Here is a 41,243-nt window from a genome sequence, read left to right as displayed (position 1 = left end):
GGTTCAAAGCGACCTGGATGACGTCGTCGCGGAATTCTTTCGGGTAGGGCTGTGGCATGGTGTCTATCCTTCCAGGCTTGCCTATGAACAAGCCAGATTAGATGTCACCTAACCCTGCATCAGTCCCGACCGGCTCGCAGAGCTGCCTGCCGAGCCACGTTCGTACCTTGACTGCCCTGCTGCAGAGCCGCGCCGAGGACGACGTCCTCGACCTCTCCTCCTTCCAGGCCGGCACGGTCCACGGCATGCTTGATCGCGTGCCCCGCGAGTTCCTGGGCCTGGGTGTCGTTGAAGGCACCCCTGTATGCCTTGCCGATCGGCGTACGCGCCGTCGAGACGATGACTGCTTCTCTCATGGGTCTGTCCCTTCCAAGTTGTCGAACAGTGCATTGCGACTTCGTCGGTTGTCGAACTTCGAACCGAAGATCTGTTGGTGGTGCCGAGGGTCAGTCCTTCGGGCCACCGGCAACGTAGATGACCTGGCCGGAGACGAATCCGGAGCCTTCGGACGCGAGGAACGACGCTGTGTGGGCGATATCCTCCGGTTTGCCAGAACGGGCCGCAGGAATCTGCTGGACCGACGCTTCGACGAATTCTTCGAAGCCCATCCCCACTCGCTCTGCAGTCGCCTTGGTCATATCGGTTTCGATGAAGCCGGGAGCGATGGCATTCGCGGTGATGCCGAACTTGCCGAGCTCGATCGCCCAGGTCTTCGTGATGCCTTGGATACCGGCCTTGGCGGCGGAGTAGTTCGTCTGTCCGCGGTTGCCCTGCGCCGAGGTGGAGGACATCGAGATGATGCGCCCGAACTTCTCTTCGACCATGTACGACTGCACGGCTTTGGCCATGAGGAAGGCCCCGCCGAGGTGGACGGAGAGGACCTTGTTGAACTCCTCGTAGGTCATCTTGAACAGGAGATTGTCGCGAAGGATGCCGGCGTTGTTGACGAGAACCGTCGGCGCGCCCAGGGTCTCGGCCACCTGCTTGACCGCAGCATTGACAGAGTCCTCGTCGGAGACGTCGGCTTCGAGGCCGAGAGCTTCGCCACCGGCTCCCTTGATGGCGGCGACGGTCTCATCGGTGGGGCCCATGTCGAGAACGGCGACCTTGAGTCCGTCGGCTCCGAGCCGCTTGGCGATGGCGGCGCCGATGCCGCGGCCTCCACCGGTGACGATTGCTGTACGAGTCATGAACAAGCTCCTCAAGATGATGTTGATATTGCAGTAGGGAACCCAGTGCTCAACTGCGTTTCGCGTCTGCACTTGACCTGATGTGACTCAGGTCTCCCACTATGTCATGCCCACTTTAGACCAACTCCGTCACTGAACGATTGTTTGCTCACCTTTCAGACTCGTAGTGCGTCGGATGCTTCAGCATCTCGAACTCAAGCTGCAGATCTCGGCTCGTGTGGCTCCCGACCTCGACTTATACTCTCCAGTCCTGCTTCAGCTTTGAAGATTATCGAACGTTCAAAAATCTAGCCCAAAACCATTGACTTCACCAGGACGATTTGGAAGTGTTCACATCAGTCGAAGTCCATTTCGGATGGACGACGACTCCGAGAACTGTCACTGATGACAACTCGAACAACGTGTGGAATGACCTCGTTCCAGGAGCTTTTCAAAGGAGAAAAGATGGACTCTATCTCGCGAAGTCGCCGCCGCAGGCTTTCGGCAGCCGCAGTTTTGGGTGCAATCGCATTGACTGCCACAGCATGCGGTGGTGGTAGCTCAAGTGAGGGCGACACAGTCGTCATCGGCTACACTGGACCGCTCAGCGGAGGAGGTGCCGCCTACGGCGAGAATGTGAAGATCGGCCTCGAGATGGTCATCGACGACCTCAATGCAGATGGTGTCGAAGTGGATGGCAATCCTGTCACGCTGGAGTTGAAATCCCTCGACGACAAATACGCACCATCCACCGCTGCAAGCAATGCTCAGCGATTGGCCGATCAGGACGAGGCCCCTGTAGTAGTCTCCCCAAATGCAGGAGCGATCAAGGCGATTCAGCAGATCAACAGCGGCAGGTCGAATTTCCTGATCTCCGCGTACACCTCCGATCCGGCGATCGTACAAGCGGACAACCCTCTGACGATGATGATTCCTCCGAATTTCGAGTCCTATGCTGAGGAGTTCTCCGAAACCGCTATGAAACATGGGGGCGAGAAGCTCGCTTTGCTCGGAACTCAGAGCGAGTACGGGCAGCAGTGGACCAAGTCGATCACGGACGCCTGGAGCGAGGCCAGCGGGAAGATCGGCGGAGACAACAGCATCGACTACGCCACCGTGTCCGACTTCGCAGGCCCCGTCTCGAAAGCCCTGGCTGAGAAGCCTGACGCGATTTTCGTCGGCGGCCCATCCCAACCGACTGCTCTGATCATGGAAGAAGCTCGCAAGCAGGGCTTCGAGGGCAGCTTCCTCGTGATGGATCAGGCGAAGCTGGATGAGATGGCGACGGTGACGAAGCTCGACAATCTCAAGAATTCGGTCGGAGTCCTGCCCGTCTCCGAGTATGAAGATCCGGGTACCGAGGACTTCCTGAAGAAGTTCGGGGAGAAAGCCGGCGAAAAGAAGGTCCCGACCAGCGAGACGGCGCTGAATTACCAAGGAATCGCGATTATCGCGAAGGCGATGGAAGTTGCGGGGACGACGGACGACCCCGAGAAGATTCGCGAGGCAATCAATGAGGCGTTGCCGGAAGTTGATGACAAGTACAAGGTCAATGGCTTCCCCGATGAAATCACGGAACAGGGCCACCTACTCAGTCCCAACCTGGAGGCAACTTTCCTCGATGAGGACGGTGAGTACACAAAGGTGCCGATCGAACAGGTATCCGACGACAAGTAACTTCCGTCAGCGGCTGTTCTGAAGGTGAGGCACATCAGTGTGCCTCACCCTGGCCGCACTCATGCCTGCAGAGGACCCGATTGATCATGACCCTCTTCATCCAACAACTCTTCAATGGCCTCGCGCTGGGCGGCGTCTACTGCCTTGCTGCGATCGGTCTGACATTGGTGTTCGGAGTGCTGCGCATTCCCAATCTTGCCCACGGTGCGCTGTATATGCTCGGTGCCTACATCACCTACTTCTTCCTCACAACCGTCGGCGTTCCCTATATCGCCGCGATCGGCATCGCGGCGATTATGCTCTTCGTCGTCGGGGTCGGGCTCGAGCGCCTCGTCTTCCACCCCTTGCGCAACTCCCCGCACACTCACCACATGATCGCGGCCGTCGGCGCGATGTTCTTCTTCCAAGCACTGGCCCAGGCCATCTGGGGCGCTGACTTCCGTCGCATGGACACACCGATCACCGGCGAGCTGCGAATTCTCGGCGCCGAGATCTCTGCGCAGCGGATCGTCATCATCGTCACCGCTGTGATCGTCCTGGCGTTGTTGGCGTGGTTCATCAAGCGTTCCATCCATGGTCAGACGATCGAAGCGATCGAACAGGATCGCGTCGGAGCCTCTCTTGTCGGCATCAACCCTTCGATGGTGGCGATGCTGACGCTGGGGTTGTCGGCCCTTCTGGCCACCATCGCGGCCGGCCTCGTCGCGCCGATCAATCTCCTGTCGCCGACGATGGGCGACGCACTCAATCTCAAGGTGTTCGCCATCATCATCCTCGGCGGGCTCGGATCACTTCCGGGTGCCATTGTCGGCGGCTTCGCACTCGCCATCGCAGAGACGATGACGGCGACCTACATCTCCTCAGCAGTCGGAGAGACCGTGGCCTTCGTCGTTCTCGTCGCCGTACTGGCCATCAAACCCAATGGACTGTTCACGAAGGCGGTGCAGCGATGAACTCAATGAAGAATCCTCGAATCATCGGCACCATCGCCGTCATCATCCTCCTCGGCCTGACACCATTGGCGTTTGCGCAGGAGAACTACACGATGCGGGTGATCACCGTCGGCATGTGTGCGGCGATCGCAGTCTACGGTCTCAACATCATCCTCGGCTTCACGGGACAGCTGAACCTGGCCCAAGGCGGATTCTTCGGCATCGGAGCCTATGGGGTGGGGCTGCTCACCACCGATTACGAGTGGACGTTCTGGGCAGCCTTCGTCGTGTCCGTCATCGGAACCGCGGTGATCGGCTACCTCTGCGGACTCCTTGCGCTGCGGACCAAGGATGAGTACTTCGCCATCTTCACAATGGCGATCGGCTTCATCATCTTCCTCGTGATCAGCCGCTGGGAGTCCGTCACCCACGCACATTCCGGAGTCAACAATGTGAAATTCCCCGAAGGCGGAGGACTCGTCGACTTCGAGTCTCCGGTTGCGATGTTCTACCTCGTCTTCGCCATCCTGCTCGTCTGTGTCTACACGACCTATGCGATTCGCCGCTCTAGCGTGGGCCGCACACTGCTGACCATCAGAACGAGCGAAGACCTGGCGGATGCGATCGGTGTGCGCGTCGGCTTCAGCAAACAGCTCGCGTTCGCCGCATCGGCCGTCTTCGGAGGAATCGGCGGAGGACTCTATGCGACTGTGGTCGGCTTCATCGGACCCGATTCGGCATCGATCGACAAGACCTTCGAGTTCCTCATGTTCATTCTCGTCGGAGGAATGGGCACGGTCGCCGGCCCCCTGCTTGGAAGCATGATCGTGACGTTCCTGTTCGAACTGTTCCAGGACTTCCAGGCCTATCGATTCATCGTGCTGGGACCCATCATCGTCGCCCTCGTGATCTTCGCACCGCGAGGAATCATCGGCTACCTCGGCGGGTTCGTCGACAAACGCAGTCGACGACGCAGGGTGGAAGAAGCTCGCGGAGCCGAAGACGATCGTGGTTCGGCAGACTCTTCGAACTCCGACGAGCCGGACTACCGACCCGAACGGAACGTCGCGGGCGGGGCCGAGTCGAATGCCAGCCGGTCCGGAGACACCACCTCTTCCGAGGAGACGAAATGACATTGCTTGAAATACGCGGCCTCGGTAAGCGCTTCGGCGGACTCGATGCGGTCAAGGACGTGAGCCTGGACGTCGAGGAGGGTCTGATCACCGCGGTCATCGGTCCCAATGGTGCCGGCAAGTCAACCCTGTTCAACCTTGTCCATGGTTTCTATCGGCCCACTGCCGGGACCATCAGTTTCAAGGGTGAGGACATCACTCATTCGTCCCCGCACCGTACTGTGGCCGGCGGCATTGCCCGCACATTCCAGACAACGAACCTGTTCGATGACAGCACCCTGCTGGAGAACGTCCTGGCCGGTCGGATCGTCCGTTCGAAGTCCAACGTCTTCGACGCTGTCTTCCACACACCTCGCCACCGACGTGAGACATGCATCAACGAAGACAAGGCTGTGGAAGCTCTTGAGTTCTGCGGGGTCGCGGAATACCAACACGATCTGGCGTCCAATGTTCCGCAGGAGGTGCAGAAGCGCACCGCAGTGGCAATGGCGTTGGCCACGGAGCCTGAGCTGCTACTGCTCGATGAACCCGCCGGCGGCATCCCCGAAGAGGAAACTGTCGATTTCGGCAATCTCATTCGGTCATTGCCGCAGCGAGGGGTCTCCGTCCTCCTCGTCGAACACAAGATGACAATGATCATGGACCTCGCGGACACGATCCTCGTCCTCGACCACGGGCAGAAGCTGGCGCTCGGTGTACCAGCGGAGATCCAATCCGATCCGGACGTCATCCGCGCCTATCTCGGTTCGACTGCACAGGAGGAGAACTGATGCTCACGCTCGACAATGTCAGCGCCGGATACGATGCGACCGATGTGCTCCATGGCGTGAGCATCACTGCTCGCCCCGGAGAGCTCACCGTCATCCTCGGAGCGAATGGATCCGGCAAGACCACTCTGTTCAAAACCATCAGCGGACTGATGCGTGTACGTGCCGGGTCGATCGCCTACGAGGGACGACAGCTTCATCGAGCCCGTCCCAACGCGATCGTCAAGGCCGGTATCGCGCACTGTCCCGAAGGTCGCCATCTTTTCGGCAAGATGTCGGTGGAGAAGAACCTGCGTCTGGGGTCCTACCCTCACCGGAACAGTTCTCGAACCGAAGAGATCTACGCTGAAGTCCTCGATCTGTTTCCGATCCTCAAGGAGAAGTCGAAGCAGCCGGCAGGCTCCTTGTCCGGCGGACAACAGCAGATGGTAGCGATCGGCCGAGCGCTGATGTCGGATCCGAGCCTGCTGATCCTGGATGAGCCGTCGATGGGTTTGGCGCCCATCGTCGTCGAGCAAGTCCTCGAATCGGTCGCCCAGATTAATCGCAATGGAATCGGAGTTCTGCTCAGTGAGCAGAATGCGAAGGCATCGCTGGCGATCGCCCACCGAGGATATGTCCTCGCTGAGGGGCGGATCGTCCTCGCCGATGATGCCTCACGGCTGCTCAACAACCCTGAGGTGCAGGCTGCCTATCTCGGCCTCTGAGAAACACGCGCGGATTTCCCGACCGGGGAGGCAAGAACGTCGATAGGAAATCTCGCCGAGGCGGCCCAGCCACCTCGGCGAGATTCCGTTGACTCGTTCTGTCTGTCAGTCCGGCGTGCTGTCTGTCAGTCCGGCGTGTTCAGCCGGGCACGATCGGTTCGCTACGCAAGTCGCCCCGCCACATTCACTCGTCGACGAACCGGGAGACGTCCCCGGCTCCGACTCGGGCCACTTCGGGGAACTTGCCGGTGAAATCGATGACCGAAGTCGGCACGACACCTGGCACACCGGACTCGATGACGATGTCGAGGTCATTGCCGAGCTGATCCATGACATCCTCGGCGTGGGTCAGCGGATCCTCGTCACCTGGCAGCAGGAGCGTCGAGGACAGGATCGGCTCCCCCATCGCCTCGACGAGGGCGAGTGCCGTGACGTTCTGCGGAATCCGCGCACCGACCGAATGCTTCTTCGGGTGCATCATCCGACGCGGAACTTCCTTCGTCCCCTTCATGATGAACGTGTACGGCCCCGGAGTCATCGACTTGATGGCACGGAAGTCGGAATTGCCGACGATGACGAACTGACCCAGTTGGGCGAAGTCGTGGCACATCAGCGTGAAATGGTGCTTCGAGCCGAGGTGTCGGATGCGGGTGATCCGTTCGATGCCTTCCTTGTTGCCCAAGGCACAGCCGAGGGCATAACAGGAATCCGTGGGATAGGCGATCAGGCCACCGTTTCTGAGGGATTCGGCGGCCTTCTCGATCAGTCGGTCCTGCGGGTTCTCCGGATGGATACTCAGTAGTGTCGCCATACTTCATGCTAACCACTCTGTCGTCACAGTGCGAGGGGTTGACGGACAACCGAGACTCCGAGTGTGAGCGCGGGCAGCTTCGAGCAGACGCTGCGGGCCCCTTCGTGCGAACCCCGCGGGCCCTATCGAACCGAGTCCACGGACCCATTCAGGCCGCCGCCACAGGCTCCTTCATCCCCTTGACCAGTTCGGCCCGGCCGGTATCGGGATCCGATGCGAGAAGGATATTGACCCATCTGGCCTTCGGATCCGCGTCGACCAGCAGCGCTTTGATCAGCAGGGTCGCCGGCAGCGCCAGCAGGGCCCCGAGCCAACCGAGGATCCAGACCCAGAACAGCAGCGACAGGAACGAGACCAACGGGGTGACGCCGACGGATTCGCCCGTGAACTTCGGCTGGATGATCGCCTGGATGACGAAGTTGAGCACACTGTAGGCGATGACCACCCACAGCGCCGACTGCCAGCCGCTGTCGACCAGCGCCAGCAGCGCCGGCGGGATGAGGCCGATGACGAATCCGATGTTCGGGATGTAGTTCGTCAGGAAAGCGAGCACGCCCCACACCCAGATGAGCGGAACGTCGATGATCGCCAATGCGATGACATCGAGGAAAGCGACGATGAGGCCGAAGATCGTGGCCACCACCCAGTAGCGGCGGACACCGCTGGCGAAGTCACCGATCGACGCCGCCAGCGAGGGCTTCGCGTCGAGCAGCATCCCCATCCGCCTGTCGATGCCCATCGAATCCATCGCCACGAAGAACACCGCCATGATCACCGTGGTCAGCAGTCCGGCGACCGAGGACACGTTCGTCAGCAGCGGGTAGATCGCGTCGAGGACGGAGCGGACGTCGAAAGCCGAGAGCTGCTGTTGGATCACCGAGGACGTCACCCCGATGTCCGAGAGCAGCCCCAATGTGTTCTGGTATGTGTTGACGAGTTCGTTGCTGTAGCTGGGGATGAGGATGACGAGCTCGGCGACCGACCATGCGGTGAGTCCGAAGAACGCGACGATCATGCACAGCACGAGGACGACCGAGATGCACGCCCCGATCGCCCGCGGCACCTTGATCCTGGTGAGCATGCGCTGCACCGGGTAGACGACGATATAGAAGTTCAGTGCGAGAAACACCGGAGCAACGATGTCCTGGAGTCCGCGGAAGAACATCAGCGCATAGGCCAGCCCCGCCAGAGTCACCGCAATCATCAAGGCCCGTGCCGGTGGCCGCGCATGCCAGGGTCGAGCCCCGTCGGCGTCGACCGATTCCTCACCGGAGGCGGAGGAAGAGCCCGCCGTCACCGAGGCTGCAGAACCCGAAGATTCCCCCACCGAGGCGGCTCGACCGTCCCGCTCGCCGGCTGAGGTTGAAGAACCCGAAGATTCCCCCACTGAGGCGGCAGAACCGGAAGGCTCCCCCACGGAGGAGACTCGCCCGTCCGTGCCGACCGCAGCGTGCACCGGCGTGCTCGATTCCGAACCAGTTTCCGTGACCGATTCTGAGGACGACGCAGACTCGGCCGAGTGCGCGGCATCGCCGGTGGTGTCGTCGGCACCGTCAGCGGCACCCGATGACTTCGTCTGCTCGTCCTCGTTCATTCAGCGTCCCCGACGCTTCTCGCGGATGCGCATCGACACCTCGATGGGTGTGCCCTTGAATCCGAAGGTCTCACGCAGACGACGGATGATGAACCGGCGATAGCCGGGGTCGAGGAAGCCGGTGGTGAAGAGCACGAACTTCGGCGGACGCGACTGCGCCTGAGTGCCGAAGAGGATGCGCGGCTGCTTGCCTCCCCGCACCGGGTGCGGGTTGGCCGCGACCAGCTCGCCGAGGAACGCATTGAGTCGACCCGTCGGAATGCGGGTGTCCCACCCCTCGAGCGCTGCTTCCATCGCCGGTACGAGCTTCTCGGCGTGACGTCCGGTCTTCGCCGAGATATTCACACGCGGTGCCCACGCCACATGGCCCAGGTCCCGTTCGATCTCCCGCTCCAGGTAGAAGCGACGCTCCTCATCCAGCAGATCCCACTTGTTGAATGCCAGCACCACGGCACGTCCCGCCTCGACGGCGGTCGTGACGATGCGGACGTCCTGCTCGCTCAGCGGGTCCTGGACCTCCATAAGGACGAGGGCCACCTCAGCGCGTTCGAGTGCGGTCTGCGTGCGCAGCGCCGCGTAGAAATCAGCGCCGCTGGCCTGATGGGCACGACGGCGGATACCGGCGGTGTCGACAAAGCGCCACTGCTTCTCACCCAGCTCGATGAGCTCATCGACGGGGTCGCGAGTGGTTCCGGCGACATTGTCCACGAGCACCCGGTCGCTGCCGATGAGCTGGTTGAGCAGGGACGACTTGCCGACGTTCGGGCGACCGACGAGAGCCACCCGACGGGGTCCGCCCTCTTCGACACGGGTGTCGACGGCCGAGACCTCGGGCAGGATCGTGAGCACTTCGTCGAGCAGATCGGCGACTCCCCGACCATGCAGAGCAGAGACGGTCCAGGGCTGACCGAGACCCAGGCCCCAGAGTTCGGCAGCCATGAGCTCACCGCGCTCGTCATCGACCTTGTTCGCCGCGAGGAGGACCGGCTTCTTCTTCCGCCGCAGCATCTTCACGACCATCTCATCGGTCGAGGTCGGGCCGGTCGTGGCATCGACGACGAGGACGACGGCGTCGGCCATGTCCACGGCGACCTCGGACTGGATCGCAATGCGCGAGGCCATGCCCTTCGAGTCCTGATCCCAACCGCCGGTGTCGACGAGGGTGAACTCCTTCGTGTTCCACTCCGCCCGGTAGCTCACCCGGTCACGGGTGACTCCGGGGACATCCTCGACGACGGCCTCGCGACGGCCGAGAATGCGGTTGACCAATGTCGACTTGCCGACGTTGGGACGGCCGACGACGGCCAGCACCGGTGCGGCGCCGAGCGACTCGTCTTCATCCTCGTCGAAGCCATAGGCGCGCAGCAGCGCACGGTCCTCGTCCTCGAGCGCATAGCTTTCGAGTCCGGCCTCGAGCGCGGTCGCCCGCTGCTCGGCCTCCTCGTCGCTGATGCCCTCGACACGATCGACGAGGTCGTCATCAGGTGTCTCGTGAAATTCGGATTCGCTCATTGTGAGTCCTTCACCAGCTGCAGCACCGTCTCGACCACCTGGTCGAAGTCGATGTCGCTGGTATCGAGTGTGTACACTCCGTCGGCGGCCTCGAGGAAGCTCGTCGTGGCGGAGTCCTTGGCGTCACGGCCGGTGACGAGGTCTTGGGTGGCGGCGACCGCCTCGGCGTCGGCATTGCCGTGCACTTCCTTGGCCCGGCGGGCCACACGGACCTCATCGCGGGCGGTCATGAGGATGCGCACATCGGCGTCCGGGGCCACGACGGTCGTGATGTCACGGCCCTCGACGACGATGCCCTCGGGTGCGGCCTTGATGTAGTCCCGCTGCATCTCGATGAGCTCCTCGCGGGCGTCGATGACGCCGGAGACCGTCTGCACGTTCGCCGACACGTCCTCCCCGCGGATGTCCTCGGTGACGTCGATGTCGTCGACGGAGACGAAGAATTCGTCGGGGCTCAGCGAGATCTCGAGATCCGCACCGCGGACCTGCTCGAGCACGTCGACGGGATCTGTGACCCCGCGGTTGAGGCACAGCCACGCCATCGCCCGGTACATCGCACCTGTGTCGAGGTACTGACAGCCCAGCCGTCGCGCCACCTCCTTGGCGGTGCTCGACTTGCCCACTCCGGACGGTCCGTCAATGGCTACGACGCTCATGCAGTTCCTTCTCTCTCAATGGCGGATTCGGGGATCTGCCATCCCTTGGACAGCAGACCGATCTCCAGCTCCTGCTGGATGGCCGGGACCACGGACACGTCGACCATGCCCAGTTTCCGACCGGAGGCGTGATCCATCCGGAAGTCCTCGACATTGACACCGAGGTCGCCGATGTCCATGAACAGCCGGGCCAGCATCCCCGGCCTGTCCGGAACCAGGATCGTGACAACAGCATAGGTGGTCGGCGCCTGCCCGTGCTTGCCGGGAATCCGGTCATGACCCTCATTGCCCAAGGCGATCGCCTTGGCCAGCAGCCCGGTCGACCCGGGACCGAGTTCCAGCGCCCCGATGACCTCATCGAGTTCGGTCCGCAGATCCACGAGCACGGACCGGACCTCCTCGGCGTTTCCGGTCAGGATCTGCGTCCACAGACCCGGATCGGAAGCGGCGATGCGGGTGACATCGCGCAGGCCCTGCCCGGCCAGGGAGATCTCCTCCAGGGGCGCATGCCGCAGCTGGGAGGCCACCAGGGAAGACACGATCTGCGGCACATGCGAGACCTTCGCCACCGCGGCATCGTGGATGCGCGGGTCCAGGTGGAGCACCGAGGCGCCCGTGTCCTCAGCCATGGCGATGACCTCGCCGAGGCGGTCGGCCGGTGTGTCCTCATCCGAGCAGATCACCCATGGTCGGGCGGTGAAGAGGTCCGACTGTGCGGCGATCGCCCCGGACTTCTCGCGTCCGGCCATCGGATGGCAGCCGATATATCGATCGAGTTGGTCAGCGGTGACCAGTTCCCGCACCGCTTCGAGCAGGCGGGTCTTGACGCTGGCGACGTCGGTGACCGTGGCGTTCGGGTAGTCCTCGAGCGCTGCGGCGATGACCTGGGCGGCCACATCGGGCGGGGTCGCGACGACGACGATGTCCGGGTGTGCGGGCGCACCGACATCTCCGGCGCCGAGGTCCGCGGCGAGCTGCTGCGCGGTCGGCGACGTGTCTTCGAGGGTCACCTGGTGGCCTTTTGCGCTCAACGCCAACCCCAGGCTGGCACCGAGCAGGCCGGTGCCGATGATGTGGACTCTCACAGACCGACGGCCTCGAACAGTGCACCGACCTCATCGGAGCGCAGCGGGCGGATCTTGCCCTGCTTCTGCTCGTCGAGGACGATGGGTCCGAACTTCAGTCGCACGAGGCGTTCGACCGGGTGGCCGATCTCGGCCAGCAGGCGGCGCACGATGCGGTTGCGGCCGGAATGGAGGGTGAGTTCGACGACGGACTTGCCCGGGGCCGAATCGACGAGTCTGAAGTCATCGACCTTCACGAAACCGTCTTCGAGGTCGATTCCGGCCTTGAGGATGGCCCCGGCGTCCTTCGCCAGCTGGCCTTTGACCTTCGCGAGGTAGGTCTTCGGGATCTCATAACGCGGATGGGCCAGGCGGTTGCTCAGCTCCCCGTCGTTGGTGAGCAGGATGATGCCTTCGGTTTCGGTGTCGAGGCGACCGATGTGGAAGAGGCGCTCGGTGTTGTTGCGCACATAGTCGGCCAGGCAGGGCCGACCTTCGGGATCGCTCATGGTCGACACGACTCCCGCGGGCTTGTTGAGCACGAGGTAGACCTTCTTGGTCTGTGTCGAAATTCTCACTGTGTCCACATACACGGACTGCGTTTCGGGGTCGATCCGGGTGCCCAGTTCGGTCACGATGCTGCCGTCGACCTCGACCCGTCCCTCGACGATGAGCTGTTCGCAGGCACGACGTGAGCCCAGGCCCGCCTCGGCGAGCACTTTCTGCAGCCGCACACCCCCGCTGACGTGGGCATCCGATGCCTGACCGGCACCCGAACCGCCCTTCTTGGAGGCCTGATCGGCGGTCGCTGCGCGCTGTTTTCGGCTGGGTCGGTTCTGGCGCCCGCCGGGGGCGCGGTGATCACGGTAGGGACTCATACTTCCATTCTCTCAAATCAATCAGCGACTCGTGACATCTCGGCGCTGTCATCGGCGATATCGTCGCCGGTGACCTCCGCTGCGCCGGCGTCATGTGTGTGCGGGACGGCCGGAAGATCGTCGTCCTCGTCAAGGCCGTCGTCGATCTCGGCGAGCACCTCGGTGTCCTCGTTGCCGAGTTCGGCGACATCGGCGTCTTCGGGCAGGTAGGGGGCGATGTCGGGCAGATCGTCGATCGCGTTCATGCCCATCGTGTCGAGGAACTGGGGGGTAGTGGCGTAGAGCAGCGCCGAGGTGGATGCCTCCTTGCCGGCTTCGACGATGAGTCCGCGCAGCAGCAGGGTGCGGATGACGCCGTCGACGCTGACTCCGCGGATGGCGGCGATGCGGGGGCGGGAGATCGGCTGCCGGTAGGCGATGACGGCGAGAGTCTCGAGTGCTGCTTGGGACAGCTTCGCACTCTGCCCGGCAGTGAGGAAGTCCTTGACGACTTCGTGGTAGTCGCCGCGGGAGAAGATGCGGAAGCCTCCCGCGACGTGGCGGATCTCGAACCCGCGCTGTCGCCGGTTCTCGTCGCCGTCGTAGTCGGCTTTGAGGGTGCGGACGGCTTCGAGGACGGTGTCCTCGTCGAGTCCGAGAGAACTCGCGAGGTCGGCGGCGCTGACGGCCGAATCAGTGATCATGAGTACGGCTTCGACGCCGGCGAGGATCTCATCGTCGATCATGCTTCTTCTCCCCCAACGTCGTCTTCGTCTTCGTCGGCGCTCCAGGCGCCTTCGGTGCGCAGGTCCACTCCGTCCTCGTTCATCTCCGTGCGGTGGATGAGCAGTCGTCCCAAAGGTTCTGGCTGGTCGAAGTCGCAGAGTCCGACCTTGAACAGCTCGAGCAGGGCGAGGAACCTCGCCACGACGACCAGAGTGTTGTCGGCGGTTTCGAGCAGATCCTGGAAGTCGACGTCTCCGGCGCGCAGCAGTGCGAGGATGTGCCCGCGCTGTTCGGACACGCTGACCAGCGGCAGGTGGATATGGTCGACGGCCACGCTCGGCGGGGTGTGATCACGTTGGAGCACAGTGGCGAAGATCCCGGCCAGCTCACCAGGGCCGATGTTCAGCTCCAGCGGAGGCAGCACGTCCTGGAACTCGGCCTCGAGTCCGACATCGCGCGGGGCGCGGATTGATCCGGCGGCCATCGCCTCGGCGAGGTAGCCGGACACGGATTTGTACGCCTTGTACTGCAGGAGTCGAGCGAAGAGGAGGTCTCGGGCCTCGAGCAGTTCGAGGTCGAGGACCTCTTCACCGTCTTCGTGCGGCAGCAGTCGTGCGGTCTTGAGGTCGAGCAGGGTCGCGGCGACGAGGAGGAACTGGGAGATCTCGGCGAGGTTCGCCTGGTCCTTGAGCTCGGTGGTGTAGGCGATGAACTCGTCTGTCACCTCGGCCAGTGCGATCTCCGTGACGTCGAGGCGGCGCTTGGAGATCAGCCCCAGCAGCAGATCGAAGGGGCCGGTGAAGTTCTCCAACCGCACCTGGAAACCCTGCGCGGCGTCATCGCCGGCAGCATCTCCTTCGGCACTCGTGGTTCCTTCAGCATCTGCGTCTCTTTCGGGAGCCGCGACGCCTTCGACATCCGCGGATACTTCGCCAGAAGCGGCCTCATCTGAAACGGAAGCCGCTTCCTGCTCGTGGACTGCGGAGTCGCTCAGGGCGCGCCTCCGCGGGCGATGAGCTCCCGGGCGAGTCGACGGTAGGCTTCGGAGCCCGCGTGTCTGGGCGCGAAGCTCGTGATCGGTTCGGCTGCCACAGAGGCATCGGGGAACTTCACGGTGCGGTTGATGACGGTCTCAAAGACCTTGTCACCGAAGGCTTCGGTGACCCGCGACATGACTTCCTTCGAGTGCAGGGTCCGCGAGTCGAACATCGTGGCGAGGATTCCGTCGACCTCGAGTGAGGGGTTGAGTCGGTCCTGGACCTTTTCGATCGTCTCGACGAGGAGCGCGACACCGCGCAGTGCGAAGAACTCTGTCTCGAGCGGGATGACGACACCGTGGGCGGCGGTCAGCGCGTTGACGGTGAGCAGTCCCAGCGAGGGCTGGCAGTCGATGAGGATGACATCGTATTCGTCGGCGACCTTCGACAGGGCACGGGCGAGCACCTGCTCGCGGGCGACCTCGCCGACGAGTTGGACTTCGGCAGCGGAGAGGTCGATGTTCGCCGGCAGGATGTCGATGTTGTCGAAATCCGTCTCGACGATGACCTCGTGCGGGTCCAGCCGCGGGTTCATCAGCAGATTGTAGATGCTGATGTCGAGCTCATAGGGGTTGAGTCCCAGCCCCACGGACAGAGCGCCCTGCGGGTCGAAGTCGACGAGCAGCATCTTGCGGCCGTAGGCGGCCAGGGCCGCGCCGAGGTTGATCGACGAGGTCGTCTTCCCGACCCCGCCCTTCTGGTTGACCATCGCGATGATGCGGGCGGGCCCGTGCGAAGCCAGGGGTGCCGGTTCCGGGAATTCCTGGGGCTCACTTGCGGTCCCCTGCTGGGGGATGTCCAACGCCTCTTGCGTATTCATCACTCGGATGGCCACCTTTCGTTGCTCTGCATCCAACCCTACCGCGCCCGAGGGTGCGAGGTCGCGTACACTTCCCGCAGTGTCTCCTCACTGACCTTCGTATAGATCTGCGTCGTCGTCACCGATGCGTGTCCGAGCAGCTCCTGGACAACGCGGATGTCCGCTCCGCCTTCGAGCAGATGAGTGGCGAAGGAGTGCCGGAACGTGTGTGGAGAGACCTCTGCGTCGATCTTCGCCGCCTCGCCGGCGTCCTTGACGATCTGCCATGCCGAGACTCGGGACAGCCGGGTTCCGCGGGCGTTGAGGAACAGTGCCCCGGCCGGGGCCGAGGATTTCGCCTTCGCGGCCATCGACGGTCGCACCCGGGCCACCCACGCGCCCAGCGCTCGGGCAGCGTGGGATCCGACCGGCACGATCCGCTCCTTCCCACCCTTTCCGTAGAGCCGGACGAGTCCGGAGTCGAGGTCGAGATCATCGAGGTCGACCCCCACTGCTTCGGAGATGCGTGCACCCGTGGCGTAGAGGAGCTCGAGAAGGGCGGCGGCTCGGATCTGCACCGGCTCTTCCCCGTCCGTGGTCGCGATCATCGCTTCGATATCGTCGAGCGCCAGGGCCTTGGGCAGGCGCAGTCCCTCCTGGGGTGGGCTGACCTCTGAGGCGGGGTCCGTGGACGCGAGGCTCTCCCCCAACGCGAAGGTGTGGAAACGTCGCACCGCGACGAGAGCGCGTGCCCGAGTCCGCGGCGCCAGTCCCGAATCGAGCAGGTGGAGGCCGTAGCTCTCCACCTGCTGCCGATCGACCTCGCCGAGGCGGCTCACCCCCGCCTCGGCCAGCCACGTTCCGTACCGGGCGAGGTCACGAGCGTAGGCGTCGATGGAATTCATCGACAGTCCCCTCTCGAACCGCAGGGAGGACAGATAGGACTCGACTGCGCGCCGCAGATCCTCCGGCAGGTTCTCCGGCAGCAGTTCGGCGCCGTGCCGAGCCACGGCAGATCAGTCCTCCGTCGACTCGACCGTCACGCTCCGACCGAAATCGGGACGGCCGTCGACCAGCCGCCTCGGCGCATCGGTCTCGCGCAGTCGCACCGGTGTCCCTGAGGCTTCGGCGTCGAGGACTCGGGCGGTCTGAAGAATCGCCATCTGGGCGATGACGTTCGTGACCCGGCCTTCGGAGACAGCGGTGAGAGCCTCGCCGAGGCTGACCCACCGGAAACGGAATCCGGCTTCCTCTTCGCTGCGTTCGTGGCGCTGGGCCTCGGGAACGACGGTGAGGTCGCGGGCGAGGTAGAGGCGCATGGTCTCCGAGCTGCCGCCGGGGCTGAGGCAGGAGTCGGAGAGCACCTGCCAGTCACCGGCGGTGAGGTCGGCCTCTTCGCGCAGCTCACGTCGGGCCGCCTCGAGCAGCGGTTCGCCGGGCACGTCGAGCAGACCGGCGGGGACCTCCCACAGGCGGGCCCCGACCGGGTGTCGGTACTGCTGGACGAGGAGCATCCGCTGCTGGTCATCGACCACGGCGATGCCGACGGCGCCCGTGTGGTCCATGAGGTCGCGGACGAGCCCGCTCGCTTCGGGCAGGTCGAAGGTCTCCTTGCGGATGTCCCAGACCGCTCCGCGGTAGACGATGTCGGAGGCGGTGATGGTCGGTGTGAACGGTTCGTCCTGCAGGATCGGCTCTTGCGGTGTGCTCATCGGCTGCCTCTCAGATCTCGGCGGTGGTGGAACGGCGAATGCCGCCGGCGTTCTCGCCGGCGGCATTCACTGTGCTCATGGACAACGGTCACTTTCGCTCGAGTGCGGCGGCGACCAGACCGGCGAACAGCGGATGCGGTGAGGTCGGACGTGACTTCAGCTCCGGGTGCGCCTGAGTGGAGACGTAGAACGGGTGGGTGTCGCGAGGCAGTTCCACGAATTCGACGAGCTCACCGTTGGGCGATGTTCCGGAGAACTCGAGTCCCGCCTCGGCGAGCTGGTCGCGGTAGGTGTTGTTGACCTCGTAGCGGTGACGGTGACGTTCGCTGATCGTGTCCGCCCCGTACACGCCGGCCACGACGCTGCCCTCGGCGAGCTTCGCCTCGTAGGTGCCCAGGCGCATGGTGCCGCCCAGATCGCCTTCGCCTTCGACGATGGAGAGCTGTTCGGCCATGGTCGCGATGACCGGAACCGTGGTCTCGGGGTCGAATTCGGACGACGAGGCCGCCTCGATGCCGGCGACATTGCGTGCGTATTCGATGACCATGCACTGCAGACCCAGGCACAGACCGAGCGTCGGGATCTGGTGCGTGCGCGTGTATTCGAGTGCGCCGAGCTTGCCTTCGATGCCGCGGATGCCGAAGCCGCCGGGCACACAGATCGCGTCGAGACCGTCCAGAGCCGCAGCGGCCCCGGCCTCGGTGGCGCAGTCATCGGACTGGATCCACTTGATCGTGACCTTCGCGTCGTTGGCGAAGCCGCCGTGGCGCAGCGCCTCGGTGACGGAGAGGTAGGCGTCGGGCAGGTCGATGTACTTGCCGACGATGCCGATCGTGACTTCCCGGGACGGGTTGTGCACGCGTTCGAGCACCCAGTCCCACTTCGTCCAGTCGACGTCGCGGAAGGGCAGGTTGAGGTTGCGGATGACGAATACGTCGAGGCCGCCGTCGTGGAGGACCTTCGGGATGTCGTAGATGCTCGGGGCATCGACGCAGGACACGACCGCTTCGGTCTCGACGTCGCAGGCACCGGCGATCTTCGCCCGGATCGAGTCCGGCAGCTCACGGTCGGAACGCAGCACGATCGCATCGGGCTGGATGCCGATGGAGCGCAGAGTGGCCACGGAGTGCTGGGTCGGCTTCGTCTTCAGCTCACCGGAGGGCCCGAGGTAGGGCACAAGGGAGACATGGATGAAGAACACGTTGTCCCGCCCGATGTCGTGGCGGACCTGGCGGGCCGCCTCGAGGAAGGGCTGTGATTCGATATCGCCGACGGTGCCGCCGATCTCGGTGATGATGACATCGGGGCGGTCCGCCTCGGGGCGTTCGGCCTGAGCGCGCATCCGCGCCTTGATCTCATCGGTGATGTGCGGGATGACCTGGACGGTGTCGCCGAGGTAGGCACCGCGGCGTTCCTTCGCGATGACCGAGGAGTACACCTGACCGGTCGTGACGTTCGCGGCACCGTCGAGGTCGTTGTCGAGGAAGCGCTCGTAGTGGCCGATGTCGAGGTCGGTCTCAGCACCGTCCTCGGTGACGAAGACCTCACCGTGCTGGAAGGGATTCATCGTGCCGGGATCCACATTGAGGTAGGGATCCAATTTCTGCATGGCCACCGTGAGGCCGCGCTGAGTGAGCAGATGTCCGAGGCTCGATGCCGTCAGACCCTTGCCCAACGAGGAGGCGACGCCTCCCGTGACGAAGATGTGCTTTGCCGTATGTGTGCCGCCTGGGCCAGTTCGATTCACCACGGGATTTGATTCTATCAAAGACCGGCTCATGAACCGGAGACGGCGTCGACCTCGGCGTACAGATCGAGCAGCGTTTCGGAGATCGCCGCCCCGTTGCTCACGTCGATGACCCGCTTCTTTGCTGCCACAGCCGACGTTCCGCGGCCGGCCGGATCATCGAGAAGATGATTGATCTCACGCAGCAGCGCGTCCGTGTCATCGGCGGGAACGGCCTTCGCAGCCTCTCCCCAGATGCCGGCGCGGCGTTCGCTGCCGATGAAGACGGCCGGCTTCGACAGCTGCATGAGGTCTTCGTGGGACAGTCCCGTCATGGTTTCGCTGGCGATGACGACGTCGGCGGCGGCCGCCACATCGACGAGGTCGCCGGCCGGAGCGACGAGGACTCCGCGGTCGGCGAATTCGCGGGAGATCGTCGAGCGGTCCTTGCCGGTGCCGGTGAGGACGAAGACGACGTTGCGCTCGCGGCGGCGCTGGTTGATCTGGTCGGCGGCGTCGAGCACCGTCGCCAGGGCCGTGTGGTCACGCAGGGCGATGGGGCTGGCGACCATCCAGGTGCCTTGAGAGACGCCGAGTTCGCTGCGGACCTCGGCGCGCGGTGTGCGCACCGTCAGGTCGACGTCGATGTCCGGGTGGACGAGTTCGGCGCGTTCGACGACGGGGATCCGGCCGCCGTAGTAGTCGACGACGGGTTCGGTCGTGCCGAGCACCGCGGTCGCGGTGCGGCCGACGATCTCGGCTCCGGTCTTCTCGATGACGTTCGCGGAGTCGAAGGATTCGATGGTGGCGACGAGCTTGGGGTGCAGGCGGACGGGCAGGCCGGTGAAGGCCAGGCCGGCGAGCGTCGCCGCGTGCAGTCCGTGTGCGTGGACGATGTCCACGTGCTGGTAGTACTTGTGAAGAGTGAAGGCGGTGTTCGGGTCGGCCATCGAGAAGCGTCTGCGTGCCGCGAGCTCGATCTCACGGAATTCGCCGGAGAGTTCCTCCGGAACACCGAAGGTGCCCAGCAGTGACCGGTGCGCGGCGACAGCGACCTTGAAGCCGGCCCGGAGGTGACCGAGCACGGCGAGCTTCGCCACTTCGACGACGGGACCGGTGGTATCGGCGAGCACGTGCAGAATCCTCGTGTCTGCGCTCAGTGGGTTGACCTCGCCGGATTCGCTCATTTCCTCATCCTCTTCTTTCGTTCGACGCTGGTTCTAGCCTACCTGGGCAGACCCGAGTTCCGTGTAAAGACCTGCGAGTTCTTCAGCGACTTCCTTCTCGTCGGGAAGCTCGGCTCCGCGCGCTGCCGCTCGCCGGCCGAGTTCGGCGCGGCGGGCGGGATCGACGGCGAGTTCGGCGACGGCGGCTGCGAAGGCGGCGTCATCGTCATGGTCGATGAGAATCCCAGCGTCGCCGACGAGTTCGGCGGTGCCGCCGGTGGCGGTGGCCACGATCGCTCTGCCGGAGATGAGCGCCTCCTGGAGTACGAGGGCGCGGGCTTCCCACACACTGGTGAGCGCGTAGATGTCCGCGGCGGCCGCGAGTTCGGCGATGTCGTCACGCGGTCCGAGGAAATGCAGGGCCGGAATCGCCGAGGCGGCCGCGGCCTCGGCGTATTGGGCGCTGCCCGAACCGCGCTGGGCGCTGCCCGAATCACGTTGTGCACCGTCCGAATCTCGCTGGGCACTGTCCGAACCGCGCTGTGTGCGCAGCGACTCGTACTGTGCCTGCAGCTGAGCGAGCACCGATTCGTCGGCGGCACCGGCGATGAGGACGACCACCTGGGCGGGATGGCTCGCTTCGTCGGCACGTCCGCTCGCAGGTGATGCCCGCTCTTCACCGAGGCGGCCGATGGCGCGGATGAGCATCGGGTAGTTCTTCTGCGGTGCCACGCGTCCGACGGCGAGAACGATGAGTGCACCCTCGTCGAAGCCGTACTCGGCGGCGAGCTCGGCTCGGGTGGCGGCGGCCGCCTCGGCGGGGATCTGCTCGACGTGCGGTGCCGCGGCCGGAAGGAAACGAGCGTCGTGCGCACCGAGTTCGCGGGCCCGGTCGACGAGGTCGGAACTGGCACCGAGGACGAGGTCGGCCCCACGGGCGAGCATCGTCTCGACACGGGCTTCGACCTTGCCGCGCAGTCCCTGCCCGCTGGCTTGATTGTGGAGGCTGAGGACGAATTCCGGTCGGGCCCTGACGGTGCGCAGGGTCAGCAGGGTGATGAGTCCGGCCCGGAAGCCGTGGGCGTGGACGATGTCCGGAGCGAAGCTGCGCAGCAGTATGCGCTGTCGCCGAATGAGGGCCGCGTCGGAGGCCCCGATGCCGGTGCCGAGCTCGAGCACGCCGAACCGGACTCTGGGCAGCAGGGAGAAGCCGAAGTGTTCGTCGGTGGCGGCGGGGCCGATGACGCCGACCTCGTGCCCGGCGGCGGCGAGGTCACGGGCGAGTGCGTGCACATGGGTGCCGACTCCCCCGGTGGAGGTGCCGATGACGAAGACGATCCTCATGAGTCTTCCTCCCTGTCGGTGTCTCTGGATCCGTGGTCTCTGCTGGGTCTGCCGCCGGAGTCGGTGGTGCTGCTGCCCGCGTCAGTGGTGCCGATGTCTGTGTCGGTGATGCGGTCTGCGTCAATGGCGCTGTCGGTGTCGACGGCGGTGGAGGCTGCCGGGTTCGCCACGGCCGCCTGTGTTGTCGTCTCATCATTGACGCCGGCTCGGTTGCGGTCGGCGAGCAGACCGCGGATCTCGCTGAGGAACCCGCGGTCGATGACGAGGACGATGACTCCGAACACCACACAGCCGAGCAGTGCGGCGATGACTCCGGCGATGACCGCCGAACTCGCGGAGTTGTCGAGCAGCCCGCCGAGCCACTGCGAGGTGACGATGCCGGCGGCTCCGGCGACGACGGCGGCGCCGAGTGCGAGCAGACCGCGACGACCGACCAGGGCGAGGCCGGAGGGCCCGAGCACCCGACGGATGGAGACGAGCAGGGCACCGCCGGCCACGCTCATGCCGAGCACGTAGCCGCAGCAGATCGCGACCAGGGTCAGTCCGGGGTCCCCGTCTGCGTCCGTGATGAGGATGGCGGCGATCATGCCGACGATGACGAGGATCCACCCGGTGGTCGTGGCCGCCGCCGAATGGCGGGAGCGCTCCACTGCGTAGAACACGCGGGTGCCCCAGGCGACGAACGACCAGCCCGGCACGGCCAGGGCCATGACCATGATTGCGCCGGCCATCGAGTCGAAGGGGATGGAGGCGACGTCCTTGGCTGCGTCGATCGCGGTGAAGAAGGTCTGCAGCGGTGCGGCGGCAGAGAGCAGGATGACGGCCCCGAGTCCGCCGATGGTGAGGATGAGCGCGGTCGTCGTCGACGTCACAGCGCGCAGTCTCAACCCGGCGTCGGCACGGTCGTGCTCGTTCGCCTCGGTGTCGGTGGACCGTCCCACCCAGGTCGACAGGGTCGGGAACATCACGGTGGCCACCGGCACGGCGAGCACGGCATAGGGAAGGAGGTAGACGGCGTTGATGTAGCTGAAGAGGACGAAAGTGCCTTTGCCGCCCGAATGGTTCGACAGGGTCAGTGTGGCCAGCACGGCCGCCTGCTGTGCCAGCAGGGCTGCCATTCCGGCTCCGGCCAGGCGGAGGGCTCGGTGAGCGACTCCGGGAGGGAAGGAGAAGGTGGGGCGCAGCCTGAGACCAGTCGAGGACATCGGCAGTGCCAAGGGCAGGGCGAGTGCGGCGACGCCGAGGGTGGTGCCCCATCCCAGCCAGCCGAGGTGAGTCTGCCACGTGTCGTCATTGCCGCCGACAGATGAATAGGCGATATAGCAGCCGATGACGACGAGGCTGGACAGCAGCGGGGCGAAGGCCGGCCAGAGGAACTTCCGGTGGGCCTGCAGGACACCGGTGAGCACCGCGCCGATTCCGTAGAGGACGAGCTGCGGGGAGAACATCAGCAGCAGCTTCGCGGTCGCGTGGACCTCCGAATCGGTGGACTCCACGTCGACGAGGAGACTCGCGATGGGTTCGGCGAAGACGGCGAGCAGGATCGACAGCGGCAGCGTCACCGACACCGCCCAGGTCAGCAGTCCGGACGCTGTCCGGCCGGCAGTGGCGCGGTCCGAGCGGGCCAGCGGGATCGCGAGCAGCGGGATGACCGCTCCGGCCAGCGCCCCGCCGGCGACGACCTCGAAGAGGATGTTCGGGACCTGGTTCGCACTCTGGTAGGCGGTGCCGACGGTGCCGGCGCCGACGGTCGGTGAGAACACCAACCAGCGGAGGAATCCGACCAGTCGGGTCAGCAGGGTGATGATCGATACGAGCAGCGCCGTGGAGGCGAGGACTCGAACGAGCTTGCTCACACGACCTCGCGGCCGAACGAGTCGATCTCCCGCAGGCCGGGGGTCGATTCGATGACGGAGGTGAAGGACACCTTCTCGCTGGCCAGGGTGAGTCCGGCGAGGACGGCGAGGATGAGTCGACGCTGTGCGGGGCTGGCGGTTTCGGCGAGGACCACACCGATCGCCGCACCCAGGGCGTTGGCGCCGGTGTCGCCGAGCATCGCATCACCGGCGAGGTCGTCGGGCCACGCGGCGGCGGTGACTCCGGCGATCGCCCCGGCCGGCGCCCACGAAACGCGGCGCTCGTGCTCGGTGAACGCCAGAGTGAGCGCTCCGGCCTTGAGCGCCCGGCCGGGCCGGAGGTCGAGGAGGTTGAACAGGTTCGCCGATCCGGCGATCACTCCCCCGGCGACGATGACATCGGCAGTGACCGCATACCAAGGGCGGCCGACCTTCTGGCCGAAGCCGAAGAGTCCGGTCGGGTGGGTGCGGCTGCGCAGGATTGCGGCGGCCGCGATCGATGCGAGCGGGATGCCGGTGACCTTGACGGCCCCGGTGGTGATCTCACCGCGAGCCAGTGCCGACAAGTGCCCGCGCAGTCCTTTGGAGGAACCGGATTCACAGAAGTCGTCGACGGCGCCGAGGCCGCCGGATATCGCCGTGGCCAGCAGGGTCGCCGTCCGCTGGCGGGAGTCCTCGATGAGCAGGCTGCCGGCCAGCAGTCCGGCAGCGACGGCGGGGCCTTCGGCGAGTGAGACCTCGTGCCCGGCGTGGTTGGTGCGCACCACGCGTTGATGAGTGCGCAGCCGCGATCTCAGCACGGCTTTCGTCACGGTGAAGCCGGCGAGTCCGGCGACGGCGGTGCTGACGATGGAGCGGATCATTGCGGGTCCTCCTTCTTCGACTCATCGGACGTCTGCTCTTCGGTTTTGCCCGGCAGGATGCCTTCGGCGTCCTCGGCGAATCCGAAGTGCCCGTGGCTTCCTGCCTCCCCGGCGGCCAGTGCGCGCACGGTGATGACGGGGCCGGCACCGAGGGCGAGTCCGTCGACGGTGCTGGCGCGGGATTTCTCCGTCCGCAGCACATTGACGAGTCCGTTCTGTGCCGAAGCGGCGTCACCGGCGACGACCACCGAGGTGGCTTCAGCGGTGAGTGCGGTGACGAAGTCGGTGACGAGGGTCCGGGTGCCCTTGTCGTCGGTGGCCTGCGGGCTGGGCTCAGTGTCCTCGGCCAGTGTCGAGTTCTCATCGTCGATGACGATGAACAGCGAGGTCGTCTTGTGGTCGGTGTCGGTGCGCAGACGGTCGGATTCGACGAAGGCGTCGTAGAGTTTCGTCGACTGCTTCTCCGCATCGGCCTGGTCGTCCTCGTCTTCGAGCATCGAGGCATCACCGGTCAGGGCGATGACGAGGGCAGCGCGGATCGCTGTCGAATCGTCCTTCGGCAGGTTCGGCACGAGGGTGCGCAGCTTCTTGAGGAACTGGTCAGAATCGTCGAGGCTGAGCGTGTTCGGCACGAACGACACATCGCCGGCGATGGTGCCGTCGGCCTCCTTGACCCGGTTGCTGACCTCTTCGACCTGTTCGGAGTCCGCGTCCGGGCCGGCGATGATGCTCACTTCCTGCCCGTCGAGGATGCCGTCGATGAGTTCCGGGGCTGCGGCGGTGACGAATTCGTTCTGCTTGTCGATATTGCCTTTGGCCGCGTCGAGATCCGAGCGCAGGTTGTCACGGTCCGAGCGCAGGGCGTCGACCTGAGACTGCAGGGATTCCCCGATCGGCTCCTTCAGCGGTCCCGCGCCGAGGACGATGCCGACGGCGAGGGCGAGGAACACCGAGACGAGGGAGACGAGGTGGTAGCGGAAGTCAATCACGGGGTCAGTCCTTGGATGAGGCCGGCGGAGTCGGTCGATGCTGCGGGGTCGCCGCCGAACAGGGAGCCGATCCAGCCGAAGAGGCCGTCGAGTTGGGCGGCGATGAGGCCGAGGAAGGTCTGTCCGGCCGAGGTCGCGGTCATCGCCACACCGAGGGCGACGAGGCCTGAGATGATGAGCACGGCCAGCTGCAGGCTGGAGATGCGCTGTCGGTAGAGCAGGGATACGCCCTTGGCGTCGATGAGCTTCGAACCCACGCGCAGACGGGTGATGAAGGTCGAGGCCATACCTTTGCGACCCTTGTCGAGGAACTCCATGACGGTGTCGTGGGTGCCGACGGCGACGATGAGTTCGGCGCCTTTGTCATCGGCGAGCAGCATGGCGATGTCTTCGCTGGTGCCCGAGGCCGCGAAGGCCACACATTCGACACCGAGGGATTCGACCCGTTCGGTGCCCGGGGCGGTGCCGTCCCGGTAGGCGTGGACGACGATCTCGGCTCCCGAGGTCAGTGCGGTGTCGGATACGGAGTCCATATCCCCGACGATCATGTCGGGTCGGTAGCCGGCTTCGATGATGGCGTCGGCTCCGCCGTCGACACCGATGAGCAGCGGCCGGTATTCGCGGATATAGGAGGCCAGAATCGCCAGGTCCTCCTTGTAGTGGTACCCGCGGACGACGATGAGCACATGCCGGTCGGTGAACTTGGTCTTCACTTCGGGCACGACGAGTTCGGCCGAGAGCAGGTCGGAGTCCTTGCGGATGTATTCGATCGTGTTGTCGATGAAGTCCACGAGCACGGAGTTCATTCCGGCTTCGGCGGCGTGCATGTCTGTGGCGATCGTCTCGGCCGTCTGCAGGACTCCCGTGGCCACCTCGGTGTCGTCGAGGTAGACGGTCGCGCCCTCGATGGAGATCTCGGCCTCTTCGTCGACGGTGTCGAAGATCTCTGCCCCGGCGGCGTCGAGGAGGGGGATGCCGGCCTCGACGATGATGCTCGGGCCGAGGTTCGGGTAGCGACCGGAGATCGATTTGTCGGCGTTGATCACTGCGGCCGGTCGACAGGCGACGAGGGCTTCGGCGGAGATGCGGTCGATGTCGGAGTGTTTGATGATGGCGATGTCGCCTGCTTGGAGGCGTTTCGTCAGATTCTTTGTGCGTCGGTCCAGGCGGGCAGGAGCGGGACCGGACCGGGTCGGTGCGGTGAGGTTCTCGCGGTGTCTACGCACTTTCATGGTCCGCCCATTCTCTCATGTGGCCCCAACGCCCAAGTCCTTGACCTGCCGCGCATTGTCGAGGAGTTCGGCTGCGTGGGCCTTCGCCGAGGCGGAGTCGTCCATGCCCGCCAGCATGCGGGAGAGTTCGACGACGCGTTCCTCATCGTCCAGTTCCTGCACTCCCGAGCGCACGGTCTCGGCGTCATCGTCCTTGACGATGGTCACGTGGGTGTCCGCCCAGGCGGCGACCTGCGGCAGGTGGGTGACGACGATGACCTGGGCGCCCCGGGCGAGTTTGGCCAGCCGGCGGCCGATCTCCACGGCCGCTTTGCCGCCCACGCCGGCATCGACTTCGTCGAAGACGTAGGTGGGGATGGATTCGCTGGCGGCTCTGACGACTTCGATGGCGAGCATGACGCGGGAGAGTTCGCCACCGCTGGCGATCTTCGCAATATCGTCGGGGATGGAGGATTCGTGGGCGGCGAACGTCAGCCGGACCTCGTCGGCCCCGTGGGTGGTGGGTTCGCGTTCGGTGATCTCGAAGGCGACTGACGCCTTCGGCATCGACAGGGCGGCGAGTTCTTCGCTGACCGCTGCGGAGAATTCGTCTGCGGTGGCACGGCGGATCTCGGTGAGCGCCGAGGCGGCCGCCTCCATGGTCTCGCGGGCCTCAATGAGTTCGGCGTCGAGTCCGTCGAGGTCGCGGTCCTCGGCCTCGAGTTCGGCCAGTTCGGCCGCCGATCGGGTTTCGAAGTCAAGCACTTCGGTCACGTCCTGGCCGTAGGGGGCCAACGTGCCGAGTTCGGCGCGGCGGGCTTCGGTCTCCTCCAGTGAGGTCTCTCCGAGTTCGTCGAAGCCAGAGAGGTAGCTCGACAGTTCGGCAGCGGAGTCGGACAACCGCAGCACGGCGTCGTTCAGGGCCTCGCGGGTGGTGACGAGTTCCTTGTCCGAACTCTCGACATCGGCGATCGTGCTGATGGCCTGATGGACGAGGTCGACGGCGGCTCCCGCATCGTCGATCTCCGAGCCGAGCAGCAGGTCGTGGGCGGCACCGACGGCGCGGGTGATCTCGGCGGCGGAACCGAGTTTCGCCGCCTGCGCGGCCAGGGTCTCGTCTTCGCCGGGTTCGGGGCGGACCTTGTCGATGGTCTCCAGGCAGCCGCGCAGCCACAGGATGCGTTCGCGCCGTGCTGCGGTGGAGTCCTTGATGCGGGTGACGCGGGCTTCGGTCTCGCGCCAGTTCTCGAAGGCGGCACGGTAGCGGTCGGCCACCTCGGTCAGCGCCGGCCCGCCCGCGGCGTCGAGGAGGTGACGCTGTTGGGCGGGGCCTTTGAGGCGCAGCTGTTCGGACTGGCCGTGGAGAGTGATGAGGTCGGCGGAGATGTCGGTGAGCACGGAGATCGGCACCGTGCGTCCGCCCGCAGTGGCCCGTGCTCTGCCCTTGCGCGCCACGGTGCGGGAGATGATGGCTTCGTCGTCGGCGCTGCCGCCGGCATCAATGATGCGCTCGCGCACGGGCCCGGCGACTCCGGTGAAGATGCCTTCGACTTCGGCCTTCTCCGCACCCTTGCGCACGACTCCGGAACCGACCTTGCGGCCCATGAGCAGCGACAGGGCGGAGACGAACATGGTCTTTCCCGCACCGGTCTCACCGGTGACGACGGTGAAGCCGGTGTCGAGTTCGACGGCGGCTTCGGCAATGACGCCGAGGTGGGAGATGCGCAGTTCGGAGATCATTCAGGCCTCCTTGATCGGTCCTCGCCAGCCGGAGACGGGCAGGCGGAACTTCGCGACGAGTCGGTCGGTGAAAGGGCCGGTGTGGAGGCGGGCGAGTCTGATCGGTGACTTCGAGCGGGTGGCTTCGACGCGGGCCCCGGACGGCAGTTCGAGGGCGCGGCGGCCGTCGCACCACAGCACGGCGGAGAATTCGGGGTTCCGCGGTGAGATCTCCACGCCGAGGCGGGAGGTCGGGTTGACGACGAGCGGTTTGGAGAACAGGGCGTGGGCGGAGATCGGGACGAGGATGAGCGCCTCGACCTCGGGCCAGACGATGGGTCCGCCGGCGGAGAACGAGTAGGCGGTGGAGCCGGTGGGGGTGGCGAGGATGACGCCGTCGCAGCCGAAGGAGGACACGGGGCGGGCGTCGACGCCGAGGACGACATCGATCATCCGGGATTTCGAGGTCTTCTCGATGGTCGCCTCGTTCAGTGCCCAGGCGTTGAAGATGTTCTCGCCTTCGTGCCATACGGACACGTCGAGGGCGAGTCGTTCCTCGACGGAGTAGTCGCGTTGGGAGGCACGGTGGACCGCCTCGGCGAGGTCTTCCTTCTCGCTTTCGGCGAGGAAGCCGACATGGCCTAAGTTGACGCCCATGAGCGGGGCGCCGGAGCCGTGGAAGCGTTCGGCGGCGCGCAGGATCGTGCCGTCTCCGCCCAAGACGATGACGAGTTCGCAGGCGTCCTTCCACTCCCCCAGTTCGGAGGGGTCGATGATGGTGCAGTGGTGAAGGATGTTCTCGTCGTCGACGGCTTCGGCCTGGCGGGCGCGGATGCCGACGATCTCATCGGAGAGGACGACGGGGGTGACTCCGTCGTCGAGGAGGGCCTTGCATACGCTGACAGCGGCCACGGCCGACTCATCACGTTGGGGGTGCAGCAGCACCATGATGTGTCTGGTCACGACTCTCCTCTCATCATTTCGTCCAGGTGGGCGGGGATGTCTGCTTGGTCGAGCCTATCGGACTGATCATGTGTTCGGCCTGGTCGAACACGCAGGAAGTACTCACGGTTGCCGCTGGGGCCGGGCAATGAGGAGGGTGCGATGTCGGTGACGCGGGCGTCGTGGTCGTTCACGGCGTCGAGGACGGAGTCGATGGCGCGGCGGCGGCCGTCCCGGCTGGTGACGACTCCGTGCTTGTCCAGGGAGGCGCGTGCCAGTTCGAACTGGGGTTTGACCATGAGGAGGAGATCGCCGGCTGCGGCGGTGGCGGCCAGCAGCGGGCCGATGAGCAGGCGCAGGGAGATGAAGGACACGTCGGCGACGACGAGGTCGACGGTGGGTACGTCGGAGTCGGCCAGTTCGCGGAGGTTGAGTCCTTCCCGGACGTGCACGCGCGGGTCGTCGCGGAGGACGGGCGCGAGTTGGTCGTGGCCGACGTCGACGGCCCAGACGTCGCTCACACCGTGGTGGAGCAGGACCTGGGTGAAGCCGCCGGTGGAGGCTCCCGCGTCGAGGGCGGTCAGCCCGGCGAAGGGGCTTGGGTCGGCGGTCGTGCCTGAAGTGGTGAGCCCAAAGGCGTCGAGGGCGCCGAGGAGTTTGTGGGCGCTGCGGGCGACCCAGGGGTCGGGTGCAGTGACGGTGAGTTCGTCGGTGTCGGTCACGTCGTGGGAGGCTTTCGCGGAAGTGTGGCCGTTGATGCTGACACGACCGGCGGCGATTTCGCGGGCGGCGCGGGAACGGGAGTTCACCAGCCCGCGGTCGACGAGTGCCCGGTCGAGTCTGCTCACAAGGAACCCACCTGCGCGTCGAGGTCGCCCAGCAGGGAGTTCAGATGTTCGTGGCGCTGCGCGGCCGGTGCCTCTTTGGCTTCGGCGAGGCTGGCCCGCCAGGCTTCGACCGGCACGTCCCCGCTCACCGAGGCGGGAGTCGGCCCGGGGTTCGCCGTCGGATTCGGTCCGGTCGGTTCTGGAGTTTCGCTCATGAGTCTTCCCCGATCCGACAGGGCAGGCGTCCTTCGGCCAGAATCGCCTCGGCGTCGGTCTCCCCCGCATCGATGGCCGCCCATCCACGGCGGAGTTCGGCTTCGATTCGGGCCGATTCGCCACGGTCGGTGCCGGTGATGAGCGCTTGGAGGCCGCGCAGATTCGAAAGGATGAAGGTCGGTCGGCTCTCCGGTCCCGCCCGCAGGGCATCGTGGATGTCGTGGATTCCGGTGAGCACGAGTGCGGTGTCGATTCCGGCGGCGCAACCGCCTTCGATGTCGGTGTTGAGGCGGTCGCCGACCATGAGCGGGCGACGTGCACCGAGGCGGCCGGCCGCGAAGTCCATCATGTGCGGGGCGGGTTTGCCCACGATGACGGGGGTGGTGTCGGTCAGGCGGGAGATGAGGTCGACGAAGGCACCGTTGCCGGGGACTTTCCCTGTCTCCGTGAGGAGGGAGAAGTCGGGGTTGCTCGCCCACCATTCGGCACCGGAGCGGATGATGTCGCAGGTGCGGACGATCTTCGCGTAGTCGATCTCCGGGTCGAGTCCTTGGGCGACGGCGACGGGGTTCGCGTCCGGCGAGTCCGTGATTTCGAGTCCGGCGTCTGTCAGGGCGGTGCGCAGTCCGATCGTGCCGAGCAGGTGGACGCGTGCGCCGGGTCCGAATCGTTCGGCCAGGCGTTCGGCGAGCACCTGCGCCGAGGTGGTCACTTCGTCAGCTGAGGCGTCGACACCCATTCCGGTGATCTTCTCGGCGGTGGCAACGGCTGTGCGGGTGGCGTTGTTCGTGACGTAGTTGACGGGGATCGACTGGGAGTGGAGCCAGTTGATGCCGTCGGCGGCACCGTCGATGGCGTGGCTGCCGTGGTAGACCACACCGTCGAGGTCGAACAGGACGCAGTCGATGGGCACGCCCGATGATTCGGACGCGGCTCCATCTGCTATGTGCTCCTGTTCGGCGGCGAGTGTCACTGGTCTCCGTCGGCCTCGGCGGCTGTTGTTTCGGCTGTTTGAGCGTCAACTGGTGCTTCGGAGCCGGCGTCGGAACTGGCGTCAGAGCCGGCGTCGGCGAGGAGCTCGTCGAGTTCGGCTTCGATCTCGTCGTCGGTGACCTTGACCGACTTCAGTTCCTTCGCCGAGACGTGGGTCTTCGATTTCGGTGCCGCGGCAGATGTGTCGGACACGGCATCGGCGTCGCTTGCCGAGTCTCCCGCAGCTTCCGCGGTCTCAGACTCTGCAGCCTCAGTCTCTGCTGCGTCACCGTCAGATGTCTCGTCGTCGGCTTCGGAACCCTCTGCTTCGCGAACCTCACCGTCGGCCGCGGGAGCTTCGGGCTCGTCCTCGATCTCTTCGACGGTCTCGATTTCGACTCCGGCGTTGAGGTCCGGTTCTTCATCCCCGAAGAGGGTGCCGGTCGCTTTCGCGGTCCGGCGGGAGAGCTCTTCGTATTTGTCAGCGAGTTCGGCTTCGCCGTCGATGCGCAGCACCTCGGCGTAGGCGGCCATGAGACGGACGAGTCCGCCGCTGGGCTTCTGAGTGAAGTCCTCGGCCTCAATGAGTCGACGCGCACCGGCGATGTCGTCGAGGTCGGACTTGGCTCCGGCCGCAACGATGACGAGCTCGGTGCGGGTGTCATTGTCGACGTCGAGGTCCTCGATGTTCTGCAGCAGTTCAAGGGCCTTCTCGGGCTTGCCGCGGCCGCGTTCGGCGTCGGCGATCAGCGCAATGTTGTCGTTCGAGCCGGAGATGCGACGGTGGGTGCGCAGTTCGCGGACAGCTTCGTCGTACTGCTCCACGTAGTACGCGGCGATGCCGAGTGCCTCCCGAACGACGGCGACACGGCCGGCGCGGGCCATCGCGGCTTTGGCGTGTTCGTGGGCGCGTTCCGGGTCGAGGTCGAGCAGCCCGCCTGCGGCGACGAGGTGCTTGGCGACCATGCCGGCGTTCTCTTTGTCGAGGGACCGCAGCTGCGAGGAGATCTCTTTGTCGAGCTCGCGGCCGGTGACGCCTTCGGGGATCTCAGGTTCCTGAATACGCGGGCGCCGGGCGCGCTGTTCGCGTGCGTATTCCCCGGTATCGGTCTTGCGTGGTGCACGGCGGTCGTTCTCGTTGCGACCGTATCCTCCGCGACCGCGTCCACCGCGGTCGCTGTGGCGGTCGTCATCGCGGCGCTTGCCCTGGTAGCCGCCTCGGCGATCGTCGTTGTTGCCCCGGTATCCTCCGCGACGGTCGTCATCACGGCGATTGCCCTGGTACCCACCACGACGGTCATCATCGTTGCGACGGTTCCCCTGGTACCCACCGCGGCGGTCATCACCTTCACGACGATCCCGATTGAAACCACCACGACGATCATCGTCGTTCCGACGGTTCTGGCCGTAGCCGCCTCGGCGATCATCGTTGTCGCCGCGGTTGCCGCGGTATCCGCCACGACGGTCATCATCACGACGATTGCCCTGGTAACCGCCCCGCCGGTCATCATCACGACGGTTCCCCTGGTAACCGCCTCGCCGGTTATCATCGTTCCTGCGATCGCGGTTGAAACCGCCCCGACGATCATCGTCGCTACGACGGTTACCTTGGTAACCACCTCGCCGATCGTCGTCGCGACGGTTGCCTTGGTAACCACCTCGCCGATCGTCGTCTCGCCGATTGCCTTGGTAACCGCCGCGACGGTCATCGTCGCGACGGTTGCCCTGGTAGCCGCCTCGGCGGTCGGACTGGCGTGGCCCGCGGCCGTCCCGGTTATCCGGTCGACGGTTCCGATTGTTGTCGCGATCTGAGCGGTGACCGCCATCTGCGCGGCGGTTGTCCTGGCTGTCTCGCGAATCCCCTTGGGCCACGATTCTCCCTATGAAGTCTCTTCGATGTTCCGCTCTATTCTAGTCCACTCACCGCTGGCCTGCCTTGTGGGCGGGAACACGTCAGCGCGCCGATTCCGCCGATGGCTGTGCCCGCCATTCCGTGAGTCTGTGCCCAGGTCAACGCCTCAGCGCTCTGTTAGAATCGTGGCGAATCCAGTGGAACGGCCGACGGCAATCGAATAGGTTCGGCGGCAGCGAATATCTGCGCCGCCTCAACACCAGGGGATGAATGACATCTGACGTGGAAGCTCATTGTGCGGAAGACGGACGTCTCCGCGACTCCACGAGCAGAATTTCTGGTCCTACCCTCGCCCCGCCGCCATCGGGGGCCACTGTGTCTTTGCCGAAAGACGGCACACCAGTGTCGGCTGCAGTCCCCCATCAGGCGATGATCAAATTCACTTGTCTTTGTGACCAGCATCATCGGATTGCGCATCCGGCCCCAGACTTCGCATATCGTGTTGCCCGGATGTATCTGAATCGACGCGGCCGAAACGGTTTGCCTGACAGCTCAGATGGCAGATTCTCAACCGGTATGCGTCACAGTGACGCCGCATGTTCCACTGCCGCGGCCGCGCGTCAGATCACACAGTCGTTCACCCGCTAGGAAAAGGAGAAATCGTGCCAAACACACTCTTCATCGACGGACAGTGGGTTTCAGCCGTCAACGGTGGAACCCGGAAGATCCATAACCCAGCCGACGGCAGCTTTGTCGCCGAGGTGGACGAGGCCAGCCCCGCAGACACCGAGCTGGCCATCAAGGCCGCCCGCCGTGCCTTCGACTCCGGCGTCTGGTCCTCCGTTCCCGCCAGCGAACGCGGCGACCTGCTGCTGAAGTTCGCCGCCACCCTGCGTGAGCGCAAGGACGAATTCGCACGTGCCGAGTCCCTGGACACCGGCAAGCGCTTCGTCGAATCGCAGATCGACATGGACGACATCGCGAACTGCTTCGACTACTTCGGCAAGCTGTCCGGAAACGATGCCGGTCGCGTCGTCGATGCCGGCACCGACACCGTGGCCAGCAAGATCGTGCACGAACCCGTCGGCGTCTGCGCGCTCATCACTCCGTGGAACTACCCGCTGCTGCAGGCTGCCTGGAAGATCGCCCCGGCCATCGCCGCCGGCAACACCTTCGTCCTCAAGCCTGCCGAGCTGACCCCGCACACCGCGATCCTCACCATGCAGGTGCTCGAAGAGCTCGGTCTGCCGGCCGGAGTCGGCAACCTCATCCTCGGCGCGGGTGCCGATGCCGGTGCCCCGCTGTCGACTCATGAGGACATCGACATGGTCTCGTTCACCGGTGGACTGGTCACCGGTCGTCTGCTGGCGCGCAACGCCGCCGACACGATCAAGAAGATCGCCCTCGAGCTCGGCGGCAAGAACCCGAACGTCATCTTCGCCGATGCCGACTTCGACGCGGCCCTGGACAACGCGCTCAACGGCGCTTTCGTCCACTCCGGTCAGGTGTGCTCGGCCGGTGCCCGACTCATCGTCGAGGAATCCATTGCCGAGGAATTCGTCAACCGCCTCGTCGAGCGTGCCGAGCAGATCCGCCTCGGCGGTCCCTTCGATGACAACGCCGAGACCGGCCCCCTGATCTCGAAGGCCCACCGCGACAAGGTGCATGCCTATGTCGAGAAGGGTGTCGCCGAAGGTGCGCGTCTGCGCTGCGGCGGCAAGTTCGGTGAAGGTGATCTGGCCGACGGCTTCTACTACCTGCCCACCGTGCTCGACCAGGTCAAGCGCGGAATGTCCGTCGTCTCCGATGAGGCCTTCGGTCCTGTCGTCACCGTCGAGACCTTCTCCACGGTTGACGAAGCCGTCGAGATCGCCAACGACACCTACTACGGACTGGCCGGAGCCGTGTGGAGCCAAGATGCGGGCAAGACCCAGCTGGTCGCTCAGCGCCTGCGCCACGGCACCATCTGGATCAACGACTTCCACCCCTACCTGCCGCAGGCCGAATGGGGCGGTTACAAACAGTCCGGTTTCGGTCGCGAGCTCGGGCCCACGGGTCTGGCCGAGTACCAGGAAGCCAAGCACATCTACCAGAACCTCGAACCGGCAGTCACCGGTTGGTTCCCCGACCACACCAAGTGACCGTGAGGTCGTCGGCGACGATCAGAGCGTTGCCGACGATCACCGCAATGTGACGATCACCGCAGATGAAGGAGAGATGGACAGTGGAGACAACTCATAGTTTTGACTACGTCGTCGTTGGCGGCGGCTCTGCAGGTGCGGCGGTGGCTGCCCGCCTGAGCGAAGACCCCAAGGTCAGCGTCGGCCTGCTCGAGGCCGGCCCGACCGACGTCGGTGAGGACGTCATCTTGCGACTCAACCGTTGGATGGAGCTCCTCGAGTCCGGTTTCGACTGGGACTACCCGATCGAAGAGCAGGAGAACGGCAACTCGCACATGCGTCATGCCCGTGCGAAGGTGCTCGGCGGCTGCTCCTCGCACAACTCCTGCATCGCCTTCTGGGCCCCTCGTGAGGACCTTGACGACTGGGAGTCGAAGTACGGTGCCGCCGGTTGGGGTTCGAAGGACACCTTCGGTCTGTACAAGAAGCTCGAGAACAACGAGCTGCCCGGAGACCACCACGGTCACGACGGACCCGTGAGCCTGATGAACGTGCCGGCGGTCGACCCCTGCGGCGTCGCTCTCCTCGACGCCTGCGAGGAAGCCGGAATCCCCCGTGTGCAGTTCAACGAGGGTGAGACCGTCATCAACGGAGCGAACTTCTTCCAGGTCAACCGCAAGGCCGACGGCACCCGTTCGTCCTCCTCGGTGTCCTACCTGCATCCGATCCTCGACCGTGAGAACCTCACGATCCTCACCGACACTCATGCCAAGGAGCTCGAGTTCGATGAGAACGACAACTGCACCGCCGTGCACGTGGTCAACAATGCCTTCGGCAAGACCAACCGGATCGAGGCGAAGCGCGAAGTCATCGTCTCCTCGGGTGCGATCAACACCCCGCAGCTGCTCATGCTCTCGGGCATCGGGCCGAAGGATCACCTCGCCGAGGTGGGCATCGACGTCCGCGTGGATTCGCCGGGAGTCGGTGAGCACCTGCAGGACCACCCCGAGGGTGTCATCTCCTGGGAGGCCAAGAAGCCCATGGTCGAGGATTCGACCCAGTGGTGGGAGATCGGCATCTTCTCCCCCACCGAGGAGGGCCTTGACCGTCCCGACCTCATGATGCACTACGGTTCGGTGCCGTTCGACATGCACACGCTGCGTCAGGGATACCCGACCTCGGAGAACACCTTCTGCCTGACCCCGAACGTCACGCATGCGCGTTCGCGGGGAACCGTGCGCCTGCGGTCGAAGGATTTCCGGGACAAGCCGAAGGTCGATCCGCGCTACTTCACCGATCCCGAAGGCCACGACATGCGCGTCATGGTCGCCGGCATCAAGAAGGCCCGCGAGATCATCTCGCAGGACTCAATGTCAGAGTGGGCCGGCGAAGAGCTGTTCCCCGGCAAGGACGTCCAAACCGACGAGCAGATCGCCGACTACATCTCGCGGACGCACAACACCGTCTACCATCCAGTGGGCACGACCCGGATGGGTGCCGCCGATGATGCTCAGTCGCCCTTGGATCCCCAGCTGCGGGTCAAGGGCGTCAACCGGCTGCGCGTCGTCGACGCTTCGGCGATGCCGGAGATCACCACGGTCAACCCGAACATCACCGTGATGATGATGGGTGAGAAGTGCGCGGAGATGATCAAGTCCGGTCAGTGATCACTACGATAGTTATGTTTGACCCCAAAGTCGCCACGTAATCCCTCTTATACACATCAATGGGGCGGGAAGAACTTGTTGTTCTTCCCGCCCCATTGATGTAATAGTTGACTTGCAGAAATCCGCCTCAGCGAAAGGTAGCCACATGTCGTACCCATTAGATGCAGAAGAGTACCTGCAAAACCAAATATGGCAGCTACTACCAACACCAAAACCGCATCATATTGAGCATCTTGCAGTAATTGGAAATGGGCTGGATCTCGCAGTTGGCATAGACTCTCGATACATGAACTTTCGAGAATACTTTCTGAATGAAGCCGAAAGGTCCAATCAACTCGGCGACTCCTCACTTCAGAATATCTATCAGCAAATAGAGGAGATCACTGAGACAGACTGGTCAGATTTTGAAACAGCCCTGGCCAGCGTCAATCTGCCGTCATATGTCTCTGAGCTCGAATACCTCGACGCTGGAGACCTTAGCGAGATGGATCAACTCACAACTGAAGGAACCGAATACGGTGAGACCTTTACTAGCCTACTGTCCCAAATGTTCTGCGAATGGGTACGCAAAGAAGTCAGCCCGCAACCTCCCCAGCATAAACCGTTTAGCATTGCTCAATTGATTCACAGAGCACAAGCCTTCATAACCTTTAACTACACTACTACGCTCCAAAGACACTTCGGCGTTCCTGACTCCCAGATACTGCATATCCACGGAACGTCCGACTCCGAGAGCGGGCCCTACTTCGGGTGCCCCGAGGGAGTAACGCCGACGGACCAAGGCGGAAACTACGGCATCAGCTATTCGGTCAGAATACAAGCGCACAGACAATTGATTGATCAACTAATTAAACGCCCTCGAGTCGACCTAATCCATGCTTTCCTTGGCTCAGATCATAGCTTGAAAAGTATATCGTCGTATGGGTTTTCGTATGGCGAAGCTGATTTTGATTACGTCAACGCAATAATCTCACATACAGATCAGAACAGTGAGTGGATCAACTATTGCTACGGCAAAAGTGGACAACAGCCAGAGGATACCGCGATTGCTAGTAGTTGTCACGAGATTTTGAGAGACCTCGGGTACCGCGGAAAACTAACATTCCAATCTGCATAGTTGCAACTTAATGAGTAGCCGCGACTGTTGGGTTGTCGGATATTGGGAAGCAACCACGCACCGATACAAACATGGCTTTCTGTCGTTCATCAATTTGAATCCGAACTTCCAATGTCTTCGGCTCATTCGCGACGCTCCAATGACACTATTGCGGTAACGACTGGGGTGGCGACTTTTTGCATCTGCCCGCCGCCCCGTAGTCGTACCAGTACTCAAAAGTCTGAACATCAGCCAGCTTCAGTCCGAGTCCTCGCCCTTGCCTTGGCTCGAGCTGCCCGAACGGCTTCCCGTGCGACTGGCCAGTGTCCCCTCGCGTCGACCCTTGTGACGGGGTGATTCGATATAGGGGTCACGGAACTCCGGTGCCGGTTCGACTGCTTCAGGTTCGGTGACGACTTCCTCGTGCTCGTCGTATTCGTGACCGAACTGTTCGTCTCCGCCTTGACGGCGTTCGACTTCTTCGGGCGGCAGAACCTTCTTCCAGCGGCGCATGCGCACACGCGGCAGTATGCCGGCGTCCTCGCGCAGGGCGCGCATGAGGGCGTAGATCTGGAAGTAGGCGATGATGAAGAACGGCAGGCCGACGAGGATGATCGTCGACTGCAGTGCTTCGAGGCCGCCGGAACCGGAGAACACCAGCAGCGCGGCGGTCACGACGGCGACGGCCAGTGCCCAGAAGATCCGCTGCGGCAGCGGGTTGAAGTCTTCGTGACCGTTGTTCATCGTGTCGACGACGAGCGCGGCGGAGTCCACCGATGTGACGAAGAAGATCACTACGAGGACGATCGCGATCACCGATATCGGCCCGGCCAGCGGATAGTGGTCGAGGAACGCGAACAGCGCACCCGGGATGTCTCCCTGATCGACGACTCGGTCGACCAGTCCCCCACCCTGGTTGAACTCGATGTCGAAGGAGGCATAGCCGAAGATGCCGAACCACAGTATCGAGAAGGCAGCGGGAACAGCGAGCACCCCGACGACGAACTGGCGGATGGTTCGTCCGCGGGAGATGCGGGAGATGAAGATTCCGACGAACGGCGACCAGGTGATCGTCCATGCCCAGTAGAAGACCGTCCACGTATTCTGCCAGCCGGTGTTGGCGAACGTGTCATTCCACAGCGCGAGTTCGGGCAGCTGTTGGATATAGGAGCCGAAGGACTCGAAGACGCCCTTGGCCATGAATAGGGTCGGACCGAAGACGACGATGAAGACAAGCAGCAGCACCGCCATGACGATGTTGATGTTCGACAGGACCTTGATGCCCTTATCCAGACCGAGCGAAACCGAGATCGTGGCCAACCCGCAGACGACACCGATGATGATCAGCTGCCAAAGGGCGTTCTCGGGGATGCCGAGCACCTGAGCGAGGCCGCCGTTGATCTGCAGTGTGCCCAGACCGATCGAGACGGCGATGCCGAAGACAGTGCCGATGATAGCCACAACGTCGATCGTCTTGCCGATGGGTCCGTGGATACGCTCCCCGAGGATGGGCTGGAAGATCGAGCTCACACGCGGCGGAAGATTCCGTTTGTGGATGAAGTACGCGAAGCACAGCGCGGGCAGGGTGAAGATCGCCCATGTGTGCAGGGTGAAGTGGTAGTACGTGAAGTTCATGGCGTCGGCCGCAGCGGCGGCCGTGCCCGCTTCGATCCCGAGGGATTCGCGGGGTGGGTCGCCGAAGTGACTGACGGGTTCGGCCACACCCCAGAACATGAGGATCGAGCCGATGCCGGCGGCGAAGAGCATGGCGAACCAGGCACCGTCGGAGTGCTCCGGCGGTTCGTCATCGGGGCCGAGTTTCACCCGTCCATAGCGGGAGGCGGCGACATAGATGAGGAAGCCGACGAAGACGGTGACACCGAGGATGTAGAACCATCCGAGGTTCGTAAGCAGCCAGTCGGAGGCGACAGAGACGCCGGCATCGAGGGCGTCGGTGAAGAAGATCGTCCCAAGGACGAAAATGATGATCACGGCCGCTGAGGAGAAGAAGATGGCCGGGTTGGTGCGGAGTCTCAGTGCGTCGTGCATTCTCTCGAGCATGGCGTACCTTCCGTAGGGATCTTGCCGTCCAGACTACAGAAGCATAACCCGATAGCGACAGAAGCAGTTGTCACGACTCCGAAACGTCCGGTGCGTTTGAGACGCCTCGCCGAGGCGGCCCACCCCGCCTTTCGGCCCGATCGTCTGCGTCGACCGGAAGTCCGGAAACGAAGCACGGTGCCCGAACCGTTTGCAGTTCGGGCACCGTTTCATATGCGGAACAAGGAAGACCTGTCAGTGTTTAGGAGCGCCGGTGTCACCGTCGTCGAAGGGATCCGTCCGCGGGTCGTGCTGAGTACCCGCCTCTGGCGTATCATCGTCCGGGCTGTCGGCAACATGGCGGGAGTCTCCGTCGTTCTGCGGCCCATCTGGGTCGAGCTCGTCAGCACGCTGCAGTTTGCGTTCGTGTTCGAGACGTTCCGCCTTCACAGCTTCTTCACGCTCGACTGCTTTAGAGTCGAGTTTTTCGGCGTCGGCTGCCTGACGTTCCGCTTCTGCGGCACGAGCGTCCGCTTCGGCTTTGGCCAGTTTGGCATCAGCGCGTTGCTTCTCGGCTTCGGCCTCACGAGCACGCACCTCGTGTTCGGATTCAGTCGCCTGCTGTCGAAGCTGTGCGGCTTCCTCTCGCTGACGTTCACGCTTCCTTGCGGCAGCTCTACGTCCAACGGCAATGATGATTCCCACGATAATCAGGACGACGACGATGGCGACGACGATCCAGATGATGGTTGATGCGTTCATGCGGTCTCTCCCCTTGCTGTCTGTTCGGATGTCGCTAGGCAATTGCATCCGGCGCAGCGGACAGTTTCATCGTGACATGCTGCACAGCCTTCGACAAGCACTGGGGTTTGCAGAAGACGACCAAGGTCGCTGAGCCCTGTTCACCGTATAGGCGGTTCGTCAGATGGGGTTGCCGCGCACCATCAGTTCCATGACGAGCCACTTGGCAAGCACTTCTGGATCGACCGCGAGCATATGAGGCATCCGAAGAAGCGTCCGCCGGCGTCCGGGGCTGTCGGCGGAACGGATGCTGACATCGATGTACGAGCTCACGTTGACCTTGGTGAGGTGAACTTCGAGAATGCGGGCCCATGGCACGACTGAGTCAGGAAAGTCTGGAGTATCGGCCCAGATGCCGTCGTCGCTGACGATCACCTGCGGCCCATGCGAATCGGCACGGCGCAGGCGGAGCGCTGAACCGGCAGACCGAAGGAACTGTTTGGTGCGTCCGAAACGGAATTCCACTCGGCCGTGCTGCGTGATCTCGCTCTGCAGCATCTCAATCGTCGTCATCGTATCCATCCGTGAATAGCAGAAAGGGGTTCCACGCCGACCAGCTTTCACCAGTCGGGATGGAACCCTTCCTCAAAAAATTATTGCGGCAGTCACTTACTCTCCCACAACCACCAAGTTGCAGTACCATCAGCGCGAATGGGCTTAGCTACCGGGATCGGAACGGTTAA

38 protein-coding genes are annotated in these 41,243 nt (G+C 64.1%); 10 read left to right on the top strand and 28 right to left on the bottom strand.

The annotated features are described in order from the left end of the window. Nucleotides 1-119 precede the first annotated feature (119 nt). Nucleotides 120-356, bottom strand: a complete 237-nt coding sequence (locus tag EB835_RS17820) for a thiolase family protein (protein ID WP_240688838.1) — start codon at nt 354-356, stop codon at nt 120-122. A gap of 90 nt (nt 357-446) precedes the next feature. After that, nucleotides 447-1,190, bottom strand: coding sequence for an SDR family oxidoreductase (locus EB835_RS17815; protein ID WP_135810789.1), 744 nt, complete (start codon nt 1,188-1,190; stop codon nt 447-449). A gap of 408 nt (nt 1,191-1,598) precedes the next feature. On the opposite strand from EB835_RS17815, the gene EB835_RS17810 reads away from it, so the two are divergent. From EB835_RS17810 to EB835_RS17790, 5 genes are all read left to right on the top strand, one after another. Next, complete coding sequence (locus tag EB835_RS17810) at nt 1,599-2,846, top strand: ABC transporter substrate-binding protein (RefSeq protein ID WP_240688837.1); 1,248 nt, start codon at nt 1,599-1,601, stop codon at nt 2,844-2,846. Between the two features lie 86 nt (nt 2,847-2,932). Next, nucleotides 2,933-3,799, top strand: coding sequence for a branched-chain amino acid ABC transporter permease (locus tag EB835_RS17805; protein WP_135810788.1), 867 nt, complete (start codon nt 2,933-2,935; stop codon nt 3,797-3,799). 5 nt (nt 3,800-3,804) lie between these two features. Continuing rightward, the gene (locus EB835_RS17800; protein WP_240688836.1) at nt 3,805-4,911 is read left to right on the top strand and encodes a branched-chain amino acid ABC transporter permease; all 1,107 of its coding nucleotides are present in this window, start codon (nt 3,805-3,807) and stop codon (nt 4,909-4,911) included. Continuing rightward, nucleotides 4,908-5,681, top strand: coding sequence for an ABC transporter ATP-binding protein (locus tag EB835_RS17795; protein ID WP_135810786.1), 774 nt, complete (start codon nt 4,908-4,910; stop codon nt 5,679-5,681). Before EB835_RS17800 ends, EB835_RS17795 begins: the two co-directional genes overlap by 4 nt. Next, entirely contained in the window at nt 5,681-6,385 is a 705-nt protein-coding gene (locus EB835_RS17790; RefSeq protein ID WP_135810785.1) for an ABC transporter ATP-binding protein, read from the top strand. Before EB835_RS17795 ends, EB835_RS17790 begins: the two co-directional genes overlap by 1 nt. 184 nt (nt 6,386-6,569) lie before the next feature. Here EB835_RS17790 and EB835_RS17785 read toward each other — a convergent pair whose 3' ends face one another. The 24 genes from EB835_RS17785 to EB835_RS17670 form a co-directional block, all read right to left on the bottom strand. Further along, nucleotides 6,570-7,196 carry an L-threonylcarbamoyladenylate synthase gene (locus tag EB835_RS17785; RefSeq protein ID WP_135810784.1) on the bottom strand — a complete coding sequence of 209 codons (627 nt, stop codon included), beginning with the start codon at nt 7,194-7,196 and terminating at the stop codon, nt 6,570-6,572. A gap of 148 nt (nt 7,197-7,344) precedes the next feature. After that, nucleotides 7,345-8,790, bottom strand: coding sequence for an AI-2E family transporter (locus EB835_RS17780; protein WP_240688835.1), 1,446 nt, complete (start codon nt 8,788-8,790; stop codon nt 7,345-7,347). Then, complete coding sequence (gene der, locus EB835_RS17775) at nt 8,791-10,302, bottom strand: ribosome biogenesis GTPase Der (protein WP_135810783.1); 1,512 nt, start codon at nt 10,300-10,302, stop codon at nt 8,791-8,793. Next, nucleotides 10,299-10,958, bottom strand: a complete 660-nt coding sequence (cmk, locus tag EB835_RS17770; protein ID WP_135810782.1) for a (d)CMP kinase — start codon at nt 10,956-10,958, stop codon at nt 10,299-10,301. Before cmk ends, der begins: the two co-directional genes overlap by 4 nt. Continuing rightward, nucleotides 10,955-12,043 (bottom strand): prephenate dehydrogenase, encoded by a 1,089-nt coding sequence (locus tag EB835_RS17765; protein WP_135810781.1) that lies wholly within the window; start codon nt 12,041-12,043, stop codon nt 10,955-10,957. Before EB835_RS17765 ends, cmk begins: the two co-directional genes overlap by 4 nt. Then, nucleotides 12,040-12,900: a pseudouridine synthase gene (locus EB835_RS17760; protein WP_135810780.1), complete on the bottom strand. Its 861-nt coding sequence runs from the start codon at nt 12,898-12,900 to the stop codon at nt 12,040-12,042. The genes EB835_RS17765 and EB835_RS17760 overlap by 4 nt, the downstream gene beginning before the upstream one ends. Nucleotides 12,901-12,917: 17 nt before the next feature. Next, nucleotides 12,918-13,625: an SMC-Scp complex subunit ScpB gene (gene scpB / locus EB835_RS17755; protein WP_135810779.1), complete on the bottom strand. Its 708-nt coding sequence runs from the start codon at nt 13,623-13,625 to the stop codon at nt 12,918-12,920. Continuing rightward, complete coding sequence (locus tag EB835_RS17750; protein ID WP_240688834.1) at nt 13,622-14,422, bottom strand: segregation and condensation protein A; 801 nt, start codon at nt 14,420-14,422, stop codon at nt 13,622-13,624. Before EB835_RS17750 ends, scpB begins: the two co-directional genes overlap by 4 nt. Before the next feature lie 173 nt (nt 14,423-14,595). Further along, the gene (locus tag EB835_RS17745) at nt 14,596-15,462 is read right to left on the bottom strand and encodes a ParA family protein (protein ID WP_135810778.1); all 867 of its coding nucleotides are present in this window, start codon (nt 15,460-15,462) and stop codon (nt 14,596-14,598) included. A gap of 38 nt (nt 15,463-15,500) precedes the next feature. Then, complete coding sequence (xerD, locus tag EB835_RS17740) at nt 15,501-16,451, bottom strand: site-specific tyrosine recombinase XerD (protein ID WP_135810777.1); 951 nt, start codon at nt 16,449-16,451, stop codon at nt 15,501-15,503. A 6-nt stretch (nt 16,452-16,457) separates the two neighbouring features. Beyond that, nucleotides 16,458-17,153 carry an NUDIX domain-containing protein gene (locus EB835_RS17735; RefSeq protein ID WP_135810776.1) on the bottom strand — a complete coding sequence of 232 codons (696 nt, stop codon included), beginning with the start codon at nt 17,151-17,153 and terminating at the stop codon, nt 16,458-16,460. A gap of 88 nt (nt 17,154-17,241) precedes the next feature. Next, a complete protein-coding gene (locus EB835_RS17730) occupies nt 17,242-18,933 on the bottom strand; it encodes a CTP synthase (RefSeq protein ID WP_135810775.1) in 1,692 nt (563 codons plus the stop codon). Beyond that, entirely contained in the window at nt 18,930-20,066 is a 1,137-nt protein-coding gene (locus tag EB835_RS17725; protein ID WP_135810774.1) for a glycosyltransferase, read from the bottom strand. Before EB835_RS17725 ends, EB835_RS17730 begins: the two co-directional genes overlap by 4 nt. A gap of 33 nt (nt 20,067-20,099) precedes the next feature. After that, nucleotides 20,100-21,389, bottom strand: coding sequence for a glycosyltransferase family 4 protein (locus tag EB835_RS17720; protein ID WP_135810773.1), 1,290 nt, complete (start codon nt 21,387-21,389; stop codon nt 20,100-20,102). Further along, nucleotides 21,386-23,245: a murein biosynthesis integral membrane protein MurJ gene (locus tag EB835_RS17715; protein WP_135810772.1), complete on the bottom strand. Its 1,860-nt coding sequence runs from the start codon at nt 23,243-23,245 to the stop codon at nt 21,386-21,388. The genes EB835_RS17720 and EB835_RS17715 overlap by 4 nt, the downstream gene beginning before the upstream one ends. Then, nucleotides 23,242-24,108 carry a hypothetical protein gene (locus EB835_RS17710; RefSeq protein ID WP_135810771.1) on the bottom strand — a complete coding sequence of 289 codons (867 nt, stop codon included), beginning with the start codon at nt 24,106-24,108 and terminating at the stop codon, nt 23,242-23,244. Before EB835_RS17710 ends, EB835_RS17715 begins: the two co-directional genes overlap by 4 nt. Beyond that, nucleotides 24,105-25,097, bottom strand: coding sequence for a copper transporter (locus EB835_RS17705; RefSeq protein WP_135810770.1), 993 nt, complete (start codon nt 25,095-25,097; stop codon nt 24,105-24,107). Before EB835_RS17705 ends, EB835_RS17710 begins: the two co-directional genes overlap by 4 nt. Continuing rightward, nucleotides 25,094-26,329: a putative cytokinetic ring protein SteA gene (gene steA / locus EB835_RS17700; RefSeq protein ID WP_135810769.1), complete on the bottom strand. Its 1,236-nt coding sequence runs from the start codon at nt 26,327-26,329 to the stop codon at nt 25,094-25,096. The genes EB835_RS17705 and steA overlap by 4 nt, the downstream gene beginning before the upstream one ends. A gap of 15 nt (nt 26,330-26,344) precedes the next feature. Then, a complete protein-coding gene (gene recN, locus EB835_RS17695; protein ID WP_135810768.1) occupies nt 26,345-28,048 on the bottom strand; it encodes a DNA repair protein RecN in 1,704 nt (567 codons plus the stop codon). Next, nucleotides 28,049-28,990, bottom strand: a complete 942-nt coding sequence (locus tag EB835_RS17690) for an NAD kinase (RefSeq protein WP_135810767.1) — start codon at nt 28,988-28,990, stop codon at nt 28,049-28,051. Further along, entirely contained in the window at nt 28,987-29,817 is an 831-nt protein-coding gene (locus EB835_RS17685; protein WP_135810766.1) for a TlyA family RNA methyltransferase, read from the bottom strand. Before EB835_RS17685 ends, EB835_RS17690 begins: the two co-directional genes overlap by 4 nt. After that, a complete protein-coding gene (locus tag EB835_RS17680) occupies nt 29,814-30,011 on the bottom strand; it encodes a hypothetical protein (RefSeq protein ID WP_135810765.1) in 198 nt (65 codons plus the stop codon). Before EB835_RS17680 ends, EB835_RS17685 begins: the two co-directional genes overlap by 4 nt. After that, nucleotides 30,008-30,985: an HAD-IIA family hydrolase gene (locus EB835_RS17675; protein WP_240688833.1), complete on the bottom strand. Its 978-nt coding sequence runs from the start codon at nt 30,983-30,985 to the stop codon at nt 30,008-30,010. Before EB835_RS17675 ends, EB835_RS17680 begins: the two co-directional genes overlap by 4 nt. Continuing rightward, nucleotides 30,982-31,950, bottom strand: coding sequence for a hypothetical protein (locus EB835_RS17670; RefSeq protein WP_240688832.1), 969 nt, complete (start codon nt 31,948-31,950; stop codon nt 30,982-30,984). The genes EB835_RS17675 and EB835_RS17670 overlap by 4 nt, the downstream gene beginning before the upstream one ends. Between EB835_RS17670 and EB835_RS17665 the strand changes: the two genes are divergently transcribed. The 4 genes from EB835_RS17665 (at nt 31,888) to EB835_RS17650 (ending at nt 37,740) form a co-directional block, all read left to right on the top strand. After that, nucleotides 31,888-32,796 carry a hypothetical protein gene (locus EB835_RS17665; RefSeq protein WP_135810764.1) on the top strand — a complete coding sequence of 303 codons (909 nt, stop codon included), beginning with the start codon at nt 31,888-31,890 and terminating at the stop codon, nt 32,794-32,796. The two genes, EB835_RS17670 and EB835_RS17665, sit on opposite strands and share 63 nt — an antisense overlap. A gap of 702 nt (nt 32,797-33,498) precedes the next feature. Beyond that, a complete protein-coding gene (locus EB835_RS17660) occupies nt 33,499-34,977 on the top strand; it encodes an aldehyde dehydrogenase family protein (RefSeq protein ID WP_135810763.1) in 1,479 nt (492 codons plus the stop codon). A 65-nt stretch (nt 34,978-35,042) separates the two neighbouring features. Next, a complete protein-coding gene (locus EB835_RS17655) occupies nt 35,043-36,623 on the top strand; it encodes a GMC family oxidoreductase (RefSeq protein ID WP_135810762.1) in 1,581 nt (526 codons plus the stop codon). Between the two features lie 145 nt (nt 36,624-36,768). Beyond that, entirely contained in the window at nt 36,769-37,740 is a 972-nt protein-coding gene (locus tag EB835_RS17650; protein WP_135810761.1) for an AbiH family protein, read from the top strand. Between the two features lie 237 nt (nt 37,741-37,977). On the opposite strand, the gene EB835_RS17645 is transcribed toward EB835_RS17650, so the two are convergent. Beyond that, on the bottom strand, nt 37,978-39,780 hold the full coding sequence (locus EB835_RS17645; protein ID WP_135810760.1) for a BCCT family transporter: 1,803 nt from the start codon (nt 39,778-39,780) through the stop codon (nt 37,978-37,980). 177 nt (nt 39,781-39,957) lie between these two features. Here EB835_RS17645 and EB835_RS20335 point away from each other — a divergent pair, with 177 nt between their 5' ends. Continuing rightward, nucleotides 39,958-40,512, top strand: coding sequence for a hypothetical protein (locus tag EB835_RS20335; RefSeq protein ID WP_168216779.1), 555 nt, complete (start codon nt 39,958-39,960; stop codon nt 40,510-40,512). Between the two features lie 168 nt (nt 40,513-40,680). On the opposite strand, the gene EB835_RS17635 is transcribed toward EB835_RS20335, so the two are convergent. After that, a complete protein-coding gene (locus EB835_RS17635) occupies nt 40,681-41,073 on the bottom strand; it encodes a hypothetical protein (protein WP_135810759.1) in 393 nt (130 codons plus the stop codon). Nucleotides 41,074-41,243: the final 170 nt, after the last annotated feature.

The sequence above is a fragment of the Brevibacterium sp. S22 genome (assembly GCF_004745485.1).
Classification (GTDB): Bacteria; Actinomycetota; Actinomycetes; order Actinomycetales; family Brevibacteriaceae; genus Brevibacterium.
This window is presented reverse-complemented; position numbering and strand designations above follow the sequence as displayed.

Excerpts from the sequence above, each read along its gene's own strand:
- scpB (WP_135810779.1), bottom strand. The coding sequence starts at position 13,625 with ATGATCGACGATGAGATCCTCGCCGGCGTCGAAGCCGTACTCATGATC.
- EB835_RS17820 (WP_240688838.1), bottom strand. The coding sequence starts at position 356 with ATGAGAGAAGCAGTCATCGTCTCGACGGCGCGTACGCCGATCGGCAAG.
- EB835_RS17635 (WP_135810759.1), bottom strand. The coding sequence starts at position 41,073 with ATGACGACGATTGAGATGCTGCAGAGCGAGATCACGCAGCACGGCCGA.
- EB835_RS17800 (WP_240688836.1), top strand. The coding sequence starts at position 3,805 with ATGAAGAATCCTCGAATCATCGGCACCATCGCCGTCATCATCCTCCTC.
- EB835_RS17790 (WP_135810785.1), top strand. The coding sequence starts at position 5,681 with ATGCTCACGCTCGACAATGTCAGCGCCGGATACGATGCGACCGATGTG.
- EB835_RS17725 (WP_135810774.1), bottom strand. The coding sequence starts at position 20,066 with ATGAGCGAATCCGGCGAGGTCAACCCACTGAGCGCAGACACGAGGATT.
- recN (WP_135810768.1), bottom strand. The coding sequence starts at position 28,048 with ATGATCTCCGAACTGCGCATCTCCCACCTCGGCGTCATTGCCGAAGCC.
- EB835_RS17735 (WP_135810776.1), bottom strand. The coding sequence starts at position 17,153 with ATGAGCACACCGCAAGAGCCGATCCTGCAGGACGAACCGTTCACACCG.
- EB835_RS17785 (WP_135810784.1), bottom strand. The coding sequence starts at position 7,196 with ATGGCGACACTACTGAGTATCCATCCGGAGAACCCGCAGGACCGACTG.
- EB835_RS17655 (WP_135810762.1), top strand. The coding sequence starts at position 35,043 with ATGAAGGAGAGATGGACAGTGGAGACAACTCATAGTTTTGACTACGTC.
- EB835_RS17720 (WP_135810773.1), bottom strand. The coding sequence starts at position 21,389 with ATGAGGATCGTCTTCGTCATCGGCACCTCCACCGGGGGAGTCGGCACC.
- EB835_RS17805 (WP_135810788.1), top strand. The coding sequence starts at position 2,933 with ATGACCCTCTTCATCCAACAACTCTTCAATGGCCTCGCGCTGGGCGGC.
- EB835_RS17680 (WP_135810765.1), bottom strand. The coding sequence starts at position 30,011 with ATGAGCGAAACTCCAGAACCGACCGGACCGAATCCGACGGCGAACCCC.
- EB835_RS17645 (WP_135810760.1), bottom strand. The coding sequence starts at position 39,780 with ATGCTCGAGAGAATGCACGACGCACTGAGACTCCGCACCAACCCGGCC.
- EB835_RS17650 (WP_135810761.1), top strand. The coding sequence starts at position 36,769 with ATGTCGTACCCATTAGATGCAGAAGAGTACCTGCAAAACCAAATATGG.
- der (WP_135810783.1), bottom strand. The coding sequence starts at position 10,302 with ATGAGCGAATCCGAATTTCACGAGACACCTGATGACGACCTCGTCGAT.
- EB835_RS17810 (WP_240688837.1), top strand. The coding sequence starts at position 1,599 with ATGACCTCGTTCCAGGAGCTTTTCAAAGGAGAAAAGATGGACTCTATC.
- EB835_RS17730 (WP_135810775.1), bottom strand. The coding sequence starts at position 18,933 with ATGAGCCGGTCTTTGATAGAATCAAATCCCGTGGTGAATCGAACTGGC.
- EB835_RS17795 (WP_135810786.1), top strand. The coding sequence starts at position 4,908 with ATGACATTGCTTGAAATACGCGGCCTCGGTAAGCGCTTCGGCGGACTC.
- cmk (WP_135810782.1), bottom strand. The coding sequence starts at position 10,958 with ATGAGCGTCGTAGCCATTGACGGACCGTCCGGAGTGGGCAAGTCGAGC.
- EB835_RS17780 (WP_240688835.1), bottom strand. The coding sequence starts at position 8,790 with ATGAACGAGGACGAGCAGACGAAGTCATCGGGTGCCGCTGACGGTGCC.
- EB835_RS17670 (WP_240688832.1), bottom strand. The coding sequence starts at position 31,950 with ATGGTCGCCAAGCACCTCGTCGCCGCAGGCGGGCTGCTCGACCTCGAC.
- steA (WP_135810769.1), bottom strand. The coding sequence starts at position 26,329 with ATGAAAGTGCGTAGACACCGCGAGAACCTCACCGCACCGACCCGGTCC.
- EB835_RS17760 (WP_135810780.1), bottom strand. The coding sequence starts at position 12,900 with ATGAGTCCCTACCGTGATCACCGCGCCCCCGGCGGGCGCCAGAACCGA.
- EB835_RS17745 (WP_135810778.1), bottom strand. The coding sequence starts at position 15,462 with ATGAATACGCAAGAGGCGTTGGACATCCCCCAGCAGGGGACCGCAAGT.
- EB835_RS17710 (WP_135810771.1), bottom strand. The coding sequence starts at position 24,108 with ATGATCCGCTCCATCGTCAGCACCGCCGTCGCCGGACTCGCCGGCTTC.
- EB835_RS17815 (WP_135810789.1), bottom strand. The coding sequence starts at position 1,190 with ATGACTCGTACAGCAATCGTCACCGGTGGAGGCCGCGGCATCGGCGCC.